We start from the raw sequence: 57671 nt of genomic DNA, 5'->3' as shown, positions 1-57671 counted from the left end.
AAAGCTTTCCCGATTCCCGTGGTGGCCCTGGATCCCGGTACCCAGACCGAAGACGAGACGCTTAACTACCTCGTCATGCCCAAGGACATGGACACCTGGCGGCCGCCCGTGCTGCCCGAGCCGGAGGCCCTAGTCAGCCGGCCCAAGGCGAGGGCCGCCCTGGGCTGTGTGCTGGCGCTGCTGGACCGGGCCGCGCAAGGCGAGGCCGGCGGACAGGTCAGCCTGCTGGACCTCCCGGCCACCGACCTGCAGCTGGTCAACCAACTCCTCGGCGAAGGCGAGGCCAGCGCCCTGGTGCGCACGGAGGGCTCACCGCTGGAAGTGCGCATACAGGAGTCGGTGTTCGCCGGCGTCTGGCGCGTGATGAGTTTTCACGCCGGCGCTCGGGTGGACGACGTGGTCGAGGTCGGCCCCATCCCCGCGCTGCTGCGCGCCGCCGCCGCCGAAGATGCCGAGAGTGTCTACCAGCCCTGGCGTGGCCCCCTGCCACCCAACGTGCAGAATGCGCCGCTGCTGGTCGAGGAGATCCGCGACCAGACCGCGCGCTGGCAGCCGGGACATCCGCCGTACGTGATCAACCTCAGCCTGCTGCCGGTCACGCCGGAGGACATCGCCTTCCTCGACCACCAGCTGGGCACCGGCCGCGTGCTCATGCTCTCGCGCGGATACGGCAACTGCCGTATTACCAACACGCGGCACCCCAACTGCTGGCGCGTCGTGTACTACAACTCCATGGACAGCGTGATTCTCAACACCGTCGAGGTGGTGGACATGCCCGCAGTGGCTGTGGCTGCGCCCGAAGACCTGCGTGATTCGCACACCCGCCTAGGCGATGTGCTGGCCTATCTCGAATCTGCCTGAACATGTCGTCCGGTGACCGTTTCGATGGTTTCGAGGGCTCCTACCTGGGCAAGCGCGAGCTGCTGCGGCCGGACTCGCGTCTGGAATGCAAGATCTGCTGGTGGGTCTACGACCCGGCCGTGGGCGACCCGCAATGGCAGATCCCGCCTGGCACGCCCTTTGCCGAGCTGCCGCCACATTGGCGCTGCCCCAACTGCGATGGCCTGGCCGAGCAATTTCTGTTGCTGGATTGAAATGGACCCGATGCGCCGTCCAGCGTCTTTCCCCTTGCAAGGGGGCGCCACCAGCAGCCCGTCGGAGCCGGTACAGCGATGTGTGCTGGACAAACGCGTGCAGCAACTGATGGATTTCTACCGCCGGGTGGAGACCGAACGGATGCAGGGGCTTCCCCTGCTCAACCCTGCGCTGCGCGTGGAGGCGGTTGGCTTCCGGCTGGCCGATGAAGACGCGTTGGTGGCCGAGGGTGTGCTCATCACCCCCTGGTTCATGAGCCTGGTTCGCCTGCCGCTGGCGGTCGAGGCGCATGGTGGACGCGTTGGTCGCAAGCGCATCCTGCCTTTCGGCCAAGAGCACTTTGAGTTCATCGGCGCCCACGACCCCGCACTGGGCTTCCATGAAGCGTGCGCGCTGTTCTCGCCCATGGGCGGCTTCCTGCACCAAGATCAGGCCCGCGAAACCGCCGAGGCCGTGCTGGCGCAGCTGCGGCCCGCGCCGATGCCTGCCGCGGCGCCGACGATGGCCAGACCGGTGCCGGCACGGCGTGCTTTTCTGCTCGGCCTGCGCGCCGGGGGCGCGGCATGAACGATCTGGCGGGTGCCCTGCAACTGCGCCCCGGCGTGCCGGTGCCGCACAGCCTGCACAGCAGCCGCCAGGCCTGGGCCGCCCGGCTCGCGCCCGGGCACCCGGCCGAGGCTTGGCCAGGTCTGCTTGCCAGTTTGTTCAGCCTGTGCGGCCACGCCCACCGCACCGCCAGCCAGCTGGCGATCCAGGCGGTCGAACCTGGCCGGTTCCCGGCCATGGCGCCGGTGGCCGCCACCCTACAGCGCGAAACCGCGCTGGATCACCTGCGCCGCATCGCGCTGGACTGGCCGCGCCTGCTCGCGGAGCCTGGCCAGGTAGCCGAGGTGAGCGCGCGGGCGGCCGATGGATTGCGCCGCTGCCCCCTGATCGCCAGCCCGCTGTCGCCCAACCCCTGGCCGGCGCTGCACCAGTGGTTGCAGGACGAGTGGCTGCAGATGCGTCCGGCCACCTGGTTGCGGGCCTGGCGGACCCGCGGCGCCGACTGGCTCGACGACTGGAGCCGGCGCCACCCTGGCTGGTTGCCGGCGCTGCTGCGTTCGGCGCGCGAGGCCGACACGCCACTGCCCGGGGCGCACGAGCAGGCCCTGCGGCCGCACGCCGCTGAGACGTCATTGCGGGTGCTCGGCGCGGCGGTGGCGACGGGCGCTGTCGATGTGCTGCAGCCCCGCTGGGAAGGGCGGCCAGCCTGCACCGGCGTATGGAGCCGCCTGCACGACGTTGCGCCCAACCGGCCCTGGACGGCCTGGTCCCTGCTCGGCAGTCGGCTGGCCGAACTGGTGCGACTGAGCCTTCCCGATGCCCCCGGGGAAGGCGGCGCCGGCTGGTTGGCCTGGGGTGCGCTGGCCACCGGCCCGCGCCAGGGACTGGCCTGGGTGGAGATGGCGCGTGGTCTGCTGATCCACCAGGTGACCCTGGAGGACACCCCCGCCGGTCAGCCCTGCCGACTGCGTGCTGCGCAGGTGCTGGCACCCACCGAATGGAACTTCCACCGCGCAGGCGTGGTCGCCCAGGCGCTGGCTGCCTTGCCAGCGGCAGCGCCGGACCTGCACGCCCGCGTGCGCCTGCTCATGGCAGCCATAGATCCATGTGTGCCTTTTGAAATCGCTGCGCCGATGGTGCAGGATGTGAGCCTGGAGGTTTGACATGCATGAAGCCAGTCTGGCCGGCGGCGTGTTGCAGCTGGTGGAGGACACCGCGCGGCGCGAGGGTTTTGCACGCCTGATTGAGCTGCGGCTGGAGGCCGGCCAGCTGGCCGGGGTGGATGTGCGCGCCCTGCGCTTTGCGCTGGAGAGCCTGGCGCCCGGCACGCTGCTGGAGGGGGCACGGATCGAGATTGACGAACCCCCTGGCCAGGCCTGGTGCCTGCCCTGCGGCCAGACGGTGGCCATCGCCCAGCGTGGCGACGCCTGTCCAGCGTGCGGCGGCTACCAGTTGCAACCCACGGGCGGCATGGAACTGCGCGTCGTTGACATGCGCGTGAGTGATGATTGAAACAACGTTGAAGGAGGCAGATCATGTGTGTCGTTTGCGGATGCCGTGACAGCAGCCCGGCCAATGCCGGGCATGTGCAGCAGGCCGGCGGCGAGCCCGGCGTGATCGCGGTGAACCCGGCCAATGGCGACCTGCACTTCGGGGCCGGTGCGGCCCGCGTGTCGGTGCCGGGCATGAGCCAGGCGCGCGCCATCAAGCTGGAGACCGACATCCTGGGCGCCAACAACCGCGTGGCGCAACTCAACCGCGCGCACTTCGAAGCGCACGGCGTGACCGCGCTCAACCTGGTGTCCAGTCCGGGTTCGGGCAAGACCACGCTGCTGTGCGCCACCATCCAGGCGCTCAGGCAACGCCAGCCCGACCTGCCCGTGGCTGTGATCGAGGGCGACCAGCAGACCAGCTTCGACGCCGACCGCATCCGCGCCACCGGTGTGCCGGCGATCCAGGTCAACACCGGCAAGGGCTGTCACCTGGACGCGTCCATGGTGGCCGAGGCGTTCGCGCAGTTACACACGCATGAGCATTTGCACGACCATGAGCATGATCGTGATCACGCGCATGGGCACGATCACCGCCACCGAGGTAACGGCCGCAGCCTGCTGTTCATCGAGAACGTCGGCAACCTGGTCTGCCCCGCCGTTTGGGACCTGGGCGAAGCGGCCAAGGTGGCCATCCTCTCGGTGACCGAGGGCGAGGACAAGCCGCTGAAATACCCCGACATGTTCGCGGCCGCACAGCTCATGATCCTCAACAAGACCGACCTGCTGCCGCACGTGAAGTTCGATGTGGCGCGCTGCATCGAACTCGCGCGGCGCGTGAACCCAACCATTGAGATCATCCAGCTGTCCGCCACCACCGGCGAAGGCATGGACGCCTGGCTGCACTGGCTGGACCACGCGATGGACGCACATCGCCATCATCACGACGTGCGGGAACCGGAGGAGACCGCACTGCGCGAGCGCGTCAAGCACCTCGAAGCCGAGCTGGCCAAGGCCAAAGCTGCGCTGTCCACCGGCTCGGCCGCCTGAAGGATGCGACGCCATGAGCGCAACCGTACTCGCCGTCGGCGCCTGGCTCAAGAACGCGGCGTGCCTGGTGCTGGGCGGTCGTGCGCACTGGTCGCCGGTGCACGGTGATCTCAGCGACCCGGCGGCCTGCGCAGCACTGGAGCTTTCGGTGCAGGCACTGGTGCGACAGGCGGCGGACGCTGGTGCCCCGGTGCAGGCCATCGCACACGACCTGCACCCCGATTTCTTCAGCACGCAGCTGGCCATCGCCACCGCCGATGCGCTGGGTGTACCCGCTATTGGCGTGCAGCACCACCACGCGCACCTGGCGGCGGTGATCGCCGAGCACGGCATCACCGAAGCGGTCGTGGGTCTCGCGCTCGATGGCGTGGGCCTCGGAACGGACCGCACGCCCTGGGGCGGCGAGCTGCTCTGGCTCGATGGTGCGCAGTGGCAGCGCCTGGGGCACCTACAGCCGCTGGCCCTGCCGGGCGGTGACCGGGCCGCCCGCGAACCCTGGCGCATGGCGACCAGTGCGCTGCACGCGATAGGGCGCGGCGACGAGATCGTGCCGCGTTTCGGGCTGGCGGTGGGCGAAGCGGTGGCCGCCGGTGTGCACCAGATGCTGGACAAGGGCCTGAACTGTCCGAAGACCAGCAGCGCCGGCCGCTGGTTCGACGCCGCCGCCGGCGCGCTCGGTCTGTGCCATCACCAGCGCGACGAGGCCCAGGCGGCGATCGCGCTGGAGCAGGCGGCCGCGCGCGCCTTGACCGCCCAGCCCACCCTCGCACCCTTGCCCGGTGCGGTGATCGGTGCCGATGGGGTGATCGATCTGCGCCCCGTGCTGGCGCAGCTCTTCGACGCGCCCGATGCCGATGCCGCCGCGGCCGGCTTCCACCTAGCCATGGCCGACGCGCTGGCCGATGCATTGATCGCCGCCGCCCACGCGCGTGGCACCCGCACCGCCACCCTCGGCGGGGGCTGCTTCTTCAACCGCATCCTGCGCGAGCGCACCGTGCGTCGCCTGGTCGATGCGGGACTCACCGTTTACCTGCCCGGTCCATCCGGCTGTGGCGATGCGGGGCTGGCCATCGGCCAGGCCTGGGTGGCCGCGCAGCAACTCAAAACACCCACAGCCATTCCCCCCGTTGAGGAGACCGTTTCATGTGCCTAGCCATTCCCGCGCGCCTCGTCGCGAAACGCGACCAGGACCAGGCGGTGGTCGACCTCGGCGGTATCCACAAAGCCATCTCCATTGCCCTGGTGCCCGAGGCCGAGGTCGGCGATTACGTGATCGTGCACGTGGGCCACGCCATCGGCCTGATCGACCCAGAAGAGGCCGAGAAGACCCTGGCCCTGTTTGCCGAGATGCAGACAGCCGAGCAGAGCCCCAGCGCCGGGCCGTTCCACGCGGGGGCAGCCCACGGACCCGGCGAAGACCAGGGTTCTTCCCAGTCTTGGAGCAGCTAACCACATGCAATGGGTAGCGTGAGGGCCCTATGAAATACATTAATGAATTCCGCGATGGCGAGCTGGCTCAACGGATCGGCGAACGCATCCATGCCGAGGCCGACCCGAAACGCTCCTACAGCTTCATGGAGTTCTGCGGCGGCCACACGCACGCCATCAGTCGCTACGGCGTACTCGAACTGCTGCCGTCCAACGTGCGCATGGTTCACGGACCAGGCTGCCCGGTCTGCGTGCTACCCATTGGCCGCATCGATCTGGCGATCCGTCTGGCGCTGCAGCGCAATGCCATCGTTTGCACCTACGGCGACACCATGCGCGTGCCGGCCAGTGACGGGCTGTCGCTTATCAAGGCCAAGGCACGCGGTGGCGACATCCGCATGATCTATTCGGCCGCCGACGCGCTGGCCATCGCCCGCGCGAATCCGCAGCGCGAGGTGGTGTTTTTTGCCATTGGTTTCGAAACCACCACGCCGCCCACGGCGCTGGCCATTCTTGACGCGCAACGCGAGGGCCTGTCCAATTTCAGTGTGCTGTGCTGCCACGTGCTCACGCCCTCGGCCATCACCCACATTCTCGAATCGCCTGAGGTGCGCCAGTTTGGCACCGTGCCGATCGACGGCTTCGTCGGCCCGGCGCATGTGAGCATCGTGATCGGCTCTGCCCCCTACGAATACTTCGCCGAGGAGTACCACAAGCCGGTGGTGATCGCCGGCTTCGAGCCGCTGGACGTGATGCAGGCCATCCTGATGCTGGTGCGTCAGGTCAACCGCGGTGACGCCCGTGTGGAAAACGAGTTTACCCGCGCTGTCACGTCCGAGGGCAATCTGCGTGCCCAGGCTCTGGTATCCGAGGTCTTTGAGCTGCGCCCCAGCTTCGAGTGGCGCGGTCTGGGCGAGGTGCCCTACAGCGCTCTCAAAATCCGCGAGGCTTTCGCCGCGTTCGATGCCGAGCGTCGCTTCGACTTGGCCTATCGTTCCGTGCCCGATAACAAGGCTTGCGAGTGCGGTGCCATCCTGCGCGGCGTGAAGAAGCCCGCCGACTGTAAGATCTTTGGCACCGTCTGTACCCCCGAGAACCCAGTGGGCTCCTGCATGGTGTCCAGCGAAGGCGCCTGCGCCGCGCACTACACCTACGGGCGCTTCCGCGACATCCTCATCGCCGATGCCACCGAGGAGGTCACCCCATGAGAACCGAACACGACCTGGCCGGCGCCGGAGAGGCGCTCGCCCCCAAGCCCGTGAAGAAGAACTACATCCGCCCACTGGACATCAAGCACGGCCACATCGACATGGGCCACGGCGCGGGCGGCAAGGCGGCGGCGCAGCTGATCGAAGAACTGTTCCTCGCCGCCTTCGACAACGAGTATCTGCGCCAGGGTGACGACGGTGCGGTGTTGGCGTTGCCGGCCTTCGACCCTGCCGAGGGGCGGCTGGTGATGGCGACCGACGGCCATGTGATCTCGCCGCTGTTCTTCCCCGGCGGCGACATCGGCTGCCTGTCGGTGCACGGCACAGTCAATGACGTGGCCATGTTGGGTGCGCGGCCGCTGTACCTGAGCGCGAGCTTCATCATCGAAGAAGGTTTCCCGCTAGCCGACCTGCAACGTATCGTCCGCAGCATGGCCACTGCGGCGCGCGAGGCCGGCGTGCCGGTGGTGACCGGCGACACCAAGGTGGTGGAGCAGGGCAAGGGAGACGGCGTGTTTATCAGCACCACCGGCGTGGGCGTGCTGCCATCGGGCGTGTGCATCAGCGGCCGCCACGCGCAGCCGGGCGACGTGATCCTGCTGTCTGGCACCATCGGCGACCACGGCGTGGCCGTGCTCTCGCAGCGCGAGTCACTGGCTTTCGAAACCACCATTCAGAGTGATACGGCCCCGCTGCACACCCTGGTGGCGGCGATACTGGCGGCTGCACCCGGCGCCGTGCGCGTCCTGCGCGACCCCACGCGTGGAGGTCTGGCCACCACGCTCAACGAAATCGCGCGCCAGTCCGGCGTTGGCATGCTGTTGCAGGAGGCCGCGATTCCCGTCAAGCCCCAGGTGAAGGCAGCCTGCGAGCTGCTGGGCCTGGACCCGCTCTACGTCGCCAACGAAGGCAAGCTGATCGCGGTGGTTGCATCCGAGGCGGCTGAGGCTGTGCTGGCCGCCATGCGCACCCACCCGCTCGGGCAGGACGCCGCGCGCATCGGCGAGGTCACCGCCGACCCACACCAGTTCGTTCAGATGGCCACGAGCTTTGGTGGTCGGCGTGTGGTGGACTGGCTCAGCGGGGAGCAGTTGCCCAGGATTTGTTGACACCCGTGTGCGTCACTGAGCGATCTACACCGTCAATTCATGGCCTTGCGCATTCTGCTGCTCTGCCACAGCTTCAACAGCCTCAGTCAGCGTCTATTCGCCGAGCTGCGCGCGCGTGGCCACACGCTCAGCGTGGAACTTGACATTGCCGACAGCGTGACCGAAGAGGCGGTTCAGGAGTTTGCGCCCGATTTGGTGCTCGCTCCCTTCCTCAAACGGCGCATCCCGTCCTCGGTCTGGCAACGCGTGCCCTGTTTCGTGGTGCACCCCGGTCCGCCGGGTGACCAGGGCCCCAGCGCGCTGGACTGGGCAGTGCGCGACCGCCTGCTGCGCTGGGGCGTCACCGTGCTGCAGGCTGACGGCGAGTACGACGCCGGTCCGGTCTGGGCCCATGCGTCGTTCGACATGCGCCCTGCCAGCAAGGGGAGTTTGTACCGGCGTGAGGTGACGCAGGCGGCGCTGCAGGCCACGCTGGAAGCAGTGGCGCGCTTTGCTGCGGGCCACCGGGAGGCGCCGCCACTGGCCAGGCCCACACCGACATGGAAACCCTTGATGAAGCAGTCCGATCGCGCCATCGACTGGTCGCGCGACGACACCGCCACCGTGCTTGCCAAGCTGCGCTGTGCCGATGGTCAGCCCGGCGTACTGGACGTGCTCTGGGGTCGATCCTGTTACCTGAGCGACCCCCACGAGGCCAGTGCCGCTGCCCTCACCGAGTTCGCGGACCGTGCGCCTGGGGAACCGCTTGCGACGCGCGACGGCGCATTGCTGCGCCGGACGGTCGATGGCGGCGTGTGGATCGGCCACGCACGGCTGGCCGACCCGCCGGGCACCGTGCCCGGCCAGGGGCACATCAAGCAGGTGGTGGCCGACGTGTTTGTAAACGAAGCGGCGGCGCTGCCCCAGCGGCCCGTGCCCCTGATGCGCGCAGCCGACGAGTGGGCCGAACTGCGCTACACAGAACATGGGCCCGAGGGGGCGCGCGTAGGCTGCCTATACTTCGACTTCTACAACGGCGCGATGAGCACCGAGCGCTGCGAGCGCCTGCGCGCTGCCCTGCTGGCCGTGCGCGAGCGGCCGACACAGGTGCTGCTGCTCATGGGCGGTGAGGACTTCTTCAGCAACGGCATCGACCTCAACAGCATCGAGGCTGCGGCGCACCGACCGGGTGACAGCCCTGCCGACGCGTCCTGGCGCAACATCCAGGCCATGGACGACGCGGCGCTGGCGGTGCTGGAGACCACCGACCGTCTCACGGTCAGCGTGATGCGCGGCAATGCGGGGGCAGGCGGAGTTTTCCTGGCGCTCGCAGCCGACCAGGTCTGGGCACACGAAGGCGTGGTGCTCAACCCCCACTACAAAAACATGGGTAACCTCTACGGCTCGGAATACTGGACCTACCTGCTGCCACGCCGTTTGGGCGACACCGGCGCGCGCGAGCTGATGGCCGGGCGCCTGCCGCTGCGCGCCGCCGACGCGCTGCGCATCGGTCTGATCGACGCCTGCGACGAGGAGCCACGCGAGGGCTATGAAAGCCGTGTCATCGAACGTGCGCTGGCGCTGGCCGGCTCCTACAATTATGCCAAACAGGTGGCGGCCAAGCAGGCCCAGCGTGCCGCCGACGAGGCGTGCTGCCCACTGGTCCGCTACCGCGAACAGGAACTGGCGCGCATGCACCGCAACTTCTACGGCTTCGACCCGAGCTACCACGTAGCCCGGCATCACTTTGTGCACAAGCTGCCGCACGCGTGGACACCGCGCCACCTCGCCACCCACCGCTGAGTGCCGCCGTGACCCCACCCCGAGTGCACGACCGGAAGCCCACCGTGCTGGTGGTCGATGACGAGGTACGTTCGCAGGACGCGCTGCGCCGCACGCTGGACGAGGACTTCACCGTCTTGACCGCCAGCAGCGCCGACGAGGCGCGAGGCCTGCTGCAGCGCCAGCCGGTGAACGTGATCCTGTGCGACCAGCGCATGCCCGGCATGACCGGCGTGAACTTCCTCAAAGAAGTGCGTGAGCAGTGGCCCGACATCGTGCGCATCGTCATCTCCGGCTACACCGACAGCGAAGACATCATCGCCGGCATCAACGAAGCCGGCATCTACCAGTACATCCTCAAGCCCTGGTCGCCCGACCATCTGCTCGACTCGGTGCGCAACGCGGTGGAAGCCCAGGTGCTGCAGCGGCAGACCGCGTGGCTGGACCTGGAGCTGCGCACCAGCACCCGCGTGCTGCGCCAGCGCACCGCCACGCAGATGGCGCAGGCCAAGAGCCACTTCGGGTTCGAGCGCATCGTGCGTGCGCCGGGCAGTCCGATGGACCTCATCTGCCGCATGGCCGAACGCGTGGCGCGCTACGACATTCCGGTGCTGGTGCTGGGCGAGTCGGGCACCGGCAAAGAACTGCTGGCGCGCGCCGTCCACTATGCGAGCCCGCGCCTGAGGGGCCCTTTCGTGGTGGAGAACTGCGCCGCCATCCCTGACACCCTGCTCGAATCCGAGCTGTTCGGCCACAAGCGCGGCGCCTTCACCGGTGCGTTTGAGGACCACGTCGGCCTGTTCCAGCGCGCCGACGGTGGCACCGTCTTCCTCGACGAGATCGGCGAGACCTCGCCGGCTTTCCAGGTCAAGCTGCTGCGCGTGCTGCAGGAAGGGGAGGTGCGACCCGTGGGCGCGGCGCGGCCGGTGCCGGTAGACGTGCGCATCATTGCCGCCACCCACCGGCAGCTGGAACAGCGCGTGCGCGAAGGCCTGTTCCGCGAGGACCTCTACTACCGGCTCTCGGCCGTTACGCTCACCGTGCCGCCGCTGCGCGAGCGGGTGGGTGACATCCCGCTGATTGCGCGCCAGATCGTGCACGACGTTGCGGCCGAATTGGGGCACCCCGGCGCCACACTGCCCGACGAGACTCTGGCCTGCCTGCTCGCCTACCCCTGGCCTGGCAACATCCGCGAGCTGCGTAACGAAATCGGTCGCGCACTGGCGCTGCATGACGGCACCACGCTTGCGCCGGCCGCCTTTTCGCCGCGCGTGCTGCAGGGTCGTGCGGCCGGTGGTGGCGGCGAACTCGCGGCCGCTCTTCCCTCCAGTGGCAGCCTGAACGACCGCCTGGACGTAATCGAGGCCATGGTGCTGCGTGAGACCCTGTTGCGGCACCGTTGGAACAAGACCAAGACGGCCGCGGAACTCGGCCTCTCGCGGGTCGGTCTCAGGGCCAAGATGCAACGCTTCGGTCTCGACAAGCCATGACCGCATTCGACCAGCCCGGCCGCTACCACGCCGCCGACGCGCTGATGGCGCGGCGGCGCGAACGCCCGGGCGTGATCACGGCACCGGGGGCCGCAGTGCTGGCCGTTCCTGACCTGGCCGTCGCCTGGGCCTGCCGCTGGTTGGCTGGCGAGCCCGCAACAGAAGAGGCCCCCGCATGAACGTCCTGTGGCTGCAATCGGGTGGCTGCGGCGGCTGCAGCATGTCGCTGCTGTGTGCCGACACCACCGACTTCCAGGGCCATCTGCGCGACGCGGGTATTCACGTGCTCTGGCACCCCTCGCTGTCGCTCGCCAGTGGCGAGGACGTGCTGGCGCTGCTGCAGTCGATACTCGACGGTGCCACGCGGCTGGACGCGCTTTGCGTCGAAGGCTCGCTGCTGCGCGGCCCCAACGGCACCGGCCGCTTCCACATGCTCGCCGGCACCGGCCAGTCCATGATCCACTGGGTGCGCGAACTCGCAGCGAAAGCGAAACACGTCCTGGCCATCGGCAGCTGCGCCGCCTGGGGCGGTGTCACGGCTGGTGGCGACAACCCCACCGACGCGTGCGGCCTTCAGTACGAGGACGACCGCATCGGCGGCCTGCTGGGGGCCGACTTCCGAAGCGGCAGCGGTCTGCCCGTGATCAACGTCGCCGGCTGCCCCACGCACCCGAGCTGGGTGATCGACACGCTGATGGCGCTGGCCGCCGACGCCTTCGGCGTCGACGACCTCGATCCGCTGGCGCGCCCGCGCTTCTACGCCGACCAGCTGGTGCACCACGGTTGCACGCGCAACGAGTACTACGAGTTCAAGGCCAGCGCCGAAAAACCGTCCGACCTGGGCTGCATGATGGAGCACATGGGCTGCAAGGGCACCCAGGTGCATGCCGACTGCAACATCCGCCCCTGGAACGGCGAAGGCAGCTGCACGCGCGGTGGCTACGCCTGCATCGCCTGCACCGAGCCCGGCTTTCAGGAGCCTGGCCACCCCTTCCACCAGACCCCCAAGATCGCCGGCATCCCGGTGGGCCTGCCCACCGACATGCCCAAGGCCTGGTTCGTCGCGCTAGCGTCACTCTCCAAAAGCGCAACACCCAAGCGGGTGAAGCACAACGCGGTGGCGGATCATTTAGTCGTCAAGCCAGCAGTACGAAAGACGAGGTTGAAGTGACGTCGCGTCTTCTGGTGGGGCCGTTCAACCGTGTCGAGGGCGATCTGGAGGTGTCACTCGACATCGCCGACGGCCGCGTGACCTCGGCCCACGTTAACGCGACCATGTACCGCGGTTTCGAACAGATCCTGCAGGGCAAGGCACCGCACGACGCACTGGTCTATGTGCCGCGCATCTGCGGCATTTGCTCGGTCTCGCAGTCGGTCGCGGCGGCGCGCGCGCTGGCCGATCTGGGCGGCATCACCCCGCCGCCGAATGGGCAACACGCCACCAATCTGATCCTGGCGACCGAGAACCTGGCCGACCACCTGACGCACTTCTACCTGTTTTTCATGCCGGACTTCACACGTCCGGTCTACGCTGCCCGGCCCTGGCACGCCGAGGCGGTGCGGCGCTTCGCGCCCGACCGTGGTGAGCAGGTCAGAGCCGCCACAGCGGCGCGCCAGCGCTGGTTCACTTTGCTGGGCACGCTGGGCGGCAAATGGCCGCACACGCAGTCGGTCGAGCCCGGCGGTTCGACCCGGCCCATCGACGCGGCCGAGCGCGTGCGTCTGCTGGCCAAGCTGCGTGAATTCCGTGCCTTCCTGGAACGCCATCTGATCGGTGATGGGCTCGAACGCTTCACTGCGCTGGATAGCGAAGATGCGCTCTGGGCCTGGCAAGCGCGCGATCCGCTGGGCAGTGACCTGCGATTCTTCCTCACCCTGGTGCAGGACCTGTCGCTGCAGACCCTCGGCCCCGGCCCGGGGCGCTACCTAAGCTTCGGCGCCTACCCCCAGTCCGACGGCGGTCACGCGCTGGTCCCGGGCTTGTGGCGCGGCGATGCGCAGCGCCTGGACGCAGTGGACGTTTGCACCATCACCGAAGACGCCACCTGCGCCTGGCTTGCGCAGGCGCGCAAACCGCTGCATCCGATGTACGGCCTGACGCGGCCCGAGCCCGACAAGGCCGGCGCTTACACCTGGAACAAGGCCCCGCGCCTGGGCGGCGAGGTGGTCGAGACAGGCGCCATCGCGCGCCAGCTCGCCAGCGGTCACCCGCTGCTGCGCGATGCGGTGGCGCGCCACGGCGGCACGGTGTTCACGCGGGTGCTCGCCCGTGTGCTCGAACTCGCGCGCGTGCTGCCGATGATGGAAGCTTGGTTGCAGGCCATCCGCCCGACCGAGGCCTTCTGTGTGCCGGCCAACCTGCCCAACGATGGATGTGGCGTGGGCCTGTCCGAAGCCGCCCGCGGCGCGCTGGGCCACTGGCTGGTGGTGCGCGGCGGGCGCTTGGCCAACTACCAGATCGTTGCACCCACGAGCTGGAACTTCTCGCCGCGCGACGCGCAGGGCACGCCGGGTGCACTGGAACAGGCCCTGGTGGATGCACCGGTGCGCGAGGGCGAAAAGACACCGGTGGCAGTGCAGCACATCGTGCGCTCCTTCGACCCCTGCATGGTTTGTACCGTCCACTGACGGATATGAACACACCCCTGCGCCGCTTCGCGTCTTCCCCACGCTCTGGCGCGCCTTCGGCGCTGGGCAGGGGGACCACACCTGCGCCCCAGCCAAGCCGCTTGCGCGGCGTGTCTGGCCCAGGCACTGTCTCCGACTGGAGATCGTTGCCATGACGAAAGACCGAGCCCCGAGCCCGCTGCTCACTGTGCCGATGGAGGGCGTGGACGAATCGACCTGGCTGGATGTGATCCAGAAGATGGACGAGGTCTACACGCGGCTGATCGACGATGAGGTCGAGCTGGAGAGGAAGAACAGCGAGCTGGAACAGTCGCAGCAGTTCATCTTCAGCGTGCTCAGCGCGATGTCGGACGTGCTCATCGTCTGTGACGAACGCGGCCTGATCGAGCAGACCAATGCGGCCCTGTGCGAATTGGTGGGTCGAGGTGAGGATGTGTTGCGCGGCAGCAGTCTGGCCGACCTGCTGGCCGATGCCGCCAGCGTGCAGGCGGCGCGCGCCGCCATGGACCGCAGCGAGGCACCGCGCGGCGGGCAGGCCATCGAACTCAACCTGCTGGACCGCCAGGGCCAGCCGGTACCGGTGGACGCCAACTGCACGCCGCGCATCGGCGCCAACGGCAAACGTCTGGGCACGGTTTGGGTGGGGCGGCCGATGGCCGAGCTCAAGCGCGCCTACCACGAGATGCGCACCGCCCACGAGGCCCTCAAACGAACGCAGCAGCAGCTGCTGCACTCGGAAAAAATGGCCTCGCTCGGCCAGCTGGTGGCGGGGGTGGCGCACGAACTGAACAACCCGATCAGCTTTGTGCTCGGCAACGTCCACGCACTGCGCAAGTACTGCGACCGCCTGCAGACTTACATGGCCGCCGTGCATGCGCACGCGAGCGAGTCCGAGCTGGCCAACCTGCGGCAAAAGCTGCGCATCGAGCACCTGCTGGCCGACCTGCCGTCGCTGATCGAGGGCACGCTCGAAGGCGCGCAGCGCACCGCCGACATCGTGCACGGCCTCAAGCGCTTCTCGGCCATGGACCCGGAAGAGCGTCAGCCGGTGAACCTGGTCGAGGTGATCGAGCGCGCGATCCACTGGGTGCAGAAGGGCCGGTCGTCGCCGGTGCCGGTGCGCTGGGTGCCGCTGCAGGCCTGCACCGTGCTGGGCAGCGCCGGGCAGCTGCAGCAGGTGATGATGAACCTGCTGCAGAACGCCTTCGACGCTCTGTCCGCGGTGCCTGATCCCGTGGTCTGGGTGGCGATGGATTGCAACGGTGACCCAGACCAGCCCACGGTACGCGTGACGGTGCGCGACAACGGCCCCGGCATCCCTCCCGAACACCTGCTGCGCATCTTCGACCCCTTCTTCACCACCAAACCGGTGGGCAAAGGCACCGGCCTGGGCCTGTCGATCAGCTACGGCATCGTCGAGCAGCACGGTGGCCGGTTGAGCGCGCGCAATGCCGAGGGCGGCGGGGCCGAGTTCGTGCTCGAACTGCCGCGCGCCTGAGCAACCGTCTTGGCGGTTAAGCGCAATCAAGCGACGGGTCCCGCTTTGAGCCTATTTTCCTCTGTTGAGGATGCTGCGCCCTGTGTTCGGCGCCATTTTTCGACTCTTTCGTGCTGACGGTGGCGTGGGCCCGGCGGAGTCACTCGGCGGGGCGATGCTCCGGTCTGCCTGTGCGTCAAACCACTCGGCAACGGAGCGCGTGACGACGTGGATTCGGCTGTCGAGCGTTCTTAACGCGGAACGGTAGCCTCTTCTTGCTGATGAGCCGTTGAGTGGCGGTGAGCGTGCAGCCGAGAATCTTGGCTAGGTCGACCGGGTCAAGCAGCATGTTGCCGCTGACGAGGTAAGGCTTAGACGCACAGGTTGTTGTTTCGTAAGGCTTGGCGGAGTGAGAGGGATTCGAACCCTCGATACGGCTCTACACCGTATACTCCCTTAGCAGGGGAGCACCTTCGGCCTCTCGGTCATCACTCCTAAGAGCCGCCATTATGCCCGAAGTTGACGGCATCGGCGATCACCGGCGCCAAAAAATCAGGCGCCCTGCAGGGTGTCCGCGGGCTGGTCGAGGTCGAACTCGCGGTGCAGCGCGCGCACGGCCAGCTCCATGTACTTCTCGTCGATGACGACGGAGGTCTTGATCTCGGAGGTGGAAATCATCTGGATGTTGATGCCCTCCTGCGCCAGGCAGCGGAACATGCGGCTGGCCACGCCCACGTGGCTGCGCATACCGATGCCGACGATGCTGACCTTGCAGATGCGGGCATCGCCCACCACGTCCTCCGCACCCAGCGCGGGCACGACCTGGGTCTTGAGCACGTCCAGCGCGCGCGACAGATCGTTGCGGTGCACGGTGAAGCTGAAGTCGGTGCGACCGTCCTTGCCGACGTTTTGGATGATGACGTCGACGTCGATGTTGGCATCGGCCACCGCACCCAGGATTTGCGCCGCAATACCCGGCCGGTCGGGCACGCCGAGCACCGAAATCTTGGCTTCATCGCGGTTGAAGGCGATGCCGGAAACGACGGCTTGTTCCATGGATGCGTCTTCCTCGAAGGTGATGAGGGTGCCGGAGCGGGCTTCCTCGTGGATGTCGATGTCCCAGGGGGTGAAGCTGGAGAGCACGCGGATGGGCACCCGGTATTTGCCCGCGAACTCCACTGAGCGGATTTGCAGCACCTTGGAGCCCATGCTGGCCATTTCCAGCATCTCCTCGAAGCTGATGCGTGACAGGCGCCGCGCCTCGGGCACGACGCGCGGATCGGTGGTGTAGACACCGTCGACGTCGGTGTAGATCAGGCATTCGTCGGCCTTGATCGCCGCGGCCACCGCCACCGCGGAGGTGTCGGAGCCGCCGCGCCCCAGCGTGGTCACATTGCCCGCCGCATCCACCCCTTGGAAGCCGGTGATGATGACGACCCGGCCAGCGGCCAAATCGGCGCGGATGCGGGTGTCGTCGATGGACTCGATGCGCGCCTTCGTGAAAGCGCTGTTGGTGCGGATGGGCACCTGCCAGCCGCAGTAGGAGACGGCATCCAGCCCCTCGGCCTGCAGCGCGATGGCCAGCAGCCCGACGGAGACCTGCTCACCGGTGGCGGCAAGCTGGTCGAGCTCCCGGTAGTAGGCGTCGCCGGGCTTGGCCGGGGCAACCTCTTTGGCCAGGCCGAGCAGGCGGTTGGTCTCGCCGCTCATGGCGCTGGGCACGACCACCATCTGGTGGCCGGCACGCACCCACTTGGCCACGCGCTTGGCGACGTTGCGGATGCGCTCGGTCGAGCCCATGCTGGTGCCGCCGTACTTGTGAACGATCAGTGCCATGAAAAATCCGCGCAAAAACGATCGCCAACCGCGCCAGCGGCGGTGGCCGCTGCACCCTGGCGCCGAACCCGGGGCTGCCCGTACAACCGGGAAAACCCGGACAAACCGTCGGATTATAGGCGCTGTGGGGCCACGGCCTCGTCATCGGGCTGGTAGAGCACGACATCGCCCGCGCGGCGCAAGCGCCCTGCCCCCACACGCAGCTCGATGGCGTGGCCGCGCGTGCGCGCCGCGGCCATCTGGCGCGCCACCTCGCGCCACTGCGCGTCGGTGCCGCTGGCACCGTGGCAGGTGCGCAGCCAGTGCCGCAGCACGTTGATGAGGCGCTGAGGCGACAGGGCCTGCAGGGCGGCCAGGCGCGGCGGGTTGCCCACGCGGGCCAAATCTTCGGCCGCCAGCTCGTCCAGCAGCTGCTGGGCGGCGGCCGCGTGGCGGGCACTGCGCGCGAAGGTGATCGCATACGACGGGAAGGCCTGGGCCAGGGCGGGCACCACCTGCAGCCGGATGCGGTTGCGGGTGTAGGCGGGGTCGTCGTTGGTGGGGTCATGCACCCAGCCAATGCCCTGTGCCCGCAGACTGGCGCGCAGCGCCGTGCCGTCGAGTGCGAGCAGGGGCCGGCCAAACCACACGCCGTCGATGCGGCGGCACTCGGGCATGGCCGCCAGGCCCGGCAGCCCGGCGCCACGCGTGAGCGCCAGCAACAGGGTTTCGGCCTGGTCCTGGGCGTGATGCCCCAGCAGCACCACCGCCAGGCCTTGCGCACGGGCCGCACCGGCCAGCGCCCGGTAGCGCGCGCGCCGTGCCGCATCCTCCGGGCTGTCACCGCGGGCGTGGCGCGCATCGGTATGCAGCACGGTCAGTGGCACGCCCCAGCGCGCGGCTTGTGCCGTGGCGTGCGCGGCAAACGCGTCGGCCGCGGCTTGCAGGCCGTGGTGCACGTGCAGCGCCCGCACGCGGCCGGGCCAGTGCGTGGCCGCGGCCAACAGCAGCGCGGTGGAATCGGCCCCGCCACTGTAGGCGACGCCGATTGCCCCCTCGGCGGACACGACGGCGCGGTGGCGGCGCCACCACTGCGCCACCGCGGCCAGCACGGCGGCGTCCGCCGTGGGCAGCCCCACCGGGGCGGCGGGATCGCCCGGGCTGGCAGCGCGCTGCCCGTCAGGCGCGGGGCGCCTTGGTGTCGTTGAACCGCCCGTAGGCATCGAGCCGGGCATGGCGGCGTTCGATCAGCGCCGACGGCGTCAGGTCCGCCAGCTGCCGCAGCGCCTCGCCCAGCGCGCGCTTGAGCAGGGTGGCCATGTGCTGCGGATCGCGGTGCGCCCCGCCGACCGGTTCGTTGACGATCTTGTCCACCAACCCCAAGGCCTTGAGGCGGTGCGCGGTAATGCCCAGCGCCTCGGCGGCGTCCGGGGCTTTGTCGGCCGTCTTCCACAAAATCGAGGCACAGCCCTCGGGGCTGATGACGGAATAGACGGCGTACTGCAACATCAGCACCTGGTCGGCCACGGCGATCGCCAGCGCCCCGCCGGAGCCGCCCTCGCCGATGATGGTGCTGATGATGGGCACTTCGAGCTGCGCCATCTCGAAGATGTTGCGGCCGATGGCTTCGGACTGGTTGCGCTCCTCGGCATCGATGCCGGGATAGGCGCCCGGCGTGTCGACAAAGGTAAACACCGGCAGGCGAAATTTTTCCGCCAGCTTCATCAGCCGCAGCGCCTTGCGGTAGCCCTCGGGCTTGGTCATGCCAAAGTTGCGCAGCGCGCGCTCTTTGGTGTCACGGCCCTTTTGGTGGCCGATGACCATGCACGGCTGGCCATTGAAGCGTGCCAGCCCGCCGACGATGCTCTGGTCATCGGCAAAGTGGCGATCACCGTGCAGCTCGGTCCAATGGGTAAAGATCGCGCGCACGTAGTCCAGCGTGTAGGGCCGGTCGCTGTGGCGGGCGATCTTGGTCACCTGCCAGGGCGTGAGCTTGCTGTAGATGTCTTTGGTGAGCTGCAGGCTTTTTTGGCTCAGGCGCTCGATCTCTTCCGAGATGTCGACCGCCGACTCGGTCTGCACGTAGCGCAGCTCTTCGATCTTGGCTTCGAGTTCCGCGATCGGCTGCTCGAAATCCAGAAAGTTGCGTTTGGCCAAGTTGTCGCTCCACGGGCCCGCAGGCCCTCGTGTGTCGCCAGCGGCAGCGCGATGACCGCCCCGGCGCAGGGGTTGTCAATACGCCACCGGGATCGGATCCAGCGAGCGCCAAATATACCAAGTTGCCACGCTGCGGTAGGGCGCCCAAGCGGCCGCCACCTCGCGCGCGTCACTGCGGCTGACCGGCTCGCCCGAGAAATAGCACTGGCTGATGCCGCGCAGCAGCCCCACGTCGTCCAGCGGCAGCACGTCCGGGCGCATCAGGTGGAATATCAGAAACATCTCGGCTGTCCAGCGGCCGATGCCACGAATGGCCACCAGGTCGCGGATGATGGCCTCGTCATCCATGCCGCGCCAGGCGACCGGGTCGATACGCCCGTCGGCAAAGTGGCGCGCCAGATCGAGCAGGTATTCCACCTTGCGCGCGCTCAGCCCGGTGGCGCGCAGGTCGGGCAGCGCACAGGCCAGCAGCGCCTCGGGCGTGCACGCCCCCAGCTGCGCCAGCAGCCGGTCCCACACCGCCTGGGCCGCCTTGACGGAAATTTGCTGCCCCACCACACTGCGCGCCAGCGTGGTGAAGGCGTCGCCACGCGACTGCAGACAGGCGCCGGGGAATTGCGGAATCAGGCGTGCCATGACGCGGTCGCGCGCCACCAGATGGTCGCAGGCCTCGGACCAAAAGTGGGGCACGCAGCCCTGGCCGGCGCCGCTCGGCGTCACGGTGGCCAACGCTTTGCCTCGACGGTCGGCGCTCACGCGCGCTCCCACGTGGTGCCGCCTGGCCCATCCTTGAGCACGATGCCTTGCGCCGCCAGCTCGGCACGGATGCGGTCGGCGGTGGCAAAGTCGCGCGCCGCCTTGGCTGCGGCACGCTCGGCGATGCGCGCCTCGATGGCCGCCTCATCCAGCCCGGCGCCGGCACGCAAGAACACCGCGGGTGGCTGCTGCAACAGGCCCAGCGTGCCGCCGAGCGCGCGCAACAGGCCGCTCAAGCGGGCGTCGCGGCTGCGGTTGACTTCCGCCGCCAGCTCGAACAGCACGGCCACCGCCTCGGGGGTACCGAAATCCTCGTCCATCGCCGCCTTGAAGCGCGCCGCCCACGGGTCGCGCCAGTCGATGGCCCCGCTGTCGACCGGGGGCACGGCCGACAGCGCGGTGTAGAGCCGCTTGAGCGCCGCACGCGCGTCTTCCAGGTGCTGGTCGCTGTAGTTGAGCGGGCTGCGGTAGTGCGCGCGCACAATAAAGAAGCGCACCGTCTCGGCATCGAATTTTTGCAGCACCTCGCGGATGGTGAAGAAGTTGCCCAGGCTCTTGGACATCTTCTCGTTGTCCACGCGCACGAAGCCATTGTGCATCCAGATGCGGGCCAGCGGTTTGCCGGTGGCGCCTTCGCTTTGGGCGATCTCGTTTTCGTGGTGCGGAAACTGCAAATCCGCACCGCCACCGTGGATATCGAAGCTCTCGCCCAGCATCTCGCAGCTCATGGCCGAGCACTCGATGTGCCAGCCCGGGCGCCCCAGGCCATAGGGGCTGTCCCACTTGGCCTCGTGCGGCTCATCGGGTTTGGCCGCTTTCCACAGCACGAAGTCGAGCGGATCGCGCTTGCCATCGCCCACCGCCACGCGCTCGCCGGCGCGCAGTTCGTCCAGGCTCTTGCCAGAGAGCTTGCCATAACCCGGGAACGCCCGCACCGCATAGTTGACGTCGCCTTGGTCGCTGCGGTAGGCCAGCCCCTTGGCCTCCAGGCGGCCGATGAGGTTCAGCATCTGCGGCACGAATTCGGTGGCGCGCGGCTCGAACGTCGGGCGCTCGATGCCCAGCGCATCGGCGTCGGCGTGCAGCGCCTCGATCATGCGGTCGGTCAGGTGGCGGATGGTTTCGCCGTTTTTCAGCGCACGGGCGATGATTTTGTCGTCGATATCGGTGATGTTGCGCACATAGGTGACGCGGTAGCCGCTGGCCTTGAGCCAGCGCTGCACGACGTCGAATGCGACCATGGAGCGCGCATGGCCCAGGTGGCAAAGGTCGTACACCGTCATGCCGCAGACATACATGCGGACATGCCCGGGTTCGAGCGGCTCGAGCGGATCGAGCCGGCGCGTGAGCGAATTGTGGATGCGCAGGGTCATGGGACAGCGGGCCCGGCGGGCGCGACCCGCGGGCTACAATCGATCGAAAGGCGCGTATTGTGCACCGATGGCCGACCCGTTTCACCCCTGCCCCATGGCCTGCAAGCCCCCCACACCCCTCCACCACACGGCCGCCACGCGCGCGCCCGCCCAGGCGGGCCCGCTGCGCGTTGCCGCACGGCTGAAAGGCACCCTTGCGGCCCTGCTGTGCGTGGGAGCCCTGGTAGCCTCCCCTGTGGCCTGGGGTCAGGCGGGGGCGGGCGGTGGCGCGGACGGCACAACGATCAGCGGCGCGGCCACCTACGCCGAGGTGCAGCGCCTCATCGCCAACCGTGAGTGGGTGCTGGCGCGCCAGCGCCTGGAGCACTGGCTGCAAAGCCACGACAGCGACCCGCAGGCGCGCTTGCTGCTTGGCGTGGTGCTGGCCGGCCAAGGTGACAGCGCCGGCGCGCAGCGCCTCTATGAACAGCTCACCCAAGCCTACCCGGAACTGCCCGAGCCGTACAACAACCTGGCCGTGTTGCACGCCGCCGCGGGCCGCCTGCCCGAAGCGCGCGCCGCGCTGGAGTGGGCCCTGCGCTTCCACCCCGATTACGCCGTCGCGCACCGCAACCTGGGCGACGTGTACGCGCAGCTCGCGCTGGGCCATTGGCAGCGTGCCCTGGCACTGCAACCCGACACCCCTGGCCTGGGCGCGCGCGCTGCGGCCTTGCGCCGGCTGCTGCACCCCGGTGCGGCCGCCGACGCCCCCCAGCAATGAACCCTGGCGCCGCCGCGCCCCCACCGCGCATGACACACCCTGCCCCCGACTCCCGCCGCATGCCACGCCGCGCCGCGCTGGGCGCGCTCGCCACCGCGCTGGCCAGCCCGCTGTTGGCCCACGGCCAGTCCCCCACCCCGCAACGGGCGGCCGCCAGCCGCCCAGCCTCTCCTGGAGTCCGTTCCGTGAATCCCCAAGTCGAACTGCACATCGCCGACCGCGGCGTCATCACCCTCGAGCTCGACGCCGCCAAGGCGCCCAAAACCGTCGAGAACTTCCTGGCCTACGTGCGCGATGGCCACTACGACGGCACGATCTTTCACCGCGTCATCGACGGCTTCATGATCCAGGGCGGCGGCTTCGAGCCCGGCATGAAGCAAAAGCCGACACGCGCGCCGATCGAAAACGAGGCCGCCAACGGTCTCAAAAACGACCGCTACACCATTGCGATGGCGCGCACCCAGGCGCCGCACTCGGCCACCGCGCAGTTTTTCATCAACGTGGCGGACAACGGCTTTCTCAACCACACCGCGCCCACGCTGCAGGGGTGGGGCTACGCGGTGTTTGGCCGCGTCATCAAGGGCACCGAGGTGGTCGATGCCATCCGCCAGGTGACCACCGGGCGGCGTGGTTTTCACGACGACGTGCCGCTGCAAGACGTGGTGATTACCAAGGCGGTTGTCGTCACCCCCTGACGCGCCGCCTGCCGCGCGGCCGATGGCGACCGCCAACCTGCTGAGCCACATCGATGCGCCACCGACATGGCGGCGCATCGATTGCGTCTCCGACATCCACCTGCACGCCAGCGACGCTGCCACGGCGGCAGCCTGGCAGGCGTATGTGGACGACGCCCCGTTCGATGCGCTGTGCATCCTGGGGGACTTGTTCGACGTCTGGATCGGCGACGACCTGCTGAGCGCCGACCCCACCGCCGACGCCGACATGGCGTTTTGGCAACAGGCGGTGGCGGCCCTGGCGGCGCTGGCACGGCGGCGGCCGCTGTACGTGATGCGCGGCAACCGCGACTTTTTGCTCGGCGCCCGCTTTGCCAGCGCGGTTGGCTGCACCTTGTTGGCCGACCCGGCGCTGCTGACCTGGGGCCAACAGCGCTGGCTGCTCAGCCACGGCGACGCCTGGTGCCTGGACGACCGCGACTACCAGGCGTTTCGGGCCCAGGTGCGCACGGCGTCGTGGCAAGCGGGCTTTTTGGCCCAGCCGCTGGCGGCGCGCCTGCACCAGGCACGCGCGCTGCGCCAGCGCAGCCAGCAACACCAGGCCGCCCAACGGGCAGCGGGCGTCGCCCCCGTCGATGTGGACGCGCACGCGGCAGCCGCGGCGATGGCCGCCGCCGGCGCGCACGGCCTGATCCACGGGCACACCCACCGGCCTGGCACCCACCCGCTGCCCGGGGGGGCCACACGGTGGGTGCTCAGCGACTGGGACGCCAGTGCACAACCACCACGGCTGCAGGTGCTCAGCCTGACCCCCGACGGCTGCCAGGTGCGCCCGCTGGCGCCGGCAGCGGCATGAACGCGGCACCCGTGCCGGCCCGCCCGCGTGGGCCGTGGGGCCGGTGGTGGCGCGCCCTGCGGCGCTGGCTGGTGCAGCGGCGCCAGCGCTGGCGCGCCCGCCGCGGCGACGGCCGCGCCATCCCCGATCGGCTGTGGGCCCGCGTGGTGGCGGACCTGCCCCTTTTGCAGACGCTCGACGCTGCCGAACAGGCGCAGCTGCGCGACCTGTGCGCGGCCTTTTTGGCACGCAAAGAGTTCAGCGGCGCACACGGCCTGGTCGTGGACGACCGCATGGCGCTGCTCGTCGCGGCGCAGGCCTGCCTGCCGCTGCGCCACCGCGGCCTGCCCGCGCTGGCGTGGTACGAGGATTTCGTGGGCATCGTGCTGCACCCCGACGAGGTGGTGGCGCCGCGCCGGCTGCGCGACGATGCCGGCGTGGTGCACGAGTACGAGGAAGCCTTGGCCGGCGAGGCGATGCAGGGCGGCCCCATCGTGTTGGCCTGGCCGCGTGTGCTGGGTTCGCATCCCGGCGCCACCGGGGTGGGCCACAACCTGGTGATCCATGAATTTGCGCACGCCATCGACCTGCACGGCAAACCACTGGGGCAGCCCGCCGACGGCTGCCCGTTGTTGCCCACCGGATTTTTGGGGCTGTCCAGCACCGAGGCGCGCCGGCACTGGCACGCGGTGCTGACGCAGGCACTCGAGACCCACCGGCAGCGGGTGGCGATGCACGAACGCTTTGGCGGCCCAGCCCCGTGGCTGGATGCCTACGGCGCTACCTCGGCCGCCGAGTTTTTTGCCGTCGCGTGCGAGGCGTACTGCGTGGACCGGGCCCGACTGGCCGAGGAGCACCCGGCGCTGGTGCTGCTGCTGGATGCGTTGTTTGCGCGGCCGGCCGACCGTCCCGCACCGGCGTGACGATCGGCCACCGTCCAGCCGTCAGCGCCGCAACAACACCTTGAGCGCGGCCTGCAGGCGACGCTCGTGGGCAGGGTCGTGCGCGGTGACGAGCACGCGTGCGACGTCCTGTGCCCAGGTCTGATCGGGGCCGGGCTCGTGGCGGCGCGTGAGCAGGCGCAGCTGCAGCTGACGACGGGCATCGAGCTGATCGGCCGGCGTCGGCACCTCGGCCGCGATTTCCAGCCGCAGCAGCGGCTCGGCTGCGTCGGCCGCGGCCTTGGCGGGTTGTGCCAGCGCCTGCACCCACGCGGGGCGCGCAGCCGCGGCCTGCCGCCCGCCCAGTTGCTGGGCGGCGGGCAAGCGGGCCGCGTCGCGGGCGGCCCAGGCGGCCAGCAACTCGGTCAGGGCTTCACCGTGGGCGCGCGCGGCCAGCGCGCGCAGGCGCGCTTCGGCCCGTTCGAGCGCCTGCCGCTGGGCGCGAAATGCCGCATCGCCCAGGCGCGGCCGAGGCGCGCCGTCGGCGCGCGGCGCGCGCTCGGGCCGGCGCTCCGCCCGGCCGGCTGCGCCCGCTCGCCCCAGCGACGCCGGGGCTGCGGGCGGGGCTGCGCCGGGTCGGTCGTCACCCCGGCGCGCCACCAGCGGGCGCGCGGCCGGGGTGGGCGCAGGCGAGGCCGCCTCCGCCTGGGCAGCGGGTGCCGGGGCTGCGTCCGCCGCCGGGGCCTGCGGCGCCGGCTCGGCATCCTGCCCTTCGCCCTGCGCGGCCGCGCGCAGGGCCGCCATGGCCGCGCGGATCTGCTGGGCGTCGTCGCTCGCGCACGCCGCCTCCAGGGCGCGCGCCGCCTCCAACACCGCGGCGTCGAGCCGGCTGGTGACGGCTTGCGCCTTGTCACGCTCAGCGCTTTTGCGCGCAAACGCCTCGTCGATCGGCTGGCGGAACGCTTCCCAGAGTTTTTGTTCCTTGCGCCGGTCCAGCGGCACGCGGTGCGCCTCCTGCTGCCAGCGCTGCTGCAGGGCCTTGACGGCGTCGAGCCGCAGGCGCGGCTGCGCCGCCAGCGCCTGCGCCTCGGCGATCAGCGCTTGGCGCCGCGCAATGCTGTCGGCCTGAGCGGCTTCCAACCGTGCGTGGGCGGCGCCCATCGCGGCCTTCCACTGCGCCTGCAGTTCGGCAAACCGCTTTTCGCTGACGTGCCCGCCCTGGCGCCAGCGTTCGGCAAACGCATGCAAATCGCGCAGTTGCGCTTTCCAGTCCTCGCTGTCGGGATGGGCGGCGGTCCATGCCTTGACCTCCTCGATCAGCGCCAGTCGCGCTTGTTGCGCGGCTTCCTGCTGCGCCTGCAGCTCACGCCGCCATGCCTCGACCGCCTGATAGGCCTGGTTGCAGGCCTCATCGAAGCGCTTCCACAGCGCATGGTTGGAGGTCCCTCCCTGGTCGGTCTGCTTCCACTGCTCGCGCAGCTGGCGGATGGCCTCTTGCAGCTTGCGGCCGGTGGGGCGCTGTTCCGCCGGGCCCTGGGTCAACGCGACCGCTTTGGCCAGCAACGCTTCGCGCAATTGGTCGGCACGCCAGCGCTGCCAGTCTTCCAGTTCCTTGGCCTTGGCCAGCGCCGCTTGGGCACGGGCGTCGAGCTCGGGGCCCGCGTGCCGCCCGTGCAGCTTGTGGGCGTGGCGCAGCTCGCCGGCGTAACGGCCCAGGGCCTTGGTGTGGCCCTCGGCGAGTTCGCGCTCGAGCGCCTCGATCGCGGGCAACAGTGCGGCCTGGGCCAGCGCCTGCACCGCCTTGGGCACCGTGGCGTCGGCGGCGGGGGCAGCGGGCTCGCCGCGGGCGGCGCGGATTTCGTCGGCCCACACCGGCACGCCCGGCAAGGGCGCTTGCGCATTGGCCAGCGCGGCCGTGGCCTGGGCCAGTGCGGCTTCGAACGCCTGCCACACGGCATCGAGCTGCTGGCGCGCGGCGTCGAGCTGGGCCGGGTAGCGCGGGTCGAGATCGTTCCAGCCCGGCGCCCCGCGGAGCGCAGCCTGGCGCGTGTGCCAGTCGGCCACGTCCTGGGCCAGCGCGTCGCGCGCGGCCTGGACCTCGGCCAGCGGCTTGGTCGAGAGCAGGTCGATGCGCTGCACCAGCAGTCCGGCCGCCTCCCGTTCGACCTGCAGGCGCGTGTGCAGGTCTTCGATGGCTTTCATGCGCTCGGCCAGTTGCTGGCGCAGCGCGGCCAGCGGTTCGCGCGACAGTGGGGCGCCCGCCTTGGCGGCGTCACGCTGCCAGGCCATGGCGTCGGCCAGGTTGAGCCGCGGTGCGCGCAACAAGGCCTCGGCGCGCGCGGCCCACTCGGCGGCACGTTCGTCCTGGGCTTTGGCGCGCCGCCACTCGTCGAGGCGCTCGCGCACCAGTTTGGCCGCCCCTTTGTCGCGGCTGGCCAGCTCGCGGTAGACCTCGGCGAGTTCGTCGGCGCTGGGGTTGCCCGCCAGCCACGTGCGCAGGCGCGCGGCACGCTCGCCCGAGGTGGGGGCGGTGAAGGCGCCCCCGGTGCGCTGGTCGAGTTCAGCGAGAGAGGCTTTCGCAGTAGTGGTGTCGGACACGTTCACGGTGTGGGCAGGCGGCAAGGCCGCTCGGCGTCGATCTGGAAGAATCTGGCGGTCCCTAACGGCCGCCGCGCAAGCCACTATTGTCGCCTACCCAGCCCAGAGGTCCAGTGGCGGGTCGTGCACGACGGCCTTGAGCAGGTCGCTGCGCGAGACGAAGCCGCCAAGCGCCCCCGCCTCGTCCACCACGGGCAGCCCCGGCAGCCCGGTCTCGAGCAGCACCAGCGCCAGACGGCGCAGCAGGGTGTCGGGCGTGACCGCCGGCACCGGCGTGACCATGACCGTGGCCAGCGGTTGGGCCATGAAAGCGCGCCAGACCAGCGCGCTGTCTTGCGGGCGCGGCAGCCGCTCGACGCTGAGCAGCTCGGCGCGGGTCAGCAGTCCGATGAGCTGCCCAGCGGCATCGAGCACGGGGGCCTGCCCCAGTCCGCGCTCGGCCAGTGTGCGCCACCCCTCGGCCACGGGCATGGTGTCGGTGACGGTGACCACCGCGCGCGTCATGACGTCGCGCACCCGCTCCAGCGGGTGCCGCTGCGGCGCGGGATGTTGGACCTCGCCATAGGCTTGGACGGCCACCGCCGCCGGGCGCGGCAGCGCATGCGCGGGGCGCTCGCCGTGCTCGGGCGCGGCAGCAACGCGAAACGCGCTGTCGGCAAAGTCCGGCCGATCGATGTCCACGTGCAGCGCGCGCGGGCGCCCCGCACGCAACGACGGCAACACGCGGCGCAGGTCCTCGATGGGACCGCGGTACATCAGCCCTGACGTGCCGTAGATGGCAAGCATGCCCGTCCTCCTCGCGGCGATCGCCGCGCTGTGCAGTGAGGGCCCGCCCAACCGCCCCTGCGACCCTTCAATCGGGCAAGAACAGCGCCTGCAAATCGCTCAACCAGTCGAAGCCGCGCGCCGTGGGCTGCACCCAACCGTCGTCGCCAACGGTCAGCCAGCCGCGCGCACGCGCCTGCTCGATCGTCGCCGATACCGCATTCATCGGCAAGCCCGTGCGATCGCTCAAGAGCGTCAACGCAAAACCCTCGCGCAGCCGCAGGGCGTTGAGCATGAACTCGAACGGCAAATCGCGGGCGGCCACCTCGTGCTCCTGCGCAACGGGCGTGCCCGCCAACGCCTGCTCCACATAGCGCGCGGGATCGCGCCAGCGCACCTGGCGCACGATGCGCTCGGCAAAACTGAGCTTGCCGTGGGCGCCCGCGCCCAAGCCCAGGTAGTCGCCAAACTGCCAGTAATTGAGGTTGTGCCGGCAGCGATGCCCCCGCCGTGCGTAGGCCGAGACCTCGTAGCGGGCCAGGCCCGCCGCGGCGGTGCGCTCGCTGATCAGGTCCAGCATCGCATACGCGGTGTCGTCATCGGGCAACGACGGTGGCGGCTGCTTGGCAAACAGGGTGTTGGGCTCGATCGTCAGGTGGTAGACGGACAGGTGAGGCGGCTCGTGCGCCAGCGCCGCCGCCAGGTCGCGCGCCAGGCCATCGACGCTTTGCCCGGGCAGCGCGTACATCAAGTCCAGGTTGAAGGTGTCGAAGCACCGCGCCGCTTCCTCCACCGCGGCGTGTGCCTGCGCCGCGTCGTGCACCCGGCCCAGCGCACGCAGGCATTGATCATCGAAGCTCTGCACGCCTATGCTCAGCCGCGTCACACCGGCGTCGCGAAAGGCCGCGAAGCGCTCGCGCTCGAAGGTGCCGGGGTTGGCCTCCAGCGTGATTTCGGCATCGGGCGCCAGCGGCACGCGGGCGCGCACGTCCGACAGCAGGTCGCCAATCACCTCCGGGTCGAACAGGCTGGGCGTGCCGCCACCGATGAACACGCTGACCACCGGCCGTCCCCAGACCAGGGGCAGGCTGGCCTCCAGATCCGCCAGCAAGGCGCGCACATAGTCGCGCTGCGGCAGTGGCCCGCTCTGGCCGCTGGCCGCGCCCCAGGCATGCGAATTGAAGTCGCAGTAGGGGCATTTATGGAGGCACCAGGGCAGGTGCAGATACAGCGCCAGCGGGGGCAGGCCACGCAAACGGATCTGACCTGGGCGCTGCCAGTGGATGGCGGTGGCGGGCGCGCCAGGCGTTGCGGGCGTGTGGCTCATGCGTCGGGCCACCAGCGCTCGCGCATCAGCGCCAGCATGGCCCGCGCCGCCCGGCCGCGGTGGCTGTTGGCGTTTTTGACGTCGCTGGGCAGTTGGGCGAAGGTGCAGCCGAAGGCAGGCAGGAACATCACCGGGTCGAAGCCGAAACCGCCGTCGCCCACCGGGGCGCGCGTGATCTCACCCTCCACGCGCCCACTGGCCACCAACGGCTCGGGGTCGTCGGCGTGGCGCACCGCCACGAGTGTGCTGACCATGGCGGCGCGGCGGTCCTCGACGTCGCGCATCTGCTCCAGCAGCGCGCGCACGTTGTTGGCGTCGCTCTTGGGGTAGCCGAATTGGGTGCAGTAGTGGGCCGTGTCCACACCAGGGCGGCCACCAAAGGCCGCCACGCACAACCCCGCGTCGTCGGCCAGGGCCGGCAGACCGCTGGCGGCGGCGGCGTGGCGGGCCTTGGCCAGCGCGTTTTCCACGAAGGTGCGGTGCGGCTCCGGCGCCTCCGGGATGCCCAGGCTGCCCTGCGTGACGAGTTCCACGCCCAAAGGGGCGAAGAGTGCCTGCAATTCGGCCAGTTTGCCCGCGTTGTTGGAGGCCAGCACCAGCCGCCGCGGAGCGGTCGATCCGGTCATGGCCTCACCCCACCTGAGCCCCGGCAAGCGCGGCGCGCTGCAGGGCCACCAGTTGCTGGATGCCATGCTCGGCCAACGCGAGCATGGCGTGCAGCTCGTCACGGCCAAAGGGTTCGCCTTCCGCGGTGCCCTGGACCTCGACGAAGTGGCCGGCGCCGGTCATGACCACGTTCATGTCGGTGGCGCAACCGGCATCCTCCACGTAATCCAGGTCCAGCACGGGCACACCATCGACGATGCCGACCGAGACCGCCGCCACCGGGTGGCGGATCGGTGAGCGCGCCAGCTTGCCCTCGGCCAGCAAACGCTGCACCGCATCGTGCGCGGCCACGTAGGCCCCGGTGATGGCGGCGGTGCGCGTGCCGCCGTCGGCTTGCAGCACGTCGCAATCGAGCGTGATGGTGCGCTCGCCCAGGGCGGCCAGGTCGAACACCGCGCGCAGCGAGCGGCCGATGAGGCGCTGGATCTCCTGCGTGCGGCCGCTTTGCTTGCCGCGTGCGGCTTCGCGGTCGCTGCGGGTGTGGGTGGCGCGTGGCAGCATGCCGTACTCGGCCGTCACCCAGCCTTCGCCGCTGCCTTTTTGGTGCGGGGGAACGCGCTCTTCCACCGACGCGGTGCACAGCACGCGCGTGCGACCAAATTCGATCAGCACCGAGCCTTCGGCGTGCACGGTGTAACCACGGGTGATGCGCACCGGGCGCAGTTCGTTGGGGGCGCGGCCGTCGTGGCGCTGCTGGGCGCTGGCGGCCACCAGGGGTTCATGGGTCATGGGGTCTGCCGTTTGGGAGGGGGTGCCGCACCCGGACGTGGGCTGGCCGGGGCCGGCGTGCGTCGGGTGCGGCGGATCGCATCGTTGATTTCCGCAATGGTACGCTCGATGGCCTCGTCGTCGAGCTCGGTTGCCGTCAGCCCCGGCGCCGGCGTGGGGTTGGCGGCCGGCTGGGGCCGCGCGCGCGTGGCGGCCTCGGGCTCGAGCACCTGGGTGGCGGGAAAGTCGTCGTCCTCTTGCCATTCCAGCCCCAGCAGCGAGACGTTGTCGCCGTGGCGCCCGCCCCGGCGCAGCGCCTCCTCCGACAGCTGCGCCACCGCGTCGGCCAGGGGCTGCCCGTACAGGCCGGCGGCGATGTCGTCGTCGCTCATCACGCCCCACAAACCGTCGGAGCACAGCAGGATGCGGTCCGCGGCCGCCAGCGGCTGCGGGTCCACCACGTCGTACAGCGGGGGCGTGTTCGCGCCCAGGCAGGTAAAGAGCACGCTGCGCGAGACGCCCGCCGGCTGCGGTGGAAACAGCTCGGGCTTGTCGTGGTAGCTGTGGTCGCGCGTGCGCAACAGCAGCCGCCCACCGCGCGCCCAGTACAGGCGCGAGTCGCCGCTGTGCAGCGCGGTCAAACAACCATCCTGCACCACCGCGGCGACGACGGTGGTGCGCGGTGGCTCGTCCAGACCGTCGCTGTGCGCCGCCTGGCGAATGGCGTGGTGGGCGTGCATGACGGTGGCTTGGAGGAAGGCGCTGGGGTCGCGCAGCTTGGGCTGGGCCTGGTCGATGAAATCCTGCACGAAGGTGCGCACGGCGATGTCGGCCGCGCGGTCGCCGTCCGGGTGTCCGCCCAGGCCGTCCGCCAGCACCAGCAGCACCGCCTGGCGCGTGTAGGTGTAGCCCAGGCGGTCTTCGTTGCGCGCGCGCCCGCCCGCGTGCGTGGCCTGATAGACCGCAAACTTCATGGCGGCTCCAAAAAGCTGGAGCGCTGGCTTTGGTGGCTGGCCGCATCGGGCGCTTGCGCCTGCGCCAGCCCCAGCCGCGCGCGCAACCGCTCCCACCAGCCGGACGGGGTCGGCTCGGGCTCGGCCGCGGCCTCACGCGCGAGCTCGCGCTGCAGCGCAAACACCGACTGCGGCCGCGACAGCGGGTCGAGCGCCATGCACCACTCGACGACGTCGATGAGCTCGTTCGAATAGAGGCCGCGCAGCCGTGCCAGCGCGGTGACGAGCCGGTCCTTTTCCTGGCGCTGCGGCGCATCGTGCGGCGGGTAGCCCTGCATGCACGAGTAGATGCACGCCCCGATGGCGTAGATGTCGGTCCACGGCCCCAGCCCGGCGCCGCCGGTGCGCCGGTACATCTCCGGCGCGGCAAAGCCGGGGGTGTACATCGGCCGCACGAAGGTGCCCTCGGTGTTGAGCACCTCGCGCGCGGCGCCAAAATCGATCAGGACGGCGCGGTTGTCGTCGGTGATGAAGATGTTGGCGGGCTTGATGTCGAGGTGCAGCATCTTGTGCTGGTGCACGATGCGCAGCCCGCGCAGCACCTCGTCGAACAGCGAGCGGATGGTGGCTTCGCGCAGGATCTTTTTGCGCTGCCGGCCGCGCGCGGTGACGATGAAATCCTGCAGCGAGGCGCCCTGCAGGTAGTCCATCACCATGTAGACGGTGTCGTTTTCGCGGAAAAAATTGAGCACGCCCACGACCGCGGGGTGGGCGATTTGGGCCAGCGCCCGCCCTTCTTCGAAAAAACTGCGCAGGCCCAGGCGGTAGAGCGCTTGCTTCTCGGGTGCCACCTGGGGCAGCAGCTCGCCCGGTGCGCGCGTGGCCAACGCGGCGGGCAGGTACTCCTTGATGGCGACCTCGCGCCCCTGGGCGTCGAGCGCCAGATAGACCAAGCCGAAGCCACCGGCCGCGAGCAGCCGCACGATCCGGTAGCCGCCTATCAGCGTATCCGGCGGCAGGGGAGCGGGCTTGGTCTTTGACATAATCCGTGCATGCGCAACCCCAATGCCCGGGCATGCGGCTGTGCCCGCAGGGCCGCCCTCCTCTGAAGGTCGATGTCAGTGTACAGCATGACCGGCTACGCCGCGGGCCAATGCGCCGCGGGCGAACCCAGCACCGACGCCAGCGGCAGCCGCCTGGGCGTGGAAATTCGCGCGGTCAACGGCCGTTTTCTGGACCTGTCGCTGCGCCTGCCCGAGGAGCTGCGCCACGCCGAGCCGGCGCTGCGCGAGCGTGTGGCGGCGCGCGTGCGGCGCGGCAAGGTGGAGCTGCGCGCATGGGTCGAGCAACGCGCCGATGGCGGCCTGCCCGCCCCGAGCGCGGCGGTGTTGCAGCGGCTGTCCGGCCTGCAGGAGCAGGTGCAGGCGTGGCTGCCGCAGGCGCGGGGCCTGTCGGTGGCCGAGGCCCTGCAGCTGGCCCAGCGCAGCGCTGGCGCCGCGCTGGACTGGAGTGCACCGCTGCTGGCGCTGACCGAGCGCGTGCTGGAGGATTTCAACGCGGCGCGCGCACGCGAGGGCGCGCGCCTCCAGACCATGTTGCGCGAGCGTGTGGCCGCCCTGCGCGCGCTGGCCGCCCAGGCCGAGCCGCTGATCCCGCAAGTCGTGGCGCAGCAGCGCGAGCGGTTTTTGCAGCGCTTTCACGAGGCACTGGGCGCCACGCCTGCCGACCCAACCGCCCTGCAGGAGCGCGCGCTGGCCGAGGCGGCGGCGTTTGCGATCCGCGTGGACGTGGCCGAGGAGCTCACGCGGCTGCAGTCGCACCTGAGCGAAATCGAACGCCTGCTGCAGCGCGGCGGCGAGGTCGGCAAGCGGCTGGACTTTCTGATCCAGGAGCTGCACCGCGAGGCCAACACACTCGGTGCCAAATCGGCCAGCCTTGACCTCACCCGTGTCTCGGTGGACATGAAGGTCCTGATCGAACAGATGCGCGAGCAGGTCCAAAACCTCGAATGACCCCTATGGAGTATCCTGGCAACCTGTTCGTCGTCGCGGCCCCCAGCGGCACCGGCAAATCCAGCCTGGTCAAGGCGCTGCTGGAAGTGGACTCGCGCATGGAGCTGTCGGTTTCGCACACCACGCGCGCGCCACGCGGCCAGGAAGTGCACGGGCGCGAGTACTACTTCGTCAGCGACGAGGAGTTCGACCGCATGATCGCGGCCGACGCCTTCATCGAATGGGCGCGGGTGCACGACCGGCGCTACGGCACCTCGCGCAAGGCGATCGAAGACAAGATCGCCGCCGGCGCCGACATCGTGCTCGAAATCGACTACCAGGGCGCGCTGCAAATCCGGCGCCAGTTTGCCAACGCGGTGTTGATTTTCATCCTGCCACCCAGCTGGGAGGAGCTGCGCCGGCGCCTGCAACGCCGTGGCGAGGACAGTGAGGAGGTCATTGCGCTGCGCCTGCGCAATGCGGCGCAGGAGATGGCGCATGTCGATCAGTTCGACTACGTTATAATCAACGAAGTTTTTGAGCGCGCGCTGTTCGATCTGAAAACGATCACGCATTCGCAGCGCCTGCGGGTGGCGGCTCAGCGTCGTGCCCGCGCCGACGTGTTTCGGGCGCTCGATATTTCCTGACATTCCCACGTATTGCCGGAGGTTTGCATGGCACGCATCACCGTCGAGGACTGCCTGGAGAAAATCCCGAACCGCTTCCAGCTGGTGTTGGCCGCGACCTACCGCGCGCGCATGCTCAACCAGGGCCACGCGCCCAAGATCGAAACGCGCAACAAGCCGGCCGTGACCGCGCTGCGCGAGATCGCCGCGGGCTTGGTTGGCCTGGAGATGCTGCGCAAAGTGCCAGTCTGACACCGCGCGCCCCGCAACCCCAAACAGGCGTCCTACACGGGGCGCCTTTTTTGTTTACATTAGGGGGGTGAGTGTCGACACCCTGAGTCCGGCCGAGGTCGCCAGCCTCGGCGCCCGAGCGCCCGTTGCGCCGCCCCAGGCCGCGGCCAGCGCGGCGGCGGCCAGCTTTGCGGCGCTGGAGTCGCGGCTGGATTACCTCAGCAGCCACGACATCGAGCTGGTGCGCAAAGCCTACCGCTTTGCCGACCAGGCCCACCTGGGGCAGTTGCGCAAAAACGGCGATCCCTACATCACGCACCCGATCGCGGTGGCGCAGATTTGCACCGAATGGAAGCTCGACGCGCAGGCCCTGTGCGCCGCGCTGCTGCACGACGTGCTGGAAGACTGCGGCGTCACCAAGGCCGAGCTGGTCGAACATTTCGGCGCCGCGGTGGCCGACCTGGTGGACGGTCTGACCAAACTCGACAAACTGGCGTTTGACAGCCGCGAGCAGGGCCAGGCCGAGTCCTTCCGCAAAATGCTGCTGGCCATGGCGCGTGATGTGCGCGTCATCCTCATCAAGCTCGGCGACCGCCTGCACAACATGCGCACGATGGGCGACATGCCGCGCCACAAGTGGGCCCGCATCGCCCGTGAGACACTCGATATTTACGCCCCGATCGCCCACCGCCTGGGGCTCAACAATTTCTACCGCGAGCTGCAGGACCTGGCCTTTCGCCACCTGCACCCCTGGCGCTACCAGGCGCTGTCCAAGGCGCTGGCGCGCTCGCGGGCGCGGCGCAAAGACCTCATCGCGCGCGTGCAGGGCGAGGTGGAGGCGGCCTTTGCTGGCAGTGGCATCGAGGTGCGCATCGCCGGGCGCGAAAAAACCCTCTACTCCATCTACCGCAAGATGGACACCAAACACCTGTCGTTTGCGCAGGTGACGGACATCTACGGCTTTCGCATCATCGTGCCGCAGGTGCTGGACTGCTACACCGCCATGGGCGTGCTGCACCAGCTCTACAAGCCGCTGCCGGGCAAATTCCGCGACTACATCGCCATCCCCAAGATCAACGGCTACCAGTCGCTGCACACGACCCTGGTGGGGCCGTTTGGCACGCCGATCGAATTCCAGCTGCGCACGCCCAACATGGATGTCGTGGCGGAGTCGGGGATCGCGGCCCACTGGCTCTACAAGGCCGGCGGCGCAAGCGACACGGCGGGGCAGGCGCTCAACGCGCAATGGCTGCAGTCGCTGCTCGATATCCAGCAGGAGACCAAGGACTCGGGCGAATTTTGGGACCACGTGCGCATCGACCTGTTCCCGGACTCGGTCTATGTGTTCACGCCCAAGGGCCGCATCATGGCGCTGCCGCGCGGCGCCACGGCGGTGGACTTTGCCTACGCCATCCACAGCGATGTCGGGCACCGTGCCATCGGCGCCACCGTCAACGGCGAGCAGGTACCGCTGCGCACCGAGCTGCACAACGGCGACGTGGTCGAGATCGTGACCTCGCCACACGCACGGCCCAACCCGGCGTGGCTGGGTTTCGTCAAAACCGGGCGGGCACGCTCCAAAATCCGCCACTTCCTCAAGACCCTGGCGCAGGAGGAATCGCGCGCCCTGGGCGACCGGCTGCTGCAACAGGCGCTGCGCGCCGAAGGCATCGCCCAGTTGCCCGGGGACGACGAGGCCGGGCAGGCGATCTGGGACAAATTGCTGCGCTTTACCGGCAACCGCTCGCGCGACGAGCTGCTCATCGACATCGGCTTGGGGCGGCGCATCGCCGGCATGGTGGGCAAAAAGCTTGCCTCTCTGTTGGCCGAAGCCGGCACCCGGCCCAACGTGCTGCTCATCAGCCAGGAGCGCTTTGGCATGCCGGCGGAGGACCAGCCCAGCCAAGGCGTGGTCACGCTCGACGGCAGCGAGGGCAGCTCGGTCGTCTATGCGCCGTGCTGTCGGCCCATCCCGGGGGATCGCATCGTCGGCTACCTGGGCCGCGGCGAAGGGCTGGCGGTGCACACCGAGGACTGCCCCGTGGTTCAGCGGCTGCTGCACCGCGATCGCGAACGGTTTTTGGAGGTCGAGTGGGCCGAAGAGCTCACCCGGCCGTTCGAATCGACGGTCCTGGTCACGGTCACCAACGGCAAGGGCGTGCTGGCGCGGGTGGCGGCGGCGATCGCGGCGGCCGAGGCCGACATCACCCACATCCACATGGGCGACGAGGCGGCGCAGAGCACGACCGAATTGCGCTTTACGATTGCCGTCAGTGACCGCGCCCATTTGGCGCGCGTGCTGCGCCAGCTGCGCCGCACACCGTCGGTGCTGCGCGCCCAGCGCCAGCGGCCGGTGCGACCGCACGAGCCGGGAAACTGACCCCGGATCGCCCCGGCCCCGCCGCCCCTACCCGGTGTCAGCCCGCGTCGGCGGCCGCAGGCGCGGGATAGCGCACCTCCAGGATTTCCAGCGTCTCCACCCCGCCGGGCGTTTGCAGGCGCACCTCGTCACCCTCACGGGCCTTGAGCAGCGCCTGCGCCACCGGCGATATCCAGCTGATGTGGCCGTGGATGCTGTCAGCCTCGTCGATGCCGACGATGGTCACGGTCACCTCGCTGCCGTCGCGGCGCGCGTAGGTGACCGTCGCGCCGAAAAAGACCTGATCCTTGCCGTGGTGCACGCTGGGGTCCACCACCTCGGCGCGCTCGAGCCGCTTGGTCAGAAAGCGGATGCGCCGATCGATCTCACGCAGCCGCTTTTTGCCGTAGAGGTAGTCGCCGTTTTCCGAGCGGTCGCCGTTGCTGGCCGCCCAGGCCACCGTCTCCACCACGCGCGGGCGCTCCTCGTCGATCAGGTGCATCAACTCCCCGCGCAACCGCGCGTAGCCCGCCGGGGTCATGTAGTTCTTGCCGCCCCCGGGCACACGCACATCGGGCAGCTCGTCATCGTCCCCGTGGTCGACTTCCTTGGTAAACGCCTTGCTCATGGGGCGCAACCTTACCGCAATCCGCGCCCGCCGGTGCCGGGCGAGTTGCTAACATCGCGCCATGCACGCCACGGCCAGGGAGACGACCACGCACGCGGGCAGCGCCGACGACCAACCGTCCGGCCTGCTCGTGGTGCATGGCAACCGTGCCGAGGATCTGCTGGCCCTGGCCATGCAATGGACGGCACGCTGGCCGCTGGCGCCGCTGGAGATGGAAACCTGGCTCGTGCCCTCGCAGGGTGTGGCCCAGTGGGTGCGGCAGACGCTGGCCGCTGGCCCGCACGGCATAGCCGCCAGCCTGGACCTGCGGCTGCCCGCGCAGTGGCTGTGGCACACCTACCGCGTCTTGCTGGGTGAGGACGCCGTGTCCGAGACGGCAGCGCTCGACGAGGGCCCCATGACCTGGCGCTTGTGGCGGCTGCTGCCCGTGCTGTGCAGCGGGCCGGACGCCGAGGTCTATGCCCCGCTGGCGCGCTACCTGGCCGACGACCCCGACGGACGGCGCCGCGGCCAACTGGCGCGGCGCCTGGCCGATCTGTACGACCAGTACCAGGTCTACCGGGCCGACTGGCTGCGCGACTGGGCGGCGGGCCACGACCAGATCGGCGATGCCGTGGGGCACCGCCAGCCGCTGCCCGACGATGCCCGTTGGCAGGCTCACCTGTGGCGTGCGGTGCGCCAGGACGCCCTGGCCGCCCCCGATACCGGCCCCGATACTGCCCCCAACGCCGCGGCCGACACGGGCAGCCCCGCGCCGGCCTTGAGCCGGGCCGATTGGCACGCCGCCTTCGTCGCCGCGGCACGCCGCCACCCGGACCAGCCGCGGCCCGCGGGGCTGCCACGGCGCCTGACCGTGTTTGGCTTGAGCGGGCTGCCGCCCGCAACGCTGGAGGCGCTGGCGCTGGTGTCGCGCTGGTCGCAGGTGTTGGTGTGCGTGCTCAACCCCTGCCGCTACCACTGGGCCGACATGGTGCCCGATGCGGTGTGGCTGGCGCGCCTGGACGCCCACTGGCGCGCCCGCCAGGCCCGCCGCCCGGGCAGCCCGCCACAGCTCGCCCCCGGCGACACGGCCCGGCACGGCCACCCGCTGTTGGCGGCCTGGGGACGCCAGGGGCGCGACTTCATCGCCTTGTTGCAGGCGCACGAAGAGCGCCCGGTGCGTGACCGCTTCGACGCCGCGCTGCAAGCCTTGGGCCAGCGGGTGGACCTGTTCGCCTCCCCCATCCCGGCCGGCAGCACCGGCTCCCTGTTGGCCCAGCTGCAAGACGACATCTTGCACGGCCGCCCGCTGCACGAAACACGCGACCTGTGGCCCCCCGTCGATCCCGCCCAGGACGCCTCGCTGCGCTTTCACATCTGCCACACCGCGCTGCGCGAGGTCGAGACGCTGCACGACCGGCTGCTGGCCGCGCTGCACCGGGACCCCACGCTGCAACCGCGCGACATCCTGGTCATGGTGCCCGATGTGGCCACCTACGCGCCGTTGGTGCATGCCGTCTTCGGCCGCCTGCCGCCCAACGACCCGCGCCACATCCCCTACGCCATCAGCGACGCCGCCGACGCCACCGGCGCTCAGCTGGTGGCGCTGGTGCGCGGCCTGTGCGCGCTGCCGCGCAGCCGCTTGACGCTGCGCGAGGTTTTGGGCTGGCTGGACATCCCGGCGTTTGCGCGCCGCTTCGGCTTCACCGCGGCGGATCTGGAGACGCTGGCACGCTGGCTCGGCGAAGCCGGCGTGCGCTGGGGCTTGGACGCGGCGCACCGCCAGCGCCTCGGTCTGGTCGCGGCAGCGGACGGCGCCGCCCAGCGCCTGACCTGGCGCGACGGCCTGCGCCGCCTGTGGCTGGGCTACGCCACCGGGCCGGTGGACGGGCAGTGGCAGGACCACGTGCCCGCGCACGGTGTCGCCCCGCTGGAAGCGCCCCTGCTCGCGCGCCTGCAAAGCCTGCTCGATGCGCTGGAGCGGCACGCCGCCACACTGGAAACCCCAGCATCCGCAGCGCAGTGGCGACAACGGCTGCAGGCCCTGCTCGACGACTGTCTGGCGCTCGACCCCCAGGCGCCCGACCCGGCCGAATGGCAAGCCCTGCAGCGCCTGCGCGCGGCGCTGATCGAGTGGGCGGACGAAGCCGCCGCCGCGGGCGATGCCGAGCTGCCCGTGGCCGTGGTGGCCGACGCCTGGCTGGTCCGCGCCACCCCGGCGCCACCCGGCCAACGGTTTTTGGCCGGCGCCGTCACCATCGCCACTCTGCTGCCCATGCGGGCGGTGCCGTTTCGGCACATCCACATCCTGGGGCTGCACGATGGGGCCTACCCGCGGCGCCAACCGGCCGACGACTTCGACCTGATGGCCACCCACCCGCGTCCCGGCGACCGGCAGCGCCGCCACGAGGACCACTACCTGTTCCTCGAGGCGCTGCTGTCGGCGCGCGAATGCCTGACCCTGTCGTGGGTGGGGCGCAGCGCGCTCGACGACCACGAGCGTGCCGCCTCGGTGCTGGTCGATCAGCTGCGCGACCACCTGGCCGCCGGCTGGCGGCTTGCCGGCCACGAGGGCGAAGGGGCTGGCCCGGCGCTGCTCGAGGCGCTGACCACGCAGCACCGCCTGCAACCCTTCGATGCGGCCTACTTCCAGCGCGACGCCACCGACGGCACGCCGCCCTCACCCACGCAACGCTGGTTCAGCTACGCCCACGAGTGGCTGCCGTCGGGCCGTGCACCGGCGGTCGCGCCCTGCGCGGCAACGCTGCCCCCCTGGCCCCACGAGACCCCCATCGATCTGCGCACGCTGGCCGACTTTTTGCGCCACCCGGCGCGCGCCTTTTACCGCCAGCGCCTGCGGGTCGATCTGACCGAGGCCGACGCGCCGGCCGACGACAGCGAACCGTTTGACACCGACGGCCTGACGCGCTGGCGCATCGACGACGCCTGGGTCCGCGCGGCGGCCCGCGCCGCGTGGCAGGGTCACGACGATGCCGTGCTGCTGGCCACCTGCGACACGGTGTGGCAGCGCGCGGTCTGGCGCGGCCTGTGGCCCGCCGGTGCGGTGGGGGTGGCGCAGGCGGGCGACTGGCGCGACGCGGTGCCCCGCATCGGACGCGCGGTGCGGGCGTTTCGCGCCCGCTACCCGGCGCGCGCCGCCGAGCCGGTCGTGCTCGACGAGCGTCTCGATCTGGACGGCGGCACGTTGCACATCCGCGATGCCTTTGCCCCCCCATACGCCGCGGCCGACGGCGAGCGCGCCGTGCTCGTGTGCCAGGGCAGCGCCCTGGTGGACGCCAACGGGCCCAAGAGCGGGCTGCGCGTGCGCCACCACAAACTGCTCGAACCCTGGGTGCAGCACCTGGCCCACCACCGCGCCCATGGCCCGGTGTGGACCTGGGTGCTCAGCCCGCGCGGCCTGTACGCCCTGAAGCCGCTGCCGGCCGAGGTGGCCGAGGCCGCATGGCGCGCCTTGGCGACGCATTGGCTGCACGGCATGGCTGCGCCCTGCCCGCTGCCGCCCGAGGTGGGCGTGCGCATGCTGCAACACCTGCAGCGCCGCGATGGCGACGCCGCCAGCGCCTGGCTCGAGGGGTGCAAACGCTACGACGGCGACGAGTACCAAGCGGGCGTGCGCGACCGCGACGCCTACTGGCGGCTGGCCTTTCCGGACTTCACGGCGCTGGCCGGCCCGCTCGAACAGGCCGCCCGCAGTCCGCTGCTGCGCGCCGCCGAGGCGCTGCTGCGTCCGCTCATGGATGCCGCGGTGCCCCCACCCCACGCCCCCGCGGAGGACACCCCGTGACGAATACCGCACGCGTCCTCGACATCGCCACCTTTGCGCTGCACGGCAGCCAGCTCATCGAGGCCAGCGCCGGCACCGGCAAGACCTGGACCATCGCCATGCTCTACCTGCGGCTCATCCTTGGGCCGCACCCGGGTGCGGTGGCCGCCATCGAGCGACCGCTGCACCCGCGCGAGATCCTCGTCGTCACGTTTACCGAGGCCGCCACGCAGGAGCTGCGCGACCGCATCCGCCGCCGTTTGGGCGAAACGGCCACCGTGTTTGCCGACGGCCAACGCGCGGCTGCCGACTTCCCCGATCCCCTGCGCCCCATCGCCCAGCTGCGCGACCTCTACCCGCCAGCCCACTGGGGGGCGCTGGCGCAGCGGCTGCACATCGCGGCCGATGCCATGGACGACGCCGCCATTTCGACCTTGCACGGCTGGTGCCAGCGGGTGCTGCGCGAGCAGGCGTTTCTGAGCGGGGTGCCGTTTGCGCTGACCTTGCGGCCCGACGTGAGCGACCTCATCGACGAGGCGGTGGCCGACCTGTGGCGCCTGCAGGTGCAAACGCTGCCCGCGGAGCAGGCGCAAGCGGTGGTCGACCGCTGGCACAGCCCCGACGCCCTCGGCAAAGCGGTGCGGCCGCTGCTGCCCCATGCGGCGCAGGGCACGGCATTCGACCCGGCGCTGGCCCACATGACCGTGGCGCAGGTGCTGCAGGTCGGCCAAGACCAGCGCCGCGCGGCGCTGGCCCGGCTCAAGGCCGAGCTGGCGCCGTGCGTGCAGGCCGCCGGCGCCGCCATCGACGCCCACGGCCTGTGGCGGGTCTTGGGTCAGCCCGCCAGCGCACGGGCGTGGATGCAGCGGCTGTCGGACTGGGTCAACGACCCCGATGACGACGGCGAACCGTCACTGGGCACGGGGTGGGAACGGTTGACGCGCGAACACCTGCTGCGCCAACCCGAAACCGCAGTCCCCGTGGCGGTGGCCGCCTTGCCGTTGTGGGATGCGCTGGCGCGCCTGCGCCCGGCCCTCAAAACCCTGCCCTGCCCCATGGCGGGCGTCCTGCGGCTGGCCGCGGTGTGGGTGCAGCGGCGCGTGGAACAAAGGCTGGCCGAGCGCGACGAGATCGGCTTTGACGGACTGCTGACCCGCTTGGCGCAGGCGCTGGACGGACCGCTGGGGCCGGCGCTGGCGGCGCGCACGCGCGCGCGCTACCCGGCGGCCTTGGTGGACGAATTTCAGGACACCGACCCGGTCCAGCTGCGCATCCTGCAACGCATCTACGGGCTGGAGGCGCCGGCGGAGGCCACCGCCCTGATCCTGATCGGCGACCCGAAGCAGGCGATCTACGCCTTCCGGCAGGCCGACGTGCACAGCTACTTGCAGGCGCGGCGCGCGTGCGCGACACGCCTGTGGCGGCTCGACACCAACCGGCGCTCCAGCCACGCCTACGTGGCTGCGGTCAACCACCTGTTCGAGCAAGCCGAACGGCGCACGCCGCAGGGCGCCTTCCGCATGGGCGGCGGCGGCGACCATGCGCTGCCCTTCGTGCCCGTGCACGCCCACGGACGCCCGGAACGCTGGTGCGACGCCGGCAATGCGGATGCGCCCGCGCTCACGATCGGGCTGCTGCCCACGCCCGCCGGAAAACCCTGGACCCAAACCGCACTGCGTGACGCCATGGCCGCAGCCTGTGCCGACCGCGTGGCCCGTTGGTTGCAAACCGCCAGCGCGGGCCAGACCGGCTTTCGCGCGCCGGATGGCCGCTGGCAGCCGCTGCGCCCCGACGATATCGCCGTGCTGGTCAACGACCGCTTCGAAGCCGCCGCGCTGCAGGCCGCCCTGCAAGCGCGTGGCGTGGCCAGCGTGTTCCTGTCCGACCGGGAGTCGGTGTACGCCAGCCCCGAGGCCGAGGATCTGCAACGCTGGCTGCACGCCTGCGCCCACCCGGGCGACGCCCAAGCCGTGCGGGCCGCGCTGGCCACCCCGAGTCTGGGGTGGACCCCAACCGAGCTGGAAGCCGCGCAGACCGACGACGGACGCTGGGAAGCGCTGCTCGCGCGCTTTGCGCACTACCACACCGTGTGGCAACGCCACGGGGTGCTGCCTGCCGTGCGCGCCTTGCTGCACGACTTTCACGTCCCGCAGCGGCTGCTCCATGCGCACGCCAGCGCGCCGCGCGGCGAGCGGGCGCTGACCAACCTGTTGCACCTGGCGGAGCTGTTGCAAAGCGCCGCGGCCCCCGCAAGCGGCCGGCACGAACCGGCGGCGGTGCTGCAGCACCTGCTTCGGGCCCGCCACCGGGCGCTGGCCGGGCAGCTCCCTGAGGGCGATGACAGCGCCACCCCCCAGCTGCGGCTGGAGAGCGAACGCGACCGCGTCATCCTCGTCACCGTGCACAAGTCCAAAGGGCTGGAATACCCCGTGGTGTGCTACCCGTTCGCCATGCACGCGCGCGTGCGCGACGCGACACGCGCGCGCTCCGGCGGCGTCGGTGTCCTGACCTGGCACGACGCCGACGGGCGGCTGCAGGTCACGTTCAGCGACGAGGGCGAGCGCTGGCTCGAGGCGCAAACGCAGGCCGAGGCCGAGCGGTGGGCCGAAGACCTGCGCCGGCTCTACGTGGCCCTGACACGTGCGTGCCACGCCGCGTGGATTGGGCTGGCCGCCACCGACCAACTGCCCGTCAGCGCCCTGGGTCACCTGCTGGGCATCACCGCGTTGCCAGCAGGTGCCCCCGATGCCGCGCTGGAAGCCGCGTTGGCGTCCCTGCTGGCACCGGGCATCGCCATCGCCGTGCAACGCTGCCAACCCGATGCCCCCGCCGTGCGCTGCGCGCCGTCGGCGCCCGGCCCGCAGGGGGCGCCAGTGGCGCGGGCGGCATGGACCGTCCCCGCGATACCCCGGCCAGGCTGGTGGATCGCGAGCTACTCCGCGCTGCTGGCGCCGGCCACCCCCGCGGCACCGCCGGAGGCTCCCACCGACACCAGCCCCGATGCGCCGGCCAGCGCGCGCGACGAGCAGCTGGTGGAAAGCGCCATCGCCGACGACGGTGCCGACGCAGCCTTGGAGGGGACGGCGGCACCGGGTGGGGACAGCGTACCGCCCAGCGCCACGCCCCCCGCAGCCGCCGACACCGCCCCCTGGCACCGGCTGCCGCGCGGGGCCCTGACCGGCACGGCCCTGCACGCCGTGCTCGAGGACTGCGCGCGCACCGGCTTTGCGCGCGCGGTCACGCACGCCAGCGCCCTGCAACAACGGGTGGAGCGTGTGCTGGCCCAGCACGGCTGGCCCGGTGCGCACCTCGCGACAGACAGCGCCGACCTGGCCCAGTGGGTGCAGGCCATCGTCCACGCGCCGCTGCCCCTGCCCGCGCCGCAAGCACCGGTCACCTGTCTGGCCGCTCTGCACACCGTGCAACCCGAATGGGAATTCTGGCTGGGCACGGCACGGCTGGACGCAGCGCGGCTCGACGCCTGGGTGCGGCAAGCCACGCTGGACAACGCCCCCCGACCGGCACTGCGCGAGGCCACGCTGCATGGCATGCTCAAGGGTTTCGTCGATCTGGTGTTCGAGCACCAGGGGCGCTACTACGTGCTGGACCACAAATCCAACGCGCTGGGCGCCGCTGACGAGGCCTACACCCACGACGCCGTGCAACGCGCGGTGCTCGAACACCGCTACGAACTGCAAGCCGTGCTCTACCTGGTCGCCCTGCACCGCCTGTTGCGCCAGCGCCTGCCGCGCTACCAGCCCGCTGCGCATCTGGGCGGTGCCCTGTGCGTGTTCTGGCGCGGCGTGCAGGCGCCCACGCGCGGTGTGTTCGCGCTGCCCGCGCCCGTGGAGCTCATCGAGCGCCTCGATGCCGCGCTGGCAGGCCACCCCGCCGCAACGCCGGAGGCTGCGTGCGCATGAGCCGGGACGACGCCCTGCACGTGTGGTTGGAGCGCGGACTGGCCAGCGGCGAGTGGCGGGCCGTCGATGCGGACTTTGCGCGCTTCGGCGCCCAGTGCGCGCCGCAGGCGCCGGTGGCGGCACTGCTCGCCAGCGCGTGCCTGAGCCGGCGCGTCGGCGACGGCCATGTCTGCCTGGACCTGGATGCCCTCTCAGCCAGCGCGGGGCCGTGCGAACGCTGGCTGGCCCAGTGCTGGCGCGACGACCCCACCAGCCTGGATGCGCCGGGTTGGATCGGCGACGGCGACGTGCTCACCCCGCTGGTACGCCAGGGTGCGCGCCTGTACCTGTGGCGTCATTGGGCCAGCGAACAGGCCGTCGCCCGCGCGCTCGCGCACCGGCTGCAGAACCCGCCACCGGTGCCACACGCAAACGCGCTGCGGCCCTGGATCGAGGCGCTCTTTGGCCCGGTGCCCGCCTCGCCATCGCCCACCTCGCCAGCGCCCGATTGGCAGCGCCTGGCCTGCGCGCTGGCCACGCGCACCAGCCTGTTCGTGCTCACGGGCGGTCCCGGCACGGGCAAAACCACCACGGTCGTGCGGCTGCTGGCCCTGCTGCAGGGTCTCGCCATCCAGCAGGGCCGGCGCCCCCTGCGCATCGGGCTGGCCGCCCCCACCGGCAAGGCGGCCGCCCGGCTGGACCAATCGATCGGCGCGGCCATCGACCACCTGCCCTGGCTGGCCCTGCCGCTGGATGCCGACCAGTCGGCCACGCTGCGCGCCCACCTGCCGGCGCGCGCCCAGACCGTGCACCGCCTGATCGGCCGCCACAGCGACGGCACGGGCGCGCGCCATGACGCGCGGCATCCGCTGTGGCTCGATTGGTTGGTGATCGACGAAGCCTCGATGATCGACCTGGAGCTGCTGCACGACACCCTGCAGGCGCTGCCCGCACACACCCGGCTCGTGCTCATCGGCGACCGCGACCAGCTCGCCTCGGTCGAGGCCGGTTCGGTCCTGGCGCATCTGTGCGCCCGTGCCCGTGACGGCCACTACACGCCGGCGCTGGCCGACTGGGCCTGCGCGGCCACCGGACAAACCATCCCCGCAGCGCTGCAAGACCCCGCGGGCGAGCCGCTCGACCAAGCGGTGGTCATGCTGCGCCACAGCCGGCGCTTCGACGCGCGCAGCGGCATCGGACGCTGGGCCGCGGCGGTCAACGCCGGCAATGTCGACGAACTTCAGGCCCTGCTGCAGCGCCCGGCGGCCGATGTCGCGGTGCTGATGCCCGCCGCGCCCGCCGACGCCCGCGGCGATACCGCCGCCCAACACGCCTGGCGCGGCGTGCTGCTGCCCGCCTGGGCCGAGCTGCTGCGCCACCTGCGCCAGGGGCCCGCAGACGACAGCCCGGCCGCACTCGACCACTGGGCGCGCACCGCCTTGGCGCTGCACGGTGGCGTGCAGGTGTTGTGCGCGCTGCGCGAAGGCCCCTGGGGGGTGCGCGGCATCAACGCACGGTTGGTGCAGCTGCTGCGCGCCGAAGGGCTGTTGCCGGCCGAGGTCACCTCGCCCGACGGCTGGTACGCCGGGCGTCCCGTGCTGGTTACGCGCAATGCGCCCGAGCTGGGGCTGATGAACGGTGACCTGGGCCTGGTGCTGCCCCTGCCCGCGCCGCGGGGCGCACCCGCCGCGGCCGTGCGCTGGCGCGCCGCCTTTGCCGCCCCCGACCTGCCCGGCGGCGTGCGCTGGGCGTTGCCGGGGCAACTCGCCCACCTGGAAACCGCCTTCGCCCTGACCGTGCACAAGTCCCAGGGATCCGAGTTCGATCACGTGCTGCTGGCCCTGCCGCCGGACCCGGACAATCCCATCCTCACGCGCGAGCTGCTCTACACCGGCATCACGCGCGCGCGCCAACGCCTGACCTTGCTGCTGCCCGGCGGCCCGCACGCGCTGCTTGCCGCAGCGCGCCGGCACACCCAGCGCGATGGCGGCTTGCGCGACGCGCTGCGGGCCGCGCTGTGCCAACCCAACGACCTTGCCGAACCTCCCATCTGACCCCATGACCACGTCCACGCACCGCCCCTGCATCGTCTTTTCGCACGGCAACAGCTTCCCCGCCGGCACGTACAACGTGCTGTTCCAGGCCCTGCGCGAGCGCGGCTACCACGTCATGGCCGTGGACAAGTACGGGCACGACCCGCGCTACCCGGTCACCAGCAACTGGCCACACCTGGTGCAGCAGCTGGCCGACTTCGTGCAGGCCAATGTCGGCCCGCACGACACGCCGCTGTTCCTCGTCGGCCACTCCCTCGGCGGTTTTTTGAGCCTGATGTGCGCCGCCCGCCACCCCGTGCTGGCCGGGCAGCCCGTGCGCGGCGTGGTCATGCTGGATTCGCCGGTGCTCGGCGGCTGGAAGGCGCGCGCCCTGGCCGCGGCCAAGCACACGCGCCTCATCGGCGCGGTCTCGCCCGGGCAGATCAGCCGCAAGCGCCGCAACCGCTGGGCCAACGCCCAGGAGGCGCTGGAGCACTTCCGCCACAAACGCGCCTTCGCCCGCTGGGACCCGCGCGTGCTGGCCGACTACATCGCGCACGGCACCCACGATGTGCACACGCCGGAGGGCACGCAGCGCGTGCTGAGCTTCGACCGCGACATCGAAACCGCGATCTACAACACGCTCCCACACCACCTGGACCGGCTGCTGCGCCGCCACCCCCTGCAGTGCCCGGTGGCCTTCGTTGGCGGCACGCAGTCCGAGGAAATGCGCCGCGTCGGCTTGAACATGACCCACCGCCTGTGCGGCAAGGAACCGTCGGCGCGGCTGCAATTCATCGAGGGCACCCACCTGTTCCCGATGGAAAGGCCGGAGGAAACGGCCGCCGCCATCGACCGCGCGCTGCGGGACTTTACGGCGTCCAGTTGACCCAGCCCAACGCGCCGCTGGCCAGGATGAACACGCCAAAGCCGATGCGGTACCACGCAAACGGCACGAAGGTATGACTGGCCACGTAGCGCAACAGCCACCGCACGCACACCCAGGCCGAGACGAACGAGGTTGCCAGCCCGACCGCAAACATGGGCACGTCCGACGCCGCCAGCAGCGCGCGGTGCTTGTACAGGTCATAAGCGGCCGCGCCAAACAGCATCGGGATGGCGAGGAAGAAGCTGAACTCGGTCGCCACCCGGCGCGACAGTCCCAGCGCCATGCCGCCGATGATCGTGGCCCCCGAGCGACTCACCCCTGGCACCAGCGCGGCGCACTGGATCACCCCCACGGCCAGCGCGTCGCGCCAGCCCAGCGCATCCACGTCGGCCACGCGCGCCACGGGCTGGCGCGCATACCACGCCTCCACCCACAGCATGATCAGCCCGCCGACGATGAAGCCGGCCGCCACCACCCAGGCGTTGAACAGCACCACCTTGATCGGCCCGATGAACACAAACCCCGCCAGCGCCGCCGGCAAAAACCCGAGCAGCACGTTGACGGTGAAGCGCTGCGCCTGCCGCTCGCGCGGCAAACCCCGCAGGGTGGCGATCAGGCGCTGCCAGTACAGGCCGACGATGGCCAAAATGGCCCCGGTCTGGATGACCACCTCGAACACCTTGATCGTCTCGCCCGTGAGGCCAAGTGCCGCGGCCGTGAGGATCAGATGGCCGGTGGAGGAAACGGGCAAAAATTCGGTCAGCCCCTCGACCACCCCCATCAGGGCGGCCTGGAGCAGCAAGGCGACATCCATGGGCACGACAGGCAGCAGCAAAGCGCCGAGTGTAACGGCCAACGCCGGCGCTGCTGGCCGTGCGCCGGCGCGCACCCCGGCTCGGCGCGGTCAGCGCCGGTCGCGCCAGCCGTCGTGGCGACGCCAGTCGTCGTCGCGCCAGCCGCGCCACTCGTCGTGGCCGCGGTGCCAGTGGCGGTGCTTGCGGTGCCCCGGCGGCACGGCGTAGCCATAGACCGGCGCATACACCACCGCCGGGGGCACGACCACCGGCACGGGTGGCACCATCACCACCCGCGGCGCCGGCGCCACGATCACGGGCGGCACGTTGCCCACCCCAACCGTCACCCCAGGCTGGTGCACGCCTATCGACCAGTACACATCACCGGCCTGCGCCGCACCGGCCGCTGCCAGCAACGCCACCGGCAGCCAGCGCTGCCAGCGCACCCGTAAAGCAAAGCGTTTGGTGTCCATGGGGCCATTGCACCACCGATCGGCGGCGTTGGGTATGTCGGTCGTGTATCGCACGTAACCGCCTGTAACACCGCACCGCCCGGGGCAGACAGGCCCCCGATCGCCTGCACGATACAATCAAAAATATCATTCAAAAATAAAAAATAAAACAAATGGAACATCTCAGCCCTGTCGAGGAATGGTCCTCGATCCTGGCGCGCACGCCTGCCGCCGTGCGCGAGCACATCGGCCGCGTCGTGCGCACCCACAAAGCCGCCTTGGCCGAGGCGTTCTACGCCGAGATGCTGCAACACCCGCAGGGTCGGCTGTTTTTGGATGCCGACATCGTGCATCAGCGCCTGCACGCGTCGATGTAGCGCTGGCTGGAGGAGCTCTTTGCCCCCCACACGCGGGAGGAGCTCGACGCCATCGTCGCGCACCAGCGCCACGTGGGCGAGGTGCACGCACGCATCCAACTGCCCATCTACCTGGTGGCGCGCGGGGCGCGCTTCCTCAAGGGGCGCTTGCTCGTCACATTGCTGCGCGACGGCCTGGCGCCGGAACTCGCGGAAGCCGCCCTGGTCACCATCGGCGACCTGTTCGACCTGGCGCTGGAGCTGATGGCGGAGTCGTATGTGCGCGACACCCAGCGCGTGGTGCGCAGCGAAGAGGCGTTCCGGTTGCACGCCCTGACGCAGAACCTGCAGGTCGAGCGCGAGCGGCAGCGCTTTTTGCTCGCGAGCTGGGGCCAGGAGGTGCTGTTCACGCTGCACCGCGAGCAAAGCCCGCAGGTGCTGCCCGCGCTGCGCAACGCCGAGTTCGGGCTGTGGTTCCTGCACAAAGGCAGCAACCTGTTCGATGGCGCCCCCGAGGTGGAACTGGTGCACGCCGCGCTGCAGCGCATCGACGAGGTGCTGCTGCCGCGCCTGGCCCGCGCGAACCGCCAGGACCCGGCGCACGCGGCGCTGCTGGTGGACCTGCAAAGCGAGCTGGACAACCTGCAATACCTGGTGCAAATGCTGTTCGAGCGCCACGTCGAGCTCGAAAGCGGCCGCGACGCCCTCACCCGGCTGCTCAACCGGCGGTTTCTGCCCGCCATCCTCTCGCGCGAAATCCAGCTCGCCCAACGCCAGCGGCTGGCCTTTGCGCTGCTGCTGCTCGACCTGGACCACTTCAAAGCGGTCAACGACCGCCATGGCCACGATGCGGGGGACGCGGTCTTGCAGCAAGCCGCCGGCACGCTGCTCAACCAGGTGCGCTCCAGCGATTTCGTCTTTCGCTACGGCGGCGAGGAGTTTCTGGTCGTGCTCGTGGACGTCACACCGGAGCAGGCGCTGCAGCAGGCCGACAAAATTCGGCAGCGCATCGCCACCCACCGCTATGTGCTGCCCAACGGGGCCGAGCTGTCGCTGACCGCCAGCCTCGGCGTGGCCCCCTACAGCGGCCACCCGGACTACCAGTACCTGATCAACCAGGCCGACGCGGCCCTCTACCGCGCCAAGCGTGAGGGCCGCAACCGGGTCTGCCTGGCCGCGGGCGCGACCTAAAATCGCGCCATGAGCGAACACGCCCCGCACGCGGCCACCGGCCCGGCCGCCTCCACCGCATCCAGCAACTTTTTGCGCCACATCATCGAGCGCGACCTGCTCCAGGGCCGCTACCGCGGCCGCCGCTGGGCCGGCAGCCCGGGCGACGGCACGCACCACGAGCAGGGCGGGCCGGACCCGGCCAAGGTGCGCATGCGCTTTCCGCCCGAGCCCAACGGCTACCTGCACGTCGGCCATGCCAAGAGCATCTGGCTCAACTTCAGCCTGGCGCAGGAATTCGGTGGGGTGTGCCACATGCGCTTCGACGACACCAACCCCGAGAAGGAGGAGCAGGAGTACGTCGATGCCATCCTGGATGCCGTGAAGTGGCTGGGTTGGAGCTGGGATGCGCACGGCACCCGCCACCTCTACTACGCCAGCGACTACTTCGACTTCATGTACCGGGCGGCCGAGTATTTGATCGAGACGGGCCACGCCTACGTCGACGAGCAGACGCCCGAGCAGATGCGGGCCAACCGCGGCACGCTCACCGAGCCCGGCATCGACAGCCCCTACCGCCACCGCCCGGCCGAGGAGAGCCTGGCGCGTTTTCGCGAGATGCGCGCCGGCCGCTTCCCCGACGGCGCCATGGTGCTGCGCGCCAAGATCGACATGGCCTCGCCCAACATCAACCTGCGCGACCCGGCGATCTACCGGATCAAGCACGCGACGCACCACAACACCGGCGACACCTGGTGCATCTACCCGATGTACACCTTCGCGCACCCGATCGAGGACGCGCTGGAAAACATCACCCACAGCATCTGCACCCTGGAATTCGAGGACCAGCGCCCCTTCTACGACTGGCTGCTCGAGCGCATCGTGCCCATCCTGCGCGCGCCGCAGTTCGAGCGGGCCCAACAACTGATCGAGCGCATCGAGCAACAGGGCGTGGAAGCGGGCAAAGAGTTTGCGCTGCACTGCCACAACCACGCGCACAAGCTCGGCCCCAACACCGAACCCGAGCGGCGGATGCGCGCGCTCTTCACGAAATGGGAACATGACCGCGAGGCGGTGCTGCGCGACCTGCCCCGCTTCTTCGAACTGCTCAAGACGCAGACGCACCAGTTCACCCCGCTGCTGGCGGCAGCGCTGGAGGCGTACCAGATCGAGCCCTTCAACCTGCCGCACCAGTACGAGTTTGCGCGCCTGAACCTCACCTACGTGGTCACCAGCAAGCGCAAGCTCAAGCAACTGGTGGACGAAGGGATCGTCAGCGGCTGGGACGACCCGCGCATGCCCACCATCGTCGGCCTGCGCCGCCGCGGCTACACGCCCGAGGCCATCCGGCTCTTCTGCGAGCGCACCGGCGTCAGCAAGGCCGGCGGCTGGATCGACTACAGCAGCCTGGAAATCGCGCTGCGCGACGACCTGGAAGGCAAAGCCCCGCGGGCGATGGCCGTGCTCGACCCCGTCCCGCTCAAGCTGACCAACTGGGCCGATGTGTTCGGCAGCGCCGACCACCGCGAGCCCTGCACCGCCCCTGCCCACCCGCAACGGCCCGAACTCGGCCAGCGCCAGTTCAGCCTGGGCCCCGAGATTTGGATCGAGCGCGAGGATTTCATGGAGCAGCCGCCCAAGGGCTACTTCCGCCTGTTCCCCGGCAACAAGGTGCGGCTCAAATACGGCTACGTGATCGAATGCACCGGCTGCGAAAAGGACGCCAACGGTCAGGTGACCGCGGTGCTGGCCACCGTCGTGCCCGACACCAAGAGCGGCACCCCGGGGGCCGACACCGTCAAGGTCAAAGGCACCATCACCTGGGTGGGCGCGCACGAAGCCGTCCCGGCCGAAGTGCGGCTGTACGACCGGCTGTTTGCCGACGCGCAGCCCGACGCGGGCGGCAAGGACTTCAAAGCGGCGCTCAACCCCAACAGCCTGACGGTGGTGCGCGCCTACGTGGAGCCGTCATTGGCCAACGCCCGGGCGGAAGAGCGTTTTCAGTTCGAACGGCACGGCTACTTCTGCGCCGACCGCCACGACCACACGCCCGCGCGCCTGGTCTTCAACCGCATCACCGGCCTCAAAGACAGTTGGGGCAAGTGACGCGCCTGCGCGCGTCTGGCGTTTAGCGCGTCTTGCGCCGCACCGGCGCGGGCGCGCCTGGCGCGCGCGGCTCGAGGTGGCGGAAGGTGATGCGGCCCTTGCTCAAGTCGTAGGGCGAGAGTTCCAGCGACACGCGGTCGCCGGCCAAAATGCGAATGTGGTGCTTGCGCATCTTGCCACCGGAGTAGGCCACCAGCGAGTGGCCGTTTTCCAGGGTGACGCGGTAGCGCGAATCGGGCAGGACCTCGTCCACCGTGCCACGCATTTCGATGAGTTCTTCTTTGGCCATGGGGGCCTCCTGTGGGGTGCGCGCGCTGACCCCGGCGGGCCGCGCAAGACGGACGTCGACACCGATCGACGAACGGTAAGGGAGCTTGCCGGAGAGTGCGCTGAATCGGGGGCAGCGCAGCGTGGGCTGGCTGGCGGCCCGGGTGGTGTGGCGGGCAACCGCCCACCAGGGACAACGACGCCCGCGGGGGAAAGCGACCCGCAAAGCTCATCAACTGTAGCACAGACACGCGCGGCCTGCAGCGTCAGCCCAGGGGCTATCATGATGGCCCTGTCGCGCCGTGGCGGCGCAAGGGAGCGAAACGCATGTGGCAAACCCTGCGCGCGCTGCCGCGCACCGTCTGGCTGATTGGGCTGATCAGCCTGGTCAACGACGCGGCCTCCGATCTGGTCTACCCCCTGGTGCCGCTGTACCTGACCTCGGTGCTGATGGCGGGCCCGCGCGCGCTGGGCATCATCGAGGGCATCGCCGAGGCCACCGCCAGCCTGCTCAAACTGGTCTCGGGCGTCTGGGTGGACCGCGCCCGGCGCACCAAGCCCTGGATCGTGGCCGGCTACGGCCTGGCCGGGCTGGCACGGCCGCTCATCGCCGTGGTATCGAGCTGGCCAGCGCTGTTGGCGATTCGCTTTGCCGACCGTGTCGGCAAGGGCTTGCGCACCTCGCCGCGCGATGCGCTGCTGGCCGCCAGCGTGCCACCCGATCGGCGCGGGCTGGCGTTTGGCGTGCACCGCGCCATGGACAACGCGGGCGCGGTGATCGGCCCGCTGCTGGCCGCCGCGCTGCTGGCCAGCGGCATGCCGCTGCGCGACGTGTTCCTCGGGACCCTGGTGCCCGCGGGTGTGTGCCTGGCCCTGGCGGCGCTGCTGCGCGAGCCCACCCGGACCGCGGGCCAACCGACCGCCACGGGGCCCTCCTGGAACCTGGCCGGCTGGGGGGCGCTGCCGGCGACCTACCGGCGCTACCTGGCCGCAGTGGCGCTGTTTACCCTGGGCAACTCATCCAACATGTTCTTGCTGCTGCGCGCGGCTGACCTGGGGCTGCAGCAGGCCCAGGTGCCGCTGCTGTGGGCGGTGGTGTCGGCCATCGCCATGGCGCTGTCGGCGCCGCTGTCGGGGCTGTCGGACCGCCTGGGTCGGCGCGGGCTGCTGGTGGCGGGGCACCTCATTTACGCGGCGGTGTACGTGGCGCTGGGCCTGGGCACGCCCACCGGTTGGGCGCTGTACGCCCTGTTCGCGTGTTATGGCGTGTTTCTGGCCGCCACCGAAGGGGTGGAAAAGGCCCTGGTCGCCGATCTCGCGCCGGTTGGTCTGCGGGGCACGGCCTACGGCTGGTACCACATGACGGCGGGCTTGATGCTGCTGCCCGCCTCGATGGTGTTTGGCGCGCTCTACGAGCACGTCTCGGTGCAGGCGGCCTTTGGCTTTTCGGCCGCCTGCGCGCTGGGCGCTGCGGGGTTGTTGTGGCGCTGGGTGGCGCCGCCGGATCGCAGCGCGCCTCAGGAGCGTGGCAGCGGCACGTAAACCTCGCCACCAGCTTGGCGAAACGCCGCAGCGCGCTCCTGCATCCCGCTGCGCAACGCCTGCGCTTCGCCCACGCCGTGGCGCGCGGCGTAGTCGCGCACCTCCTGCGTGATCTTCATGCTGCAAAAGCGCGGGCCGCACATGCTGCAAAAGTGCGCCACCTTGGCCGACTCCTTGGGCAGCGTCTCGTCGTGAAAGTCGCGCGCTTGGTCAGGGTCCAGGCCGAGGTTGAACTGGTCCTCCCAACGGAACTCGAAGCGCGCCTTGGACAGCGCGTTGTCGCGGATTTGCGCCCCGGGGTGCCCCTTGGCCAGGTCGGCGGCGTGGGCGGCGAGCTTGTAGGTGATGATGCCTTCCTTGACGTCTTGCTTGTTGGGCAGGCCCAGGTGCTCCTTGGGCGTGACGTAGCACAGCATGGCGGTGCCGTACCAGCCAATGGTGGCCGCGCCGATGGCGCTGGTGATGTGGTCGTAGCCTGGCGCGATGTCGGTGGTCAGCGGCCCCAGGGTGTAAAAGGGCGCCTCGTGGCACTGCTGCAGTTGCAAGTCCATATTCTCCCGGATCAGGTGCAGCGGCACATGGCCAGGCCCCTCGACCATGACCTGCACATCGTGCTTCCAGGCGAGCTGGGTGAGTTCGCCCAGCGTCTTGAGCTCGGCCAGCTGCGCCTCGTCGTTGGCGTCGTAAATCGAGCCCGGGCGCAGGCCGTCGCCGAGGCTGAAGGCCACGTCGTAGGCCTTCATGATCTCGCAGATCTCCTCGAAGTGGGTGTAGAGGAAGTTTTCCTGGTGGTGCGCCAGGCACCACTTGGCCATGATGGAGCCGCCACGGCTGACGATGCCGGTCATGCGCTGCGCGGTCAGGGGGATGTAGCGCAACAGCACGCCCGCGTGGATGGTGAAGTAGTCCACCCCCTGCTCCGCCTGCTCGATCAGCGTGTCGCGAACGATTTCCCAGGTGAGCTCTTCGGCCTTGCCGTGGACTTTTTCCAGCGCCTGGTAGATCGGCACGGTACCAATGGGCACGGGCGCGTTGCGGATGATCCACTCGCGCGTCTCGTGGATGTGCTTGCCGGTGGACAGATCCATCACCGTGTCGGCCCCCCAGCGGATGGCCCAGGTGAGCTTGTCCACCTCCTCCTGGATCGACGAGGTCACCGCGCTGTTGCCGATGTTGGCGTTGACCTTGACCAGGAAGTGGCGGCCGATGATCATCGGCTCGCTTTCTGGGTGGTTGATGTTGGCCGGGATGATGGCGCGGCCGCGCGCCACCTCATCGCGCACGAATTCCGGCGTGATCTCGTCCGGTATCTGGGCGCCAAAAGCCTGTCCGCGGTGCTGGCGGCCGAGCATGGCGGCCAACTTCTGCCCGGTGGGGCCGGCCGCCTGGAGCGACGCCAGGTATTCGCGTCGGCGCAGGTTTTCGCGGATGGCGACGAACTCCATCTCGGGCGTGACGATGCCACGGCGGGCGTAGTGCATCTGCGTGACGTTGGCGCCCGGCTTGGCGCGGCGCACGCGTCGCTGCAGCCCGGGAAAGCGCAGCGCTGCCAGGGCCGCATCGGCCGCACGCGCGCGCCCATAGGCGCTGCTGAGGTCGGGCAGCCACTCGGTGTCGCCGCGCTCGTCGATCCAGCGCTGGCGCAGCGCCGGCAGCCCCTGGCGTATGTCGATGTGCACCGCCGGGTCGGTGTAGGGCCCCGAGGTGTCGTACACGAAGATGGGCGGGTTGGGCTCGGCGCCGAAGGCGGCCGGGGTGTCGCTTTGCTGGATTTCGCGCATGGGCACGCGAATGTCCGGGCGCGAACCCTGCACATAGATTTTGCGTGATCGGGGCAGCGGCGCGACGGCGGCAGGGTCCACCTGGGCCTCGGTGGCCAGGAAGCGGTCGGTGGGGGCGTTCACGGGGCGGTCTCCTTCAAGGGGTGGCACGACACGCTCCGAAGCATCCCCGCCACTGGCGCTGCGACCCACCGCCCCCAGGCGCCGATGCGCCCGGTAGGCTTGGACCACCCCGCGCCACGGGTGGCAGCTCTCCTTCCGCCGGTATGAACCGGATCAAGTTCGCGGGTTCGGCACTGGCCGTCTCAGCCCACACACGGTGGACACCCCGGAGCATGACGAGCATTCTAGCGGGAACATGGCCCGGGGGCGGCGTGCCGGGGCACCCGCACGCCGCGCGCCCGGCCGTGTCCGGCGGCGGATCGCTGCGGCGGCGCTTAGAACGCCTGCTGATACGCCAGCCACACCGTGCGACCAGGCCCCGGCACGGCCGTGCCCCACTGCGGCACATTGGGTGGCATGGGGTTGGTCATGGTCGTACCCTGCCCCACATACGCGCCACCCGTGGGCAGGCGGTACAAGCGATCGAACAGGTTGTCGATCCCCAGTTCCAGCTTGCCCCGGCCCAGACGGGTCGCGGTGCGCACGTTGAGCAGACCGTAGCCCGGCGTGCGCACCTCGTTGCGCACCTGCGACACATCGGTCTTGGCCTTGACGGCCACGAGCTCCAACGCGCTGTCCCACGTGCCCACGCGGTGCGTGAGGCTGATGCGGGCATTGAGGGGCATGATTTGGTAGAGCCCATCGCCCGTGATGCGGTTGCGGCCCTTGAGGTAGCTCAACTGGCCCCGCACACCCCACGCGCCCCAGTCGTTGCGCGCCAAGTCCGCGTGCCCCGACAGGTCCACCCCGTACAGCCGCGCCGACACGTTGGCGTAGCGCAACAGCACAAAGCGCTGATTGCCCACCTGATTGGGCAGACGCTCGGCGTCGATGAAGTTGCGCACATGCGTCAGATGCGGCTCCACCTTGAAGGCCCACGAGCGATCCGGCGCGTGCCATATTGAAATTTTTTGCGCTTTGCGATATGTTGATAATGCAGATTAACAGGCCGTTGAAAAATCCCTCGCCACCCCCCGCGTCGGGCGGTACGATCTGAGGCCAACCGAGAACAACGCAGACGAGCACGATGAGAGGCAGTCAAGACTTCCAGGGGGCGATGTTCAGCTACATC

50 protein-coding genes, 1 tRNA gene and 1 riboswitch (1 of these 52 running past the window's edge) are annotated in these 57671 nt (G+C 70.1%); of the genes, 32 read left to right on the top strand and 19 right to left on the bottom strand.

From position 1 onward, the window contains the following. The 16 genes from Tther_RS03725 to Tther_RS03650 all read left to right on the top strand — a co-directional run. Positions 1-861, top strand: the 3' portion of a protein-coding gene (locus Tther_RS03725; protein WP_143901057.1) for a hydrogenase expression/formation protein. Its footprint begins 3 nt before the window's first position; only the last 861 of its 864 coding nucleotides appear in the window; its start codon lies beyond the left edge, outside the window; its stop codon occupies positions 859-861. Positions 862-863: 2 nt separating this feature from the next. Further along, positions 864-1094 carry a rubredoxin gene (locus Tther_RS03720; protein ID WP_143901055.1) on the top strand — a complete coding sequence of 77 codons (231 nt, stop codon included), beginning with the start codon at positions 864-866 and terminating at the stop codon, positions 1092-1094. 82 nt (positions 1095-1176) lie between these two features. Next, positions 1177-1662, top strand: coding sequence for a [NiFe]-hydrogenase assembly chaperone HybE (hybE, locus tag Tther_RS03715; protein WP_185974998.1), 486 nt, complete (start codon positions 1177-1179; stop codon positions 1660-1662). Then, positions 1659-2804, top strand: a complete 1146-nt coding sequence (locus Tther_RS03710; RefSeq protein ID WP_143901051.1) for a hydrogenase formation protein — start codon at positions 1659-1661, stop codon at positions 2802-2804. Before hybE ends, Tther_RS03710 begins: the two co-directional genes overlap by 4 nt. A 1-nt stretch (position 2805) precedes the next feature. Continuing rightward, positions 2806-3153 carry a hydrogenase maturation nickel metallochaperone HypA/HybF gene (locus tag Tther_RS03705; RefSeq protein ID WP_143901049.1) on the top strand — a complete coding sequence of 116 codons (348 nt, stop codon included), beginning with the start codon at positions 2806-2808 and terminating at the stop codon, positions 3151-3153. A gap of 23 nt (positions 3154-3176) precedes the next feature. Next, complete coding sequence (gene hypB, locus Tther_RS03700; protein WP_143901047.1) at positions 3177-4181, top strand: hydrogenase nickel incorporation protein HypB; 1005 nt, start codon at positions 3177-3179, stop codon at positions 4179-4181. A 13-nt stretch (positions 4182-4194) separates the two neighbouring features. Beyond that, the gene (locus Tther_RS03695) at positions 4195-5334 is read left to right on the top strand and encodes a Kae1-like domain-containing protein (protein WP_143901044.1); all 1140 of its coding nucleotides are present in this window, start codon (positions 4195-4197) and stop codon (positions 5332-5334) included. Further along, positions 5325-5630 carry a HypC/HybG/HupF family hydrogenase formation chaperone gene (locus Tther_RS03690; protein ID WP_143901041.1) on the top strand — a complete coding sequence of 102 codons (306 nt, stop codon included), beginning with the start codon at positions 5325-5327 and terminating at the stop codon, positions 5628-5630. Before Tther_RS03695 ends, Tther_RS03690 begins: the two co-directional genes overlap by 10 nt. Before the next feature lie 29 nt (positions 5631-5659). Then, a complete protein-coding gene (hypD, locus tag Tther_RS03685) occupies positions 5660-6817 on the top strand; it encodes a hydrogenase formation protein HypD (RefSeq protein WP_143901039.1) in 1158 nt (385 codons plus the stop codon). Then, positions 6814-7926 (top strand): hydrogenase expression/formation protein HypE, encoded by a 1113-nt coding sequence (hypE, locus tag Tther_RS03680; protein ID WP_185974997.1) that lies wholly within the window; start codon positions 6814-6816, stop codon positions 7924-7926. The genes hypD and hypE overlap by 4 nt, the downstream gene beginning before the upstream one ends. Before the next feature lie 39 nt (positions 7927-7965). Further along, positions 7966-9708, top strand: a complete 1743-nt coding sequence (locus tag Tther_RS03675; protein ID WP_143901037.1) for an enoyl-CoA hydratase-related protein — start codon at positions 7966-7968, stop codon at positions 9706-9708. Positions 9709-9716: 8 nt separating this feature from the next. Then, entirely contained in the window at positions 9717-11177 is a 1461-nt protein-coding gene (locus tag Tther_RS03670) for a sigma-54-dependent transcriptional regulator (protein ID WP_246098896.1), read from the top strand. Continuing rightward, the gene (locus Tther_RS03665; protein WP_143901035.1) at positions 11174-11356 is read left to right on the top strand and encodes a hypothetical protein; all 183 of its coding nucleotides are present in this window, start codon (positions 11174-11176) and stop codon (positions 11354-11356) included. The genes Tther_RS03670 and Tther_RS03665 overlap by 4 nt, the downstream gene beginning before the upstream one ends. Beyond that, the gene (locus Tther_RS03660; protein ID WP_143901033.1) at positions 11353-12348 is read left to right on the top strand and encodes an NADH-quinone oxidoreductase subunit B family protein; all 996 of its coding nucleotides are present in this window, start codon (positions 11353-11355) and stop codon (positions 12346-12348) included. Before Tther_RS03665 ends, Tther_RS03660 begins: the two co-directional genes overlap by 4 nt. Continuing rightward, positions 12345-13805 carry a nickel-dependent hydrogenase large subunit gene (locus Tther_RS03655; protein WP_143901031.1) on the top strand — a complete coding sequence of 487 codons (1461 nt, stop codon included), beginning with the start codon at positions 12345-12347 and terminating at the stop codon, positions 13803-13805. The genes Tther_RS03660 and Tther_RS03655 overlap by 4 nt, the downstream gene beginning before the upstream one ends. Before the next feature lie 151 nt (positions 13806-13956). Beyond that, entirely contained in the window at positions 13957-15303 is a 1347-nt protein-coding gene (locus tag Tther_RS03650) for a sensor histidine kinase (protein ID WP_143901029.1), read from the top strand. A gap of 381 nt (positions 15304-15684) precedes the next feature. On the opposite strand, the gene Tther_RS03645 is transcribed toward Tther_RS03650, so the two are convergent. From Tther_RS03645 to cysS, 6 genes are all read right to left on the bottom strand, one after another. Next, positions 15685-15777: transfer RNA gene (locus Tther_RS03645), tRNA-Ser, on the bottom strand. Between the two features lie 57 nt (positions 15778-15834). Beyond that, entirely contained in the window at positions 15835-17118 is a 1284-nt protein-coding gene (locus tag Tther_RS03640) for an aspartate kinase (RefSeq protein ID WP_143901027.1), read from the bottom strand. A gap of 113 nt (positions 17119-17231) precedes the next feature. Beyond that, on the bottom strand, positions 17232-18236 hold the full coding sequence (gene tilS / locus Tther_RS03635; RefSeq protein ID WP_342781756.1) for a tRNA lysidine(34) synthetase TilS: 1005 nt from the start codon (positions 18234-18236) through the stop codon (positions 17232-17234). 40 nt (positions 18237-18276) lie between these two features. Next, positions 18277-19254: an acetyl-CoA carboxylase carboxyltransferase subunit alpha gene (locus Tther_RS03630; RefSeq protein WP_143901025.1), complete on the bottom strand. Its 978-nt coding sequence runs from the start codon at positions 19252-19254 to the stop codon at positions 18277-18279. Between the two features lie 75 nt (positions 19255-19329). Further along, a complete protein-coding gene (locus Tther_RS03625; protein WP_246098898.1) occupies positions 19330-19974 on the bottom strand; it encodes a DNA-3-methyladenine glycosylase family protein in 645 nt (214 codons plus the stop codon). Between the two features lie 32 nt (positions 19975-20006). Further along, positions 20007-21383 carry a cysteine--tRNA ligase gene (gene cysS, locus Tther_RS03620; RefSeq protein ID WP_143901023.1) on the bottom strand — a complete coding sequence of 459 codons (1377 nt, stop codon included), beginning with the start codon at positions 21381-21383 and terminating at the stop codon, positions 20007-20009. A 94-nt stretch (positions 21384-21477) separates the two neighbouring features. Between cysS and Tther_RS03615 the strand changes: the two genes are divergently transcribed. The 4 genes from Tther_RS03615 to Tther_RS03600 all read left to right on the top strand — a co-directional run bounded on the left by Tther_RS03615 (position 21478) and on the right by Tther_RS03600 (position 24575). After that, positions 21478-22143, top strand: a complete 666-nt coding sequence (locus Tther_RS03615; RefSeq protein WP_221933991.1) for a tetratricopeptide repeat protein — start codon at positions 21478-21480, stop codon at positions 22141-22143. A 185-nt stretch (positions 22144-22328) separates the two neighbouring features. Next, entirely contained in the window at positions 22329-22838 is a 510-nt protein-coding gene (locus tag Tther_RS03610; protein WP_246098895.1) for a peptidylprolyl isomerase, read from the top strand. A 22-nt stretch (positions 22839-22860) separates the two neighbouring features. Beyond that, positions 22861-23673 (top strand): UDP-2,3-diacylglucosamine diphosphatase, encoded by an 813-nt coding sequence (locus tag Tther_RS03605; protein ID WP_143901021.1) that lies wholly within the window; start codon positions 22861-22863, stop codon positions 23671-23673. Further along, on the top strand, positions 23670-24575 hold the full coding sequence (locus Tther_RS03600) for a M90 family metallopeptidase (RefSeq protein WP_143901019.1): 906 nt from the start codon (positions 23670-23672) through the stop codon (positions 24573-24575). The genes Tther_RS03605 and Tther_RS03600 overlap by 4 nt, the downstream gene beginning before the upstream one ends. Before the next feature lie 21 nt (positions 24576-24596). Here Tther_RS03600 and Tther_RS03595 read toward each other — a convergent pair whose 3' ends face one another. From Tther_RS03595 to Tther_RS03565, 7 genes are all read right to left on the bottom strand, one after another. Further along, on the bottom strand, positions 24597-27131 hold the full coding sequence (locus Tther_RS03595; RefSeq protein WP_246098894.1) for a DUF349 domain-containing protein: 2535 nt from the start codon (positions 27129-27131) through the stop codon (positions 24597-24599). Between the two features lie 93 nt (positions 27132-27224). Further along, entirely contained in the window at positions 27225-27917 is a 693-nt protein-coding gene (locus tag Tther_RS03590) for a CBS domain-containing protein (protein WP_143901015.1), read from the bottom strand. A 67-nt stretch (positions 27918-27984) separates the two neighbouring features. Beyond that, on the bottom strand, positions 27985-29223 hold the full coding sequence (hemW, locus tag Tther_RS03585; protein WP_143901013.1) for a radical SAM family heme chaperone HemW: 1239 nt from the start codon (positions 29221-29223) through the stop codon (positions 27985-27987). Further along, positions 29220-29849 (bottom strand): non-canonical purine NTP pyrophosphatase, encoded by a 630-nt coding sequence (locus tag Tther_RS03580; protein WP_143901011.1) that lies wholly within the window; start codon positions 29847-29849, stop codon positions 29220-29222. Before Tther_RS03580 ends, hemW begins: the two co-directional genes overlap by 4 nt. Positions 29850-29853: 4 nt before the next feature. Further along, positions 29854-30618, bottom strand: coding sequence for a ribonuclease PH (gene rph / locus Tther_RS03575; protein WP_143901009.1), 765 nt, complete (start codon positions 30616-30618; stop codon positions 29854-29856). Then, on the bottom strand, positions 30615-31571 hold the full coding sequence (locus Tther_RS03570) for a PP2C family protein-serine/threonine phosphatase (protein ID WP_143901007.1): 957 nt from the start codon (positions 31569-31571) through the stop codon (positions 30615-30617). The genes rph and Tther_RS03570 overlap by 4 nt, the downstream gene beginning before the upstream one ends. Beyond that, entirely contained in the window at positions 31568-32593 is a 1026-nt protein-coding gene (locus tag Tther_RS03565) for a serine/threonine-protein kinase (protein WP_143901005.1), read from the bottom strand. Before Tther_RS03565 ends, Tther_RS03570 begins: the two co-directional genes overlap by 4 nt. Positions 32594-32680: 87 nt before the next feature. Here Tther_RS03565 and Tther_RS03560 point away from each other — a divergent pair, with 87 nt between their 5' ends. The 4 genes from Tther_RS03560 to Tther_RS03545 all read left to right on the top strand — a co-directional run bounded on the left by Tther_RS03560 (position 32681) and on the right by Tther_RS03545 (position 36778). Continuing rightward, on the top strand, positions 32681-33562 hold the full coding sequence (locus Tther_RS03560) for a YicC/YloC family endoribonuclease (RefSeq protein WP_342781755.1): 882 nt from the start codon (positions 32681-32683) through the stop codon (positions 33560-33562). 5 nt (positions 33563-33567) lie between these two features. After that, entirely contained in the window at positions 33568-34188 is a 621-nt protein-coding gene (gene gmk, locus Tther_RS03555; protein WP_143900986.1) for a guanylate kinase, read from the top strand. 27 nt (positions 34189-34215) lie between these two features. Further along, complete coding sequence (rpoZ, locus tag Tther_RS03550) at positions 34216-34419, top strand: DNA-directed RNA polymerase subunit omega (RefSeq protein ID WP_143900984.1); 204 nt, start codon at positions 34216-34218, stop codon at positions 34417-34419. An 82-nt stretch (positions 34420-34501) separates the two neighbouring features. Continuing rightward, positions 34502-36778 (top strand): RelA/SpoT family protein, encoded by a 2277-nt coding sequence (locus tag Tther_RS03545; protein ID WP_143901076.1) that lies wholly within the window; start codon positions 34502-34504, stop codon positions 36776-36778. Between the two features lie 37 nt (positions 36779-36815). Here the strand turns inward: Tther_RS03545 and greB are convergent, their stop codons facing one another. Further along, complete coding sequence (greB, locus tag Tther_RS03540; protein ID WP_143900982.1) at positions 36816-37385, bottom strand: transcription elongation factor GreB; 570 nt, start codon at positions 37383-37385, stop codon at positions 36816-36818. 61 nt (positions 37386-37446) lie between these two features. Between greB and recC the strand changes: the two genes are divergently transcribed. The 4 genes from recC to Tther_RS03520 are packed head-to-tail and all read left to right on the top strand — an operon-like array spanning position 37447 to position 47969. Further along, complete coding sequence (gene recC, locus Tther_RS03535) at positions 37447-41169, top strand: exodeoxyribonuclease V subunit gamma (protein WP_143900980.1); 3723 nt, start codon at positions 37447-37449, stop codon at positions 41167-41169. Then, on the top strand, positions 41166-45068 hold the full coding sequence (gene recB / locus Tther_RS03530; protein ID WP_185974996.1) for an exodeoxyribonuclease V subunit beta: 3903 nt from the start codon (positions 41166-41168) through the stop codon (positions 45066-45068). The genes recC and recB overlap by 4 nt, the downstream gene beginning before the upstream one ends. Beyond that, positions 45065-47101, top strand: a complete 2037-nt coding sequence (gene recD, locus Tther_RS03525) for an exodeoxyribonuclease V subunit alpha (protein ID WP_143900976.1) — start codon at positions 45065-45067, stop codon at positions 47099-47101. The genes recB and recD overlap by 4 nt, the downstream gene beginning before the upstream one ends. 4 nt (positions 47102-47105) lie before the next feature. Next, entirely contained in the window at positions 47106-47969 is an 864-nt protein-coding gene (locus tag Tther_RS03520) for an alpha/beta hydrolase (RefSeq protein WP_143900974.1), read from the top strand. Here Tther_RS03520 and Tther_RS03515 read toward each other — a convergent pair. Together Tther_RS03515 and Tther_RS03510 are read right to left on the bottom strand one after the other, a co-directional pair. After that, positions 47953-48783, bottom strand: a complete 831-nt coding sequence (locus tag Tther_RS03515) for an undecaprenyl-diphosphate phosphatase (RefSeq protein WP_143900972.1) — start codon at positions 48781-48783, stop codon at positions 47953-47955. The two genes, Tther_RS03520 and Tther_RS03515, sit on opposite strands and share 17 nt — an antisense overlap. A gap of 90 nt (positions 48784-48873) precedes the next feature. Further along, the gene (locus tag Tther_RS03510; protein ID WP_143900970.1) at positions 48874-49236 is read right to left on the bottom strand and encodes a hypothetical protein; all 363 of its coding nucleotides are present in this window, start codon (positions 49234-49236) and stop codon (positions 48874-48876) included. Positions 49237-49388: 152 nt separating this feature from the next. Here Tther_RS03510 and Tther_RS03505 point away from each other — a divergent pair, with 152 nt between their 5' ends. The 3 genes from Tther_RS03505 to Tther_RS03495 are packed head-to-tail and all read left to right on the top strand — an operon-like array spanning position 49389 to position 52847. Further along, entirely contained in the window at positions 49389-49592 is a 204-nt protein-coding gene (locus Tther_RS03505) for a globin family protein (protein ID WP_143900968.1), read from the top strand. A 6-nt stretch (positions 49593-49598) separates the two neighbouring features. After that, the gene (locus Tther_RS03500; protein WP_342781757.1) at positions 49599-50762 is read left to right on the top strand and encodes a GGDEF domain-containing protein; all 1164 of its coding nucleotides are present in this window, start codon (positions 49599-49601) and stop codon (positions 50760-50762) included. A 9-nt stretch (positions 50763-50771) separates the two neighbouring features. Then, positions 50772-52847, top strand: coding sequence for a glutamine--tRNA ligase (locus Tther_RS03495; RefSeq protein WP_143900964.1), 2076 nt, complete (start codon positions 50772-50774; stop codon positions 52845-52847). A gap of 22 nt (positions 52848-52869) precedes the next feature. Here the strand turns inward: Tther_RS03495 and infA are convergent, their stop codons facing one another. Continuing rightward, complete coding sequence (gene infA, locus Tther_RS03490) at positions 52870-53136, bottom strand: translation initiation factor IF-1 (protein WP_143900962.1); 267 nt, start codon at positions 53134-53136, stop codon at positions 52870-52872. A 305-nt stretch (positions 53137-53441) separates the two neighbouring features. Here infA and Tther_RS03485 point away from each other — a divergent pair, with 305 nt between their 5' ends. Continuing rightward, on the top strand, positions 53442-54656 hold the full coding sequence (locus Tther_RS03485) for an MFS transporter (protein WP_143900960.1): 1215 nt from the start codon (positions 53442-53444) through the stop codon (positions 54654-54656). On the opposite strand, the gene thiC is transcribed toward Tther_RS03485, so the two are convergent. Both thiC and Tther_RS03475 read right to left on the bottom strand, forming a co-directional pair. Further along, positions 54632-56560 carry a phosphomethylpyrimidine synthase ThiC gene (thiC, locus tag Tther_RS03480; RefSeq protein WP_143900958.1) on the bottom strand — a complete coding sequence of 643 codons (1929 nt, stop codon included), beginning with the start codon at positions 56558-56560 and terminating at the stop codon, positions 54632-54634. The genes Tther_RS03485 and thiC overlap by 25 nt on opposite strands. 113 nt (positions 56561-56673) lie before the next feature. Further along, positions 56674-56778, bottom strand: a riboswitch (TPP riboswitch). 96 nt (positions 56779-56874) lie between these two features. Further along, entirely contained in the window at positions 56875-57465 is a 591-nt protein-coding gene (locus tag Tther_RS03475) for a TonB-dependent receptor (RefSeq protein WP_185974995.1), read from the bottom strand. Between the last annotated feature and the right edge of the window lie 206 nt (positions 57466-57671).

The sequence above is a fragment of the Tepidimonas thermarum genome, from assembly GCF_007556705.1.
GTDB lineage: Bacteria > Pseudomonadota > Gammaproteobacteria > Burkholderiales > Burkholderiaceae_C > Tepidimonas > Tepidimonas thermarum.
The sequence above is the reverse complement of the archived record's forward strand: the minus strand, read 5'-3'. Positions and strand labels throughout refer to the sequence as shown.

Excerpts from the sequence above, each read along its gene's own strand:
- recD (WP_143900976.1), top strand. The coding sequence starts at position 45,065 with ATGAGCCGGGACGACGCCCTGCACGTGTGGTTGGAGCGCGGACTGGCC.
- Tther_RS03640 (WP_143901027.1), bottom strand. The coding sequence starts at position 17,118 with ATGGCACTGATCGTTCACAAGTACGGCGGCACCAGCATGGGCTCGACC.
- Tther_RS03665 (WP_143901035.1), top strand. The coding sequence starts at position 11,174 with ATGACCGCATTCGACCAGCCCGGCCGCTACCACGCCGCCGACGCGCTG.
- rph (WP_143901009.1), bottom strand. The coding sequence starts at position 30,618 with ATGACCCATGAACCCCTGGTGGCCGCCAGCGCCCAGCAGCGCCACGAC.
- Tther_RS03520 (WP_143900974.1), top strand. The coding sequence starts at position 47,106 with ATGACCACGTCCACGCACCGCCCCTGCATCGTCTTTTCGCACGGCAAC.
- hypD (WP_143901039.1), top strand. The coding sequence starts at position 5,660 with ATGAAATACATTAATGAATTCCGCGATGGCGAGCTGGCTCAACGGATC.
- Tther_RS03570 (WP_143901007.1), bottom strand. The coding sequence starts at position 31,571 with ATGAAGTTTGCGGTCTATCAGGCCACGCACGCGGGCGGGCGCGCGCGC.
- gmk (WP_143900986.1), top strand. The coding sequence starts at position 33,568 with ATGGAGTATCCTGGCAACCTGTTCGTCGTCGCGGCCCCCAGCGGCACC.
- infA (WP_143900962.1), bottom strand. The coding sequence starts at position 53,136 with ATGGCCAAAGAAGAACTCATCGAAATGCGTGGCACGGTGGACGAGGTC.
- recC (WP_143900980.1), top strand. The coding sequence starts at position 37,447 with ATGCACGCCACGGCCAGGGAGACGACCACGCACGCGGGCAGCGCCGAC.
- Tther_RS03565 (WP_143901005.1), bottom strand. The coding sequence starts at position 32,593 with ATGTCAAAGACCAAGCCCGCTCCCCTGCCGCCGGATACGCTGATAGGC.
- hemW (WP_143901013.1), bottom strand. The coding sequence starts at position 29,223 with ATGAGCCACACGCCCGCAACGCCTGGCGCGCCCGCCACCGCCATCCAC.
- Tther_RS03615 (WP_221933991.1), top strand. The coding sequence starts at position 21,478 with ATGGCCTGCAAGCCCCCCACACCCCTCCACCACACGGCCGCCACGCGC.
- rpoZ (WP_143900984.1), top strand. The coding sequence starts at position 34,216 with ATGGCACGCATCACCGTCGAGGACTGCCTGGAGAAAATCCCGAACCGC.
- Tther_RS03710 (WP_143901051.1), top strand. The coding sequence starts at position 1,659 with ATGAACGATCTGGCGGGTGCCCTGCAACTGCGCCCCGGCGTGCCGGTG.
- hypE (WP_185974997.1), top strand. The coding sequence starts at position 6,814 with ATGAGAACCGAACACGACCTGGCCGGCGCCGGAGAGGCGCTCGCCCCC.
- Tther_RS03720 (WP_143901055.1), top strand. The coding sequence starts at position 864 with ATGTCGTCCGGTGACCGTTTCGATGGTTTCGAGGGCTCCTACCTGGGC.
- Tther_RS03650 (WP_143901029.1), top strand. The coding sequence starts at position 13,957 with ATGACGAAAGACCGAGCCCCGAGCCCGCTGCTCACTGTGCCGATGGAG.
- Tther_RS03505 (WP_143900968.1), top strand. The coding sequence starts at position 49,389 with ATGGAACATCTCAGCCCTGTCGAGGAATGGTCCTCGATCCTGGCGCGC.
- Tther_RS03675 (WP_143901037.1), top strand. The coding sequence starts at position 7,966 with ATGGCCTTGCGCATTCTGCTGCTCTGCCACAGCTTCAACAGCCTCAGT.
- Tther_RS03560 (WP_342781755.1), top strand. The coding sequence starts at position 32,681 with ATGACCGGCTACGCCGCGGGCCAATGCGCCGCGGGCGAACCCAGCACC.
- Tther_RS03600 (WP_143901019.1), top strand. The coding sequence starts at position 23,670 with ATGAACGCGGCACCCGTGCCGGCCCGCCCGCGTGGGCCGTGGGGCCGG.
- greB (WP_143900982.1), bottom strand. The coding sequence starts at position 37,385 with ATGAGCAAGGCGTTTACCAAGGAAGTCGACCACGGGGACGATGACGAG.
- Tther_RS03605 (WP_143901021.1), top strand. The coding sequence starts at position 22,861 with ATGGCGACCGCCAACCTGCTGAGCCACATCGATGCGCCACCGACATGG.
- Tther_RS03695 (WP_143901044.1), top strand. The coding sequence starts at position 4,195 with ATGAGCGCAACCGTACTCGCCGTCGGCGCCTGGCTCAAGAACGCGGCG.
- Tther_RS03705 (WP_143901049.1), top strand. The coding sequence starts at position 2,806 with ATGCATGAAGCCAGTCTGGCCGGCGGCGTGTTGCAGCTGGTGGAGGAC.
- Tther_RS03660 (WP_143901033.1), top strand. The coding sequence starts at position 11,353 with ATGAACGTCCTGTGGCTGCAATCGGGTGGCTGCGGCGGCTGCAGCATG.
- cysS (WP_143901023.1), bottom strand. The coding sequence starts at position 21,383 with ATGACCCTGCGCATCCACAATTCGCTCACGCGCCGGCTCGATCCGCTC.
- hypB (WP_143901047.1), top strand. The coding sequence starts at position 3,177 with ATGTGTGTCGTTTGCGGATGCCGTGACAGCAGCCCGGCCAATGCCGGG.
- Tther_RS03590 (WP_143901015.1), bottom strand. The coding sequence starts at position 27,917 with ATGCTTGCCATCTACGGCACGTCAGGGCTGATGTACCGCGGTCCCATC.
- Tther_RS03515 (WP_143900972.1), bottom strand. The coding sequence starts at position 48,783 with ATGGATGTCGCCTTGCTGCTCCAGGCCGCCCTGATGGGGGTGGTCGAG.
- Tther_RS03580 (WP_143901011.1), bottom strand. The coding sequence starts at position 29,849 with ATGACCGGATCGACCGCTCCGCGGCGGCTGGTGCTGGCCTCCAACAAC.
- Tther_RS03510 (WP_143900970.1), bottom strand. The coding sequence starts at position 49,236 with ATGGACACCAAACGCTTTGCTTTACGGGTGCGCTGGCAGCGCTGGCTG.
- Tther_RS03495 (WP_143900964.1), top strand. The coding sequence starts at position 50,772 with ATGAGCGAACACGCCCCGCACGCGGCCACCGGCCCGGCCGCCTCCACC.
- Tther_RS03485 (WP_143900960.1), top strand. The coding sequence starts at position 53,442 with ATGTGGCAAACCCTGCGCGCGCTGCCGCGCACCGTCTGGCTGATTGGG.
- Tther_RS03690 (WP_143901041.1), top strand. The coding sequence starts at position 5,325 with ATGTGCCTAGCCATTCCCGCGCGCCTCGTCGCGAAACGCGACCAGGAC.